Source organism: Cohnella sp. GCM10020058, from assembly GCF_042683485.1.
Taxonomy (GTDB): Bacteria; Bacillota; Bacilli; order Paenibacillales; family Paenibacillaceae; genus Cohnella.
Genome location: NZ_JBHUJV010000006.1, coordinates 57,672 through 115,342, shown reverse-complemented (window position 1 = coordinate 115,342; position 57,671 = coordinate 57,672). Strand labels below are relative to the sequence as shown.

Below are 57,671 nucleotides of genomic sequence, written 5' to 3'. Positions count from 1 at the left end.
GTCATAGCGTTCGTAAGTCGGATTCCAGATCCAGTCGAAGCCGAAGTTCGGGTAGTCGCCGTTAAGCGCCTTAAAGCCGTCTTCGCCGACCGACTGCCAGTTTTGTCCCTCAATGCCGTAGCTGAGCAAATCGTAGTTTTCCTTTTCGTTCGCCCAGTTCAAGAACATCATGGCGCGCTCTTTATTTTTGCTGCCCTTCGGCACGCTGATGAAGTTCCATTGCTTGAAATCGGTCTGGTACTTTTGGGACGGATCCATAAAGGTGACCCATTCTGCCGAACCGCCGAGCTTGCCGACCGCGTCCTGAATCGATGACGGAATTCCCACGTCCGCGGAAGTGATCGCCGCCGTTTTGCCTGCCGTGAACAGATCTCTTTCGTTCTGCACCGCCAGATTGTCCTTGTTGATGATGCCGTCCTGATACCATTTCCGCATGCTCAGAATGCCCGACCAGATGGCGGCGTCCTTATTTTCGAACATCGTGTAGATTTTGCCGTCATTGTTTTTCTTATAGAAGAACGGATACATCTCGGGAATTTCTTGCTTGATATCGTAGGCCGAATCGAAATAGAAAGGATATGCGTTGGTAATGCGGTCCGTCGACACCAGCGTCGTCAAGGGACTCATGCCCTGCTCGCTTTCTTTCACCTTGTACAAGTACTGCGAGAGATCGTCTAACGTTTTAAGCGGCTGCATGCCGTATTTTTCTCTCAGGTCTTTGCGAATGTAAAAGCCTTTGATCTGGTATTGAGACACGCCGAGCGGTATGCCGTAAATGTGACCGTTGAACTTGTTCGCGTCCCACATTTCCTGCGGCCGGGTTTCCAATATCGTCTGACCGTACTGCTGCAGCAGCGGCTCCAAGTCCTCGTACGTATCGGATGCGACCATTTTGTTCATGTGCAGCCAGGGCGCATCGAAGATCAGGTCGACGGCTTCCCCGGAAGCGAGCGCGAGCGAGGTTTTATTGTCCAGATCCGACCATGGAATGAACGTGATATTAAGCTTGACGTTCAGCGTGCCGGCCATCCGCTTTTCCGCTTCGGCGATGACGGCATCCATATCCTTGGGACGGTCTCCGGGAATATAAATCTTTAAGGTAGCGGGACTTAGCGCCTTATCCGGATCCGCTTTTTGCGTCCCGGCAGCGCTGCTTGATCCCGCGGCTTCTTTGCTGTCGTTGTTGCTGCAGCCGGCCAATACGCCTGAAGCGGTCAGCGTCGTCAAGCACGCCAGCAGCATCCATTTTCTTTTCAATTCAACTACCTCCCTGGAATCTTTCTTTATATGCTCAACCGTATACCGGTTATAGCCCGTTTTAGCCTTTGACCGACCCGATCGTCAGCCCTTTGACGAAGTATCGCTGCAAGAAAGGGTATAACAGAACGATCGGACCGATCGTCACGCAGACGGTTGCCAGCTGAATCCCGTATGCGGGTATCTGCTGGAGCTGGCTTGCCGACGCGCCTTGAATGTAAGCCGCGGCATTCATATTGGAGATCAGCTGCCGAATCATGATTTGAAGCGGATGCAGCGTATAATCGTCGACGAACAACAAGGCGAGCCACCAGTCGTTCCAATATTGCAAGGCGTACAGGAGCGTCGTCGTGGCGAGGACCGGCGTCGTGATCGGCAGTATGATGCGGAAGAACGTCCGCCATTCGCCGGAGCCGTCGACCGTGGCGGCTTCATTCAGTTCATAGGGCACCGTGCGGAAAAACGAAACCAGGACGAACGTATTGAACGGGTTCAAGAGATACGGGAGGATCAGCGCCCACAGCGTATCCTTCAAATGCAGCCAGTTGACGACCAGCATGTAAAAGCCGACCAATCCCGAGCCGAACAGCATCGTAAAGTAAGTTAAAAACGACAGCATATTTTTGTATTTAATCTTGCGGTGCGCCAGCACGTAGGCAAACATGGCGCTTATGAGGACGGCGGAAAGCGTGCCGATGACGGTCGTTTCAATCGTCACAAGGTAGCTTCTGTACACTTGCCCGCCCTTGAGCAGGAATTCGTACGCGTACAGGCTCAGCTTGCCGGGGATCAGTTTAAAGCCTTCCATCCGAAGACTGCTCTCGTCCGTAAAGGAGCCGATAAGGACCATCCAGAACGGAATGAAGCAAAACAGCGCGAAAAGCGTCGCAATCGCATAAGCGGAACCGTTGACGAGCCAATCGCTGACACTTTTTTTCGAACGTCGTTGCATTTGCGGGGTTCTCCTTTTAGAAAAGCCTGGATTCGGGATCGTATTTTTTCACAAGTCCGTTAAACAACAGAATCGTAATCAGACCCATGACGGATTGGTAGAGTGCCACCGAGGAAGCCATGCCGAAGTCGCCCAACCCGCGAAGCGCGCGAAACGTGAAGGTATCGATGACGTCGGTCGTCGGATAGAGCAGTGAATTTTCTCCGACAATGCCGTAGATCATGCCGAAGTCTCCGTAGAAGATCCGCCCGACCGCTAGCAGCGTCAATATAATTAAAGTAGGTCTCAGCAGCGGAAACGTAATATAAAAGATTTGTTGGAGCCGATTGGCCCCGTCGATTCGCGCGCTCTCATAGAGTTCGTCCGAGATGCCCGAGATGGCTGCCAGAAAGATAATCGAGTTGTACCCGGAAAACTTCCAGATGGAAATGACGGTCAGGATGACCGGCCAGTAGGCCGGTGAGCTGTACCAATCGATCGCGCCGATGTGAAGCGACTGCAGCTCATGATTGATCATCCCGTTGGTCGAGTTGAGCAAGCCGAACACCATCAGGCTGACGACCAGCCAGGATACGAAGTAAGGAAGAAAAATAACGGATTGCGCAAGCTTCTTATAAAACCGGAAACGAATCTCGTTGAGCGAGATGGAAAGAACGAAGGCAAGACCGAGACCGAAGGCGAGAAACAGCGCGTTAAGCCCGATTGTATTGAGCGTCACATGGATCCAGTCGTTGCTGCCGAAAAGAAATTTGAAGTTATTGAAGCCGTTCCATTCGCTCCCCCAAATCCCTTTCGAAACGGAAAATTTCTTAAAAGCGATCACGTGCCCCACCATGGGGAGATAGGCAAAAACAATCAGAAAAAGCAGACCGGGCAGCGCCATCGCATAGATGCTTTTGTTTTTATGCAGTTCCCGCAAAACATTCAATCGTGACCTCTCCTTTCAGTGACCCCATCGTATCGGAACTGGCGCGGTACTGGATAGTTCTCGTTCTATCAAAACGTTGGTTTCACGCGGTTTTGTGCGGTTCTCGTTATAACGAAACGCAAAAGAACCGGCAGGGAAGATCGCCCTGACGGTCCTTTGAGGTTTGGCGGAATATACAAGACGGATTATACAAGGCGGAATATCCGAAGCTGGATTCGCGCGAAACGCCTGTTCGGCGGCTCCTCCGGCAGCCGTTTCGATGGGCGGCCGTCCGTTGGGCAGCCGTCCATGGGGTCGCCGTTCGGGGGCCGGCCGTTGGTCGACCGGCCGTTGGGAGGCCGACCGTTCGTTGGGGCGGTCGGCCGTTGGGGGGCCTCTCGTCGCCCGCGTCATTTTTTTGCCGCAATGCGCTGGCCTCTGTGTTCCTACTTAGGAGCACAGAGGCGTCCCATGCGGAAGGCCGGCCGGATTTGTTCCTTGGGCCTTCCCCCATCATCCGTTATCGTCCGCTTCGAATCTGTATTGCATCGGCGTCTTGCCTGTCGCCTTCTTGAATACCGTGAAGAAGTGGCTCTTCGTCTGGAAGCCCGCGGAATCCATGATTTGCGTAATCGGCCATTCCGTCGAGTGCAGCAGCTTTTTAGCCTTCTCGATCCGCAAGCTCAAGATGAACTCCGAGAGCGAGATTTGCAACGTATCCTTGAATATCGTTCGCACATAATTCGGAGAAAGACTGATATGTTCGGCAATCTCTTCAATGGTTAATACCGCTTCCTGCAAGTGCTGGCTGACGTAGTCGACCACGGAAGCCACGACGTCCTCTTTGCGCGCCTCGCGGCTCGGCTTTTGGTTGCGTTCCTTGAAGCCGCCGATTTCTTTCTTCAGCCAGGCATATACCTCGCTCAGGCTGGCAAAGCGGTCGAGCTCGCGCGATACGGACTCAAAATCCTGAAGCGTACCCGCTCGCAAAAAAATCTTTTTCATCTCATAAGCCAGTCTAATCAACTGATACCTGCATTCTTCAAAGGGCAGGTGCGGCAAGCGCGCAAACAATTGTTCCAATACAAGGAACGCCTCATGCTCCTCGCCTCTGCTTACGGATTGCAGAAGCCGTTGGATCAGCTTGTCGGAGAACGGCTCCAATGTTTTCGTCTGAAACCTGTTCCAGTCCGACTCTTCGTAGATCTTGTCTTCGCCGTTCAGAAACTTAAGCATCGAAAACTCCAATGCCTGCCGATAGACGACTTGAAGATTGAAGTCCTGCTCGGAAGTCAATTGATATGCGCACACTGTAGCGATGTTCAAGCACCGGTTAATATTTTCCTTCATCTCGGTCAGCATCCCGTGGATGGCGTCTCCGGACATCGAGTTTGTCCAAAACAATACGATATGATCGTCGTCAAAATCTACGGCTTCGCATTCCGCATGACGGACACGCAGCGTTTCTTGCGCAATGTTGCCCATGGCGTATTTCAGCAGCTTCCTTGAATAGTAATTGTACTGCTCCTCGAACGAAACGTAATATTCGATTCGGACGACCGCAAGCCCCATCTGCTTCGCGTTCGCAACCTTGGTCAGCTCGATCAGCGATTGCCGCGACGCGGTCGGCAGCGTCCCGTTGCGAATCCACAGCCGCAGCATATCCTCGCGAATCGTTTGCTGATTGGATTTGACCGATTGGTTCATCTGCTCGACCTGCGTCACCAGCTTGCCGATCCCGCTGCGGAGAATTTGATGCTCCGATTGAAGGCGTCCGGCCCCGTCCGGCTCCGCCCCATTGCGCTGAATCAAGCCGATCAGCTCGCTGAACGGCATGTAATGCCGGCGGGATACCCAAAAGAGAAAGATGAGCGTCAGGCTCAGCATGACTCCCGCCGCCAACAAGATGGCGTTGCGCAGCTCGTTCAGCTTGAACTGCCAGACGTCCCACGGCGTAAACTGATAGACATGCCATCCTTCGGGCTCAATTTGCGCGGTATGCACGAACCACTTGCGGCCGTCTACCTTCCAATCGAATCGGCTGCCCGGCGTCGCGCCGCTCTCTTTTATGGCCGTCAGCAGCGCTTCGTTATCGTTGCCCAGTATGAAGTTCCCCGCGTCATCCGTTACGATGAGCTGCATCTGGCTGTAGATCTCGGACTGCAGCACGTTTTGATCGAAATCGGTTTTATCGACCATCATGACCAGATAGCCGTCCGAATTTTTCATCGAGTTGTCGCGAATCGCCAGATAGATATAGGACCGGTTGTCGTCGCTATGTCCATGAAAACGAAAATAAGGGCTTCTGTCGCTCCTCACCTTCTGAAGCAGCGGCTGATCGAAAAAATCCTTGTTGTCGAACATCATCTCGCGCAGCGTCCATACTCTGTTCTCCCTCGCACTCATCAAGTAGATGTTATGTATAAAAGGTTCGGAGGCTGCGTATTCCTTCATACTGTTCGACAGGCGCACAAGAAGCTGCGGATCGTTCGGGCTTGAAAACCATTCACGGACCAACTCGTCCGCGAACATGCGCATGCCGTATAAACGAAGCTTGTACAGCGTAAACTCGGTGCTCTTTTGTACCTGCTTGAGCTGATTCTGTATGGTCGAGAGAACCTCTTCCCGTGCGGACTGGGAGAACCTTTGTACCAAATAAAGAGAGAACGCGCTTACAATAACGGTTATCAAAATAGCCGAAGTGACAAATACGCGGAGGTACGTTTTGCGCATGGGCGTTTTTTTCGTCATCGTGTCCAAGAGCCCCTCTTATGGATATCATCTCTCTATAATGAACGGTACGAAGCGGTTTCTTAAAGTACTCATTTTAACAATCCGGGGCCGCGCGGCTTTCTCGCACAGATAAATTTAGTATAGCATCGGGGGGCAAGCATCCTTCTTAAAACCGGCCCTGCTCACATACGGGTAAGATAAAACGGCCTTCATCCCTCGCTACCGGGACAAAGGCCGTTCTACTTTAGATCAATTCGGATTTTTGAAGCAGTCTTTGAATCATGACGGCAATCTCTGCCCGGGTGATAGCCGCTTGCGGGTCAAGCTTGCCGCCGGCTCGGCCGGTTACGATGCCGGCCTGCAGACTGTCGGCTACCGCTTGTTTCGCCCAGGTGGATACGGCTGCCGCATCCGCGTAAGCGCTGAGCGACAACGTATCCGAGCCATTCGGCGATAGCTTGGCTTGCAATCCGGTCAAGCCCATCGCTTTCCGGATGATCGCCATGGCCTGCTCGCGGGTGATCTTTTCCTGCGGGTGGAAAAGACCGTCGCCGAAGCCGTCAATCAGCTTGTAATTGTAAGCAGTCTGCACCACGCCGGCATACCATGCCGCAGGGCTGACATCTGCAAACGCCGATGTACCGCTCTCGACTTTGAGTCCGAGCGCCCGCACGATAATCGCCGCGAACTCCGCGCGCGTCATGCTCAGGTCGGGACTGAACAGCCCGTCTCCCGTGCCGTTAACGATCATCCGCGAGCCCATGTCGTTAACCTCATTTTTCGCCCAGTGGCTCTCGACGTCCCGGAACGCCACCGGATGCCAGACGACCGCGTACAAGCTGTTGGTCAGACTGTTGATAACGGCGTAATACTTTCCGTCGATCATGGTAATCTTGGTCGGAACGTGGCGAACGGTTCCGTCCGGATCGGTCACGACGGCCGTGCTGATCTTGCTGGGATCTACGCCGTCGGGAATCGCGATCGTACGTTCCACGTATGCGTCGAACCGGCTGATCTCGATCGTCTTGCCGCCATAGGTGCCGAGCACGGTAAACTCAACCGGTGCGACAATCAGGCTGAAGCCGTTCTGCGAAGCCGCGTCCGCCACGACTTTGGCGGCATCCGTTGTCGGAGCCGCGATTTGAATATGGATCTTAATGTCTTTCAGATCAACCGTCTGCCCCAGCTGCTTGGAGATCGAATCGATGTCGATCTGCCTGGCGGGCAGCGTATAGGTCGCTTGCGGCGTCTTAATCGTCACGATCGCCTGCTTCAGCTCCATATTTTTCACCATTTGGCCGTTCAGCTCGGCAATGATCACGTCCGATCCGGCGCTGACCGGAATGGTAACGACGGCGTTGCTTCCTTCCGCAGCGAGCCTTTGATCCAGCTTGATCGGGTCCACGGTCACGGTGGTGACCGATTGGCCGTTGACGCTCGAAGTCGACAAGGTTCCAGCCTTCTCTACCTTGCCGTTAACGAGAACTTCAATATCGTTGGCTGCAGGTTCGGACGGGGTTACCGGCGGTACCGTGATGACCGGAGCAGAATTGGATACCGTTACAACGCTAGTTGCGGTAAAACCGCCGTCTGCCGTCGTCGCCGTAATCGTCGCGGTGCCAGCGGCGACCGGCGTGACGATGCCGTTTTCCACCGTCGCAACGCTTGTGTCACTCGAATGCCAGATGACATTCTTGTACGTCGCATCCGACGGTGCAACGGTTGCCCTCAGCGCTTCAGCCGCGCCGCCTCCCGTCAAATGTAAGGTCGGCTTATCCAACGCTACGCCGGTTACGGCTACCGTCGCCGGCGACGCCGTATCGATAATCGCAATGGTAAAGGTCGGGCTCGTTCCCTCGCTCATATCGAACGTGAACGTATGGTCGCCGGTTTCGAGCTTGGACAAGTACTTCTTTTTGAACGTAACCGTTCCGTCCGAACTTACGGAATAGGCCGTATCGGCGACGCTTGTATCGTTAAGCGTAATCCCGATTAGCACGTTGCCGTTCAGCGTCAAAGTCGTAGAGACATCCTGATAATGACCCGCAGACGGATCTTCCGCATTCTTGTCAAAAGTTGCGGAGGTTGGATTCAGGGTGCTGTTATTCGGCGCTACGAAACCGAGTGCTTTCACCGTAACCGTGAACGGTATGCTGTCGGTTGCGCTCCCCTTCGTGATTATCGCCGTGAGCGTGACGGTTTGGTCTCCGGCCGTGTAGGATGGGCGGGTGACCGTGCCGTCGTTGGCGATTGTGGTCAGGGCGTCCGAGGACCACGTAATCGTCGTATTGCTTGCTCCTGTCACTGCAAGCGTCAGGCTTTGCGTGACGCTCGCTGCGCTGTCGCCGCTTGCGTAGCCGATTTCCAGCGCGGCTTTGGCGCTCGCGACGGCCTCCGCGTCGGATTCAGGCAATGCCTTCACCGTGACGGTGAACGGTTTGGTGTCGGTAATGCTGCCTTTCTTAATCGTTGCCGTGAGCGTGACGATCTTGTCTCCAGCCGTGAAGGATGGGCGGATGACGGTGCCGTCATTGGCAATAGAAGCAAGCACATCCGAGAACCAAGTGATCGTCGTATTGCTTGCCCCTGTCGCTGCAAGTGCCAGGTTTTGCGTGACGCTCGCTGCGCTGTCGCCGCTTGCGTAGCCGATTTCCAGCGCAGTTTTTGCGCTCGCGACAGCTTCGGCATCGCTTTCCGGCAGGGCCTTCATCGTGACGGTGAACGGTTTGGTGTCGGTAATGCTGCCTTTCTTAATCGTCGCCGTGAGCGTGACCGTCTGGTCGCCAGCCGTAAAGGACAGGCGCGTGACGGTGCCGTCGTTGGCGATCACAGCAAGCACATCCGAAGACCACGTAATCGTAGTGCCGCTTGCTCCTGCAGCCGCAAGCGTCAGGTCTTGCGTGACGCTCGTTGCGCTGTCGCCGCTTGCGTAGCCGATTTCCAGCGCGGTTTTGGCATTCGCTACAGCCTCCGCGTCGGATTCAGGCAATGCCTTTACCGTTAACGTGAACAGCCTGGTATCGCTCGCGCTGCCCTTCATAATCGTCGCCGTAAGCGTGACGGCCTTGTCTCCGACTGTAAAGGATGGACGCGTAACGGAACCATCGCTGGCAATCGCGGCCGAAACATTAGAGGACCAAGTAATCGTCGTGTCGCTTGCTCCTGCACCCGGAAGCGTCAGATCCTGGGTGACGCTTGTTGCGCTATCGCCGCTTACGTAGCCGATGGCCAGCGCCGTTTTCGCACTCGCGACAGCCTCCGCATCCGTTTCCGGCAATGCTTTTACCGTAACGGTAAACGCTTTGGCGTCGGTCGCACTGCCTTTCTTGATCGTCGCCGTAAGCGTGACGATTCGATCTCCGATCGTATACGACGGACGAGTGACCGAACCGTTATTGGCGATCGTCGTCAAGGTATTAGAGGACCAAGTAATGGTGGTGTCGTTTGTTCCCGAACTCGCAAGCGTTAGATTCTGCGTAACGCTCGCTGCGCTGTCGCCGCTCGCATAGCCGATAGCCAGCGCCGTTTTGGCACCCGCTACAGCATCGTCATCTGTCACAGGCGGTTGAAGTGTCGGATATTGTCCGTCGTTCATCGCCCAGACTGTATCGAAGTCCCATCCCGCACCGGTAAATGTAGCTTTTGTCTTCATTTCAACGGTCGTTTTGGAATCGCCTTTTCCTATATCCGATTGTGCAGTGGTGGTCTTGTCGTAAAAACTGGAAGTGATGGTTCCCGAGGAGTTATCGCCAATGATCCCCCCGGTCACGGAGGTGCCGGTCACCTTGCCCGTAGCATAACTGTTCGTAACGATTCCCCGGAAATGCCTTCCGATAATTCCGCCAACGCTTGCACCGCCAGTTACTGCTCCGGTAGAGTAGCTATTTTCGATGGTGGCATTTGTATTGCCATATCCGCTTATTCCGCCGACATAGGAGCTACTGCCCGTTACGGTGACACTTGAAAAACTTTTAAGAATTTTCCCATAGTTATCTCCTACGATTCCGCCAATATAGTTAACGCCTCCAACTTGCCCACTTACAGAGATATAGCTGATGCTGCCATAATTTCTGCCTATTAAGCCGCCGACAGTGCCATTCCCTATTACATTCACATTAACCAGTTTGACATTATCGACCTTAGCGTTACTGCCCAAAAAGCCGAATAATCCCACATTCGTGACATCCGGAAGATTAATGGTCAAGCCTGAAACCGTATGCCCGGCTCCGTCCAAACGGCCTGTAAAATTAACAGACGAATTGCCGATCGGGTCCCAATTCGAATAACTGCTCAAATCGATATCGTTGCCAAGCTTATAAGAAGAACCAGGCTTATCCCTCATGCTATTGAGTTGATCGGCATCCGTGACGATATAGGGATTTGTTGCGGTTCCCGCCCCCATCATAGGTGTGCCCGCCGCATGGGCCGTGTGATTATAGAAAAACGGTTGAATGGTAGAAAAAAGCATTAGTAATAACAGTCCAAGCGAAAATCTGCGCAACATGTTTTTCTTCCCTTCTTTCCTTATTTATAAAAATTTTGGGGCGCCCCTCTGTCAATGTTGCTTTCTTCTGCCGCGTCCTATTGGTTTTTACTATTTAAGGTTATGAAGGCTAAGAATCCCCCCTCTTGCAATTAAATGTCAATAAAGGTCAAACTGTGCACAAAGAAATATCTAGTTAATGATAACAAGCAGTACTTAACATATACTGAAAGACTTCCTGCTGGAGAATGACTTTTGCGGGAGAACGAAGGATTACGGGATGTCTTTCGCTTAAAGTTCCGGATTGACTTATGTTTTCCAATGGTCTAACTTGGAATTAAGAGTTTACGCAGGAGGCGATTGAATGAAGGAAGTCCCCATGCCTTATATTAAGTCCAATCAGACCGGCATCGTCCTGTTTGCCGTCTTGTCTTTTTTCTTCGCACCCTTGTGGCTGCTGGCCATTCTGTGGCTGATCGAGGTCGTCGGCCTTGCGACGGGCGGAAAGTATAACCTGTTTGTACGAATCGCGAAGCCTTGGCTGAAGACGGCAGGCAAAGAAACGCAAGCGCTGGAGCTGGCCCGCTTCAACAATACGCTTGCGGTCATCTTCCTGAGCTTGGCCGTCCTCAGCTTCTCGCTAGGCTGGACCATCGCCGGGTATGCTTTCGCCGTCATGCTGCTGGCCGCCGCCGGAGCCGCCCTGCTCGGCTACTGCATCGGCTGCACGGTTTACTTTCAGTACAAGCAATTGCTCGCGAGAAGGCGGATCCGTCATTCGTAAGCCGAAAAGGCACGTAGTCGAATAAGCCGATCGTGAGTCGAAAAGACCGTCGGTAGTCGAAAAGGCCGATTGTTAGCCGAAAAGGCTCATTGATCGGCCTGTCATTGCCCGCGCCGTTCCTTCGCCGCAATGCCTGCAAATATACATCTATTTTTGCCGATTTCGACCCTTTTGGTTAGAAAAGATGCAAATGTGCATCTATTTTCCTCCATCAGCCGGATTTCCCGCCTGTGCGTTGCATTTACCTGCACATTTGCAGGTATTTCATCTGGTGCCGTTGGTCAACAGAAAATACATGTGCAAATGCAGGCTTTTTGATCCGCCTGCCTGTCTGCCTGAGTGCGGACTGACTGACTGAAACTGATTGACTGCCGACTGCTGACTGCTGACTGCCGACTGACTGCCTCACTACCGCCTGCCTGCCGACTGACTGCCGACTGACTGCCGACTGACTGCCTCACTACCGCCTGCCTGCCGACTGACTGCCCGTCCTTCATCCGAATAGCTTCGGTACGCCGATCGCGCGCTTGCCTGTCCAAATCGCCGCCGATATTATACTCGGATCTTCCTAAATAATCTTCCTCAATGTTCTTCCTCAATGTTCTTCCTCAATAATCCTCCAGAATGATCATCCTAAAAAGACCGCCGTCCCCCCATGCCATAAGCGCAGGGGAATCGGCGATCTTTTTACGTCCATCTCTTACTCAAAATCAAGCCTCAAGCGCCAATACCATGACGCCATACGCCGGCAGCTCCCGCTCGCCATCCATCCGCTCTCCCGTCAACAGCTCGCTTGCGGCCTGCTTGAAGCGAATCGCCGCGGGCCGGTCGGCGTAGTTCAGCAGGAAGAGGTAGCTCCTGTCGCACGCAGACCGAATGCCAAGCTCCACTTCGGCCGGCGCATCCAGCAGATCGGACACCGGAGACGCCAGTCCAAGCGTGTCGATCAGCGCATCGACGACCGGCTCGCTGTAAGCCGCCCCGTAGTACCAGGTATGCCCCTTGCCTGCCGCGCGCTTCGTCAGCGCAGGCGTCCCTGCGTAATATTCGCTGGCGTACGCCGCTACAACCTCGGTGTCCGGATCTTCGACGCGCAGCACCTCGTTGAAGCCTTCCGCCTTCGTACCCGCAGGCAAGCGGCCGTCCTTCCATTGCACTTGCGCAGCCGGTACCGTGCCCTTAATTAACGTGAAGTCTTCGACGTTAATCCCGCACAGCTCGGCCACAGGACCCGGGAATGGCCGCATATAGCAGTGTCCGTCCAAGTTCTTGTAGCCGGTGCGAGCGCCGAAAAAGAGCTGTCCGCCCTGCCGGGCGTACTGCGTAAGCAGCGCCGCCGTCTCGTCGCTCATAATTGCCGGATGCGGATACACGATCACCTTGTATTTGGCCAATTCCGCCAGCGAGGTCGCGGGGCGCAGCGTGATCACATCCGTCGGAATATGACGGTACTGCAGCTGCTTGTACCACGCCCCCATGCTCCGCCACCGCAGCGGACCATGCCACTCGTCCAGCTCCCCGTCCCATGTATTGTCGTAATCCTGCAAAATCGCCACTTCCGCCTGATAAATCGTACCTGCGACGGCGGCGCCGATTTTCCGGAACTCGTCGCCAACCTGCGCGACCTCGCGCACTCTGCGATTAGGTTGGTTATGATAGTCGTTAATCCCGTGCCAGTACATCTCGGTGCCGAACGTAGCCGTCCGCCAGCGGAAGTAGACGAGCAGGTCGGTGCCGTGCAGGACGGACTGATAAGACCACAGCCGGATCTGTCCCGGCCGGGGCGTGCCCATACCGATCCGGTTCACCCACCCGCCCGGCCCGGATTGCTGCTCCATGACGCAGAAGTTGGGCGAGATCGACCGGACATTGGACAGGCTCATGCTCCAACCGCGGTCGCGAAGCGGATTCTCGTCTTCCCCCGGGAAGATCGTCGAGAATTGCGGGTACGAATCGTACGAAAAGAAATCGAGCAGCCGCTCCGTCAGCTCATGATTGTCCAGGTGGCCGAACGTGCCGTTCGTCGTCACCCAGTGCTGCGGCGCAAGCTCGCGGACGATATCGGCCTGCAGCTTCGCGAACGAGATCGTATTGTCGGAGATGAATCGCTTCTCGTCCAGCGCCAGATGCGGATTCGGCGAGGGATTGACCATTGGCCGCGTGAGATGAACCTGCTCCCAATCCGTGTAGGTCTGACTCCAAAAGACGGTGCCCCACGCTTTGTTCAAGGCGTCCAGCGAGCCGTAACGCCGCTTCAGCCACTCGCGGAACGCGGTATGATCGGCTTCCGCATAGAAAACGTTGGTCTCGCAGTTCAACTCGTTGTCGATCTGCCAGCCGATGACCGCAGGATGGTCCTTGTACGCCTCCACCATGTTGCGCACGACGCGCTCGCACAATTGCCTGTAGAGCGGGCTGCTATAATTGTAGTGCCGCCGCATGCCGTGCCGATATAGAACGCCGTCCACGCTCGCGTTCAACACCTCGGGATACTTGTGCGTCAGCCAGGCGGGCGGCGTCGCGGTCGGCGTGCCCAGAATAACCTGGATGCCGTTCGCGTGCGCCAAGTCCAAGACACGATCAAAGAAGGAGAAGTCGAAGCGCCCTTCTTCCGGTTCAAGCAGGGCCCATGCGAACTCCGCCAGCCGCACGACCGTAATGTTCATCTCCCGCATACGCCGGAAATCGTCTTCCCACAGTTCCTCCGGCCAATGCTCCGGGTAATAGCAGACGCCCAGCCGCAGCTCGTCCATTCGGATCGATTTTGCCATCGCTTTCTTCGGCTCCCCTCGCTTATCGATACCTTCATTTTAGAGGAGTCGCGGCCGCGCTCATATGACAAATACATGCGACTTCTATTAAAATGTTGTTATCGGGTCAACGACAACTGACTGATTTTGCCGTAATCTTATCGTCGAACTTTAAAATTCCGTGGATGGAGGCTCTCCCATGCGCGAGCATATTTTCCTGCCGAAGCCCTTGTTTCCCAGGCATGTTTGCTTTCCGGATTTTATCGGCGGCTACAGCCATTTTCCGGAGCATGCCGTGAACCGCGAATACCAGACCAAGGAAAGCCGTATGGACCGCCTCTACAATTTGCATATCGTGCTGGACGGGAAAGGATTTCTTGAGGCGGACGGACAGCGCTACGAGCTGACGCGGGGACAAGGGTTCCTGTACGGCCCCGGCCTCAGGCAGGTGTACCGCTCCGATGCCGGCGAACCGTGGCATATCAGATGGGTGCATTTCTTCGGCGAACGCCTCGAGGAGCTGCTCGACGGGAAGGGGCTCGACGGACCGTGGCTATTCGCCCTGTCGGACCTCCCTCCCTTAGAAGCGCTGCTCGATCGATTGCTGGGGCTGGGGCGGTCCTACCAGATCGACGACGAATACAGCATGGCGGGAACGCTTTACGAGCTGCTGGCCAGATTGCAGGAAACGTCATCGCGGTTGAACGTGCCCGCCAGCTCCGCCGCCGACCGGATTCGGACGGCAGCCAATTATGTGCGGGCACACAGCCGCGAGCCTTTTACGATCGAACAGGCGGCGGCGCTGGCCGGCTACAGCGCTCACCATTTCAGCCGCAAGTTCAGCGCGACTTTCGGAAAATCGTTTCCCGACTTCCTGCTCGAATCCAGGCTGATTCACGCGAAGCGCCTGCTGGCGTCCACGCAGTTGTCCGTCAAACAGATCGCGCTGGAGACGGGCTTCTCGCAGGCGAGCTATTTCAGCTCGTGCTTCCGGCGCGCGGAAGGCATGACCCCGCTCCAGTTTCGAAGCCTGCATTTGCCCCGCACCGATTAAGCGCCGGGCAGAACGCATCCTTTCAACCACGCGCCAATCTGATCAATCGAACCGGCCCGAGCAGCCCGCTCGGCTCCTGCTGCGCAAAGGCGGACAGGAAGTCCCGCTGCTCCTTGGCCAGCGTATTCGTGACCTCGATGACTAGCCGGTTTTTGCCGACTTTGAGCAGACCTGTCGCATCGATCCGGTACGGGGGGCAGATTCGGACGCCGGCCCGTTCGCCGTTGAGCCACGCCTCCGCCGTCTCGTACGCCTCGCCCAAATCAAGTTGGATCGCCTCGTCGGCCCCGGGCTCGCTCCATACGAATTCCGTTTCATAGCGGATCGTGCCCGAAAATCGCGGCAAAGCCTCCGGCCCGCTCATATTCTTCAGCTCGGTCAGCGTACCCCACCCCGTAAAATGGGGGTATCGCTCGGCATCGGCAACGGAAACGTTCCATTCGCCGCGCAGCTCAATGGCGGTTTTTGCCGAACCTGCCGAACCTTCGGAAAGTCTCGGAATTGCTGAATGCGCCTCAAGACCGGAGCCGTTGAGCACGAGGACGGATTCGTACGGTTCGAGGACGATCTCAACCGAAGCTCCTTTCCCGCCGTTAACTCCATTAATTCCATCGACGCTTAATCGGGTTAACCGGTTCAAGAACGCATCATAGGCATAAACGTCGCCGTCGACCGGCAGCGCAACCCTGTTGCGAATCGTCCGATTCGGATGCTCGTTAAAAAACATGAAGACTTCCAAGCCTTCATGTACATAACGATAGCTACGGAGATACGGCTCGTACGAGTCGACGCGGATATCGTAATGTCCGTCCGCGATCAGCTCCGACGCCAGTTCGGCCAATGCGACCCGCTTCACGTTCGGATGTCCGGCAAGCAGAGACAGCTCGGCACTCACGTCATCGCCCTCGCTCGACCGGGTCGGCAGCCCGTCGACGAAACGAACGGCTACGCCCTGCCCGGCGAGCTGAACGACACGCCGGATCAAGGCCGCCGGCAGCGCCTCCGCATACGGTACGATCAGGCATGCGTAATCCTCCAGATGCACGCGCAGTCTGCCTTCGCGCACGCTCGCCTCCGCCAGGAGGACGTCGGCCGGTACGACGTCGCAATCGATTTGCCGCTGCATCAGCACTTTTACGGGCTTGTGAAAATACATCGCCGGCCCCGACCACTCGGCTTCGGCGTGGTACAGGACGGCCGCGGTCGCCATATGCCTGCCGCCGGACAGGAGATGGCTGATGCGGTTGGTATAGTCGTTTAAAATTTTGTAGTAGCGGTACTGCGGATTTTTCCCGTCCGCGTACAGATGCGGCGGGCAGTCCGGATCCGGGAACGCCTTTTGGGAAAAGGCATGCGGCACGAAATAGTTCACGCCGCGCACGAGCATGTGATCCGTGAGCCACTTCATCAGCTTGAGCCCTTCCGCCCAGCCGTAGGCGCCGAACACTTCGCACATCGTCCGCCCCTGTTTTTTCGGATCGATATGCGCGAGCGATACGCCGAGCTTGGCCAGGCCGTAGTGGAAAAACTCGCTGTCGGTCTCCCCCGCCGGCCAGCGGAAAGGCACTTCGTCGAAGCCCGGAACGATCTGCCACAGCACGACGTCGATGCCCGACATATGCTGTCCCCCGAGCGCGCGGAAAAAGTGTCCGGCCCCGGAACCCAACCTTGCGTGCACGTTGTTGTCCTCCAGCACATGCCCGATATATTCGACGCCGCGTTCGCTGCACCACGCGCCGAGCTGATCGCAGAAGTTTTCCCCGTAAAGCTTGCTGACAGTGTTCATATAGGCGTATCGTACAGCATGCGATCGTTCTCCCGCATCGTGCCAGAGGAGATGCAGCCGCTCGCGGTATTCGTCGCCCAGCGCCTGCGCCAGCAGCGCCGGCAGCTCGCTGCTCCAAGGAAGCACGACTCCTTGCTTGCCGGGCTTCGAGTTGAAGTCGAACGTCGTCTTGTCGTTGTAAAATCCGGGCTCGTCCGAGAAAAATCCGGCGAACGTCTTCCCGAAATCCGCCTTGTACCGCGCATAAACCGCCTCGTATACCGTATCGATCAGTATCCGCACGGAAGCCGGGTCCAGCGGGTTTAAATAATCCGCCTGCGCCTGGCTGCCCCCGTCTTTGTTTTCCGATACGATAAAGACACGCCAATAGCCCTCGGGAATATCCCAGTACAGGATCCCGTCCTGCGCCAGGTTGGTGAGGTCGACGTATTCTTCAAGCAAGGCGCCGCCCGCCGGATCCCGGCGGACCGCGACGACGGAGACCAGCTTGTTTTGGCCGTTCGCGCTCCCGGGCGTCGAGATCGTAGGCCGGAGCCCGTTCTGAAGCAGCGTATCCAGCAGTAATGACGCGCCGCGGGCGGGGCCGACGACATCGACGTGGCGTTCGCCGAGAAATACGCGACGCAGCGCCTCCGGCGCCTCCTTGACCTTCCCTACTGCATGGCCCGTCGGAAAGTGGTCGTCGTCGAGCAGCCATACCTTCATGCCGCGCTTGCGGGCTTCGTCCATCACGATATCCATATCCGTCCACCACTTCGGACCGAGAAAATCGGGGTGCGGACGAGACTCGATGCACACCGCCCCGATACCGGCTTCATGGACGCGGGCCATCTCTTCCCGGATCGCCCGCTCTGCCTCCCCGTGCTGCCACAGAAACGGTAGAATGTAATTTTGCCCTTTGCCCTCGAGCACTTCCCGAAGTCGATCGCTCATGTCACAACCCCCTGCTTCGCTTCATTAAAAAAATCCGCCCGTCTTCGAGCCGGGCGGATCAGGATCACCTGCAAACGAATTATTTCTTCACTTTCTCGTACCACGCTCTCGCGCGCTTCGTCACTTCTTCGCCGCCGGCCTTGTTCCACTTGTCCACGAACTCGTCGAACTTGTCGATCGGATATTTGCCGAGAATGATCTTGCTGGCATACTCGATGAACAGCGTGCGGTTGTTGATATCCGCATAGCCCTCGTAGACGCTGGCCGGCATACCGTCGCCGGCGATAACCTTGGCGTATTTTTGCGCTTCCTGCATGTTTGCCGTTACCTGATCGGCGATCCACTTGCTGTCTTCGGACGCGGTGCTGTTGAACAGATCGGTCGTGAACGCAAGCGTAGCCGAGCTGGAGTACGGGTTCAGGATTTGATTTTCCTGGGTGCTCTTGTCGTCCGGCAGCTTGACGGCTTGGCCGTCCTTCATCGTATAGTGCATGCCTTCCACGCCGAGATACAGGTCCTTCCAGTTTTTCTTGTCGTACATGTTGTTCAGCAGCTTCAAGGTCGCCATCAGCTTCTTCTCGTCCTTGTTGTTTTTCACGACCCATTGCGGCGGACCGACGCGCTTCCACGTGTAGAAGCCGTCGTAGCCTTCAACCTTAGGAACTGGGAGTACGGAAAATTGCGCCTTCACGCCCGTGTTCTTCTGCAGATTTTCCAGGTTGAGATTCAACTGCTCGACCCAGTGGAAGTAGTTGCCTGCCTTGTTCGACGTAATCTTGCCGTCCCACTTGGCTTTGTCGTTCAGCAGCGTTTCCGGATCCATCAGGCCGTCCTTGTACAGCTTGGCGATGAACGCCAGCGCGGCCTTCATGTTCGGCGTCACCGCGGCGTACGTCAGCTGGCCGTCGTACAGATCCCAGTCCGGATAGCCTTCGAACATCGCGACGCCGTACATCGCGAACAGATGGTCCATCCACCGCGCTTCCTGACGGCCGCCCGTCGGCAGCTCGTCCTTCTGCCCGTTGCCGTTCGGGTCCTTGTCCCTGAACGCCTCGAGCACCTTCACGTATTCGTCCTGGGTCGTCGGCATCGAGAGACCCACCTTGTCGAGCCAATCCTGGCGGATCATGCCGGCGTACCTGCCGTAATCGACCGAGCCGGGGATGTAGTAGATCCGCCCCTGGCCGGTCGGATCGTTCGCCTTGACGATATCCCACATTTCCTCCGGAATGACGGCAAGGACGTTCGGTGCGTACTTCGGCAGCAAGTCGGTCAAATCGGCAATCGCGCCATTTTTGGCCAGGCTGTCCTCGATACCCTGCTGCGGCGTGAACAGATCCGGCATCTCGTTCGCGGCGATCTTCAGGTTCAGCTGGTTCAGGTAGTTGGTGCCGCCGTTCCATTCCACGTACGGATTAATGACGCCGACGCCAAGCTTCTCCTTGTACAGCTCGTACAGCTTGCTGCCTTTGTCGACCGGCTTGTAGCCGATGTTCGTCCCCCATACTTCGATATCGACGATCTCCGCGTCGCTGCCGGCTTGACTCTGCGCGGCTGGAGAAGAAGTTCCCTCGGCGGAATTGGAACTTCCGCTGCAACCGGTTGCAGTGACGACCGCCAGCAGCGCGGCCGCCGTCAGCAGCCCCATCTTTTTCTTCTTCATGCGTTGCTCCCCCTTAAAATGAATGCGGAAATAATATGTTTAGGCGATTAGCCGCTAAACCTGAAGGCATATTTTACCCTTTAACCGAGCCGATCATGGCCCCTTTGACAAAGTACTTCTGCAAAAACGGGTACGCCGCAACGATCGGGATAATCGCGAAGATGACGGTTACGGCCCTTAGCGTCCGTTCATTATAGTTCAGATTGGCTGCCGACACCGCCCCCGACATGATGACGTTATCGTCGGTGATGAATTGTCTAATCTTGATCTGAAGCGGGAACCAATCCGGATTTTGCAGGAACAGGAGCGGATGCTGGAACTGGTTCCACAGCACGACGCCGTAGAATAAAGCCAGCGTCGCCAATACGGCTTTGGACAGCGGGAGCACGAATTGGAACAGCATCCGGAAGTACCCGCAGCCCTCCAGGAAAGCCGCCTCCTCCAATTCCTTGGAAAATTGCTTGAAAAACGTTCGCATGATGATGAGGTTAAACGGGTTCAGCACATGCGGCACGATCAGCACCAGCGGATTGTTGTAGAGGCCGAGTCCCCGCAGGGTGAGAAAATACGGGACGATCGGCGCTTTGAAGATCATCGCGACGACGACGCCGATCATAATGACCCCGCCCCAGCGAAACTCCGGCTTCGACAGCGGGTAGGCGAGCAGTGCCGTCATCAGCAGCGCCAGTACGGTGCCGATCAGCGTCGAGCTGAGCGTCAGGGCGAACGACCGCCACAGGTCCGGCCGATCGATGATGTAGCGCCAGGAGTCCAGGGTAAGCTGCTTGGGCCAAAGGGTGACCAGGTTCATGTCGACGGCGCTTTTGGAGCTCAGCGAGGTGGCGACGACGGACAGGAGCGGAATGAGCGCGAGCGCCGACAAGAGGATGAGCAGCACGGTGACGGCGGATACGAATACTTTTTCGCTTCTCGTTTCAGACAAGTCTACCAGAGCCCCCCATCCGATACTTTTCTCGATAACCGGTTAAAGACGAACACCAGGATAAATCCGACCACCGACTGGAACAAGCCGACGGCGGTGGCGAAGCTGTACTGCGCCTGCTGGATGCCGGTCCGGAAGACGTACGTGTCCAGAATGTCGCCGGCGCTGTAGGTCATCGGCGTGAGCAGGTTGAACACCTGATCGAAGCCCAGGTCCAGGAAGTTGCCGATCTCGAGGAGGAACAGCACCAGGACGGTCGGCAGGAGAAGCGGAAAAGTGATGTGACGGATCTGCCTGATCTTGGAGGCGCCGTCGATCATCGCCGATTCGTACAGCTGCGGGTCGATCGCGCTGATCGCGGCCATGTAGACGACCGTGCCCCACCCCGCATCCCGCCAGATGGAGGTGATGACGTAGATGATCCGGAAGTACCCGCTCTCCTGCATGGCCAGCACCGGCTCGTGCCCGAACCAGCCGAGGACGATGTTGAACAATCCGCTCAGCGAGAAGAAGTCGAAGACGATGCCGGATACGATAACCCAGGACAAAAAGTGCGGAATGTAAAGCGCGGTTTGCACGCCCTTTTTCAGCGCGGACTTGCGGATCTCGTTGATCATCAGCGCCAGCAGGACCGGCACAGGGAACACCAGCACAATTTTCAGCAAGCCCAGCATAAGCGTGTTGCCGAAGACGCGGGCGAAGTCGGGATGATCAATCAACGTTTTGAAATGCTTGAAGCCCACCCAGGGACTGTCGACGAACCCTTTGAAAACAGAGTAATCCTTAAATGCGATTACAGCGCCGGCCAGCGGAATGTATTTGAATAGGATCAGAAAAACGATTCCGGGTATCGCCATGGCGTACAGCGGCCAATACACTTTCATCCGTTGCAGTGCGGCTGTTCTCAACCTTGCCCCTCCTTGCTCCTGACTTGAATTCGCTTACAAACTAATGATAGCCGCGGCGGCGATTGGCCTCAATCGGACAGAATCAAGGTTAAACAGGGGCATTTTTTAGGAATAAACATAGGAAAAGAAGCTCCGAATAGAGCTATTGGGTACGGTGGGCTGGCTGGAAGGATAAAAAAAACCACCCTGAATGGCGTGGTTGGCGTGGTAGTTAAGATCACATATCCGGCTGCCGCTTGCGGTATTCCGTAGGCTTGAGGCCGGTCCATTTTTCGAACAGCCGCGCAAAATATTGGGTGTCCGAATATCCGACGCGCTGGCAAATTTCGTACACCTTCAGATCGGTCCGCTCCAGCAGCTCCTTCGCCTTGCCGATCCGGACCTTCGCCAGAAAACTCACGTAGGTCTCCCCCGTTTTCTGCTTGAAGATCTGGCTCAAATAGATCGGGCTGATGTAAAAACGCGAAGACAGTTCGGCAAGGCTGATCGGCTGATCGAAGTTCGCCGTGACGTAAGCCTTGATCTCGGCGATCAGATCCTTTTTCTGCGGCATCCGATGCTCCCGCTTGAACGCGATTAGCGCCTTGATCGCCTGGACCGTCCATTCCTCAAAGCATGCGATCGTCTTAAACTTCGAGATTTCCTCCAGCGATAAAATGTGGCGTCCCAAAAAATCGGATTGCCGGAGCTGCTCGACCGACATTGTCCGCACGCTCGACAGCAGAAGGTTGACGCACTGCAGCCGAAGATCGGCCGGGCTCATGCCAGGCGCGGTCTCCATCTCGCGAAAAATCTCGTGGATGATGCCGGCGCATCCCGCTTCGTCCAAATTGTCGATGTCGGCCGAAAGCTCCGCAATTCGTTCAGCGTCTATCTGCAGACGCTTTTCGTCCATGCGGATATCGGGGTACGGAATGACGGCGTCCGCCCCTTTGATCACCTTATAGCCCAGCGCATGCCGTGCCTCCTCAAAGGACTCGCTGATGCCCGACGCGCGTCGGTGCATCGTGCCGATGCCGGCGGCGAAGCGCAGCTGCAATTCGCGACCGAGCGCTTCCCTCAGCTGCCGGACGGACCCGACCAGATCGCTGTAGTCGATTTCCTTATCGTGAGCCGCCAGTACGGCAAATTGGGCACCCGAATATCGAAATCGGTATACGCCCTTGTACTGGGCCAAGGCCTGTTCGATGTGCCGGTAAACGGGCTCCAGGCCGGTTTCCTTCACGCGCTCGACGCTCTCGTCGAACTCCATGAGGACGCAGACGAACCGGGTTGGGTCTGCCGGCAGCCCGGCGAGCCTTAGGAGTTCCTCCGCGAGGTCGGCATGATCGGCGCCGATCTCGAAAAGGTCCCTCATTGCGCTTTCCTGATTGCGATGGTGCACCTCCTGCTTGAGCGCGTCCACTTCCCGCAGCTTGTCCCGGTCCGCGCGTATCGACGCCATGACCTGGCGCACACAGTCACGCAGCTCCTCTTCCTCGACAGGCTTGTTGATATAAAAGCGTACGCCCAGCTGCATCGCCTGACGCGCATATTCGAAGTCGGCATAGCCGCTCAGCAAAATGAACTTTGTCGGACTGCCCGCTTCGGTCAGCTTCTTGATCATATCCAGGCCGTCGGACTGCGGCATGCGAATATCCGTAATCGCGATATCCGGATGCAGCTTGCGAATGAGCTCGCAGCCTTCCGCGCCATTGTATGCGACGCCGATCACTTGACACTCCGGAACATAGCGGCCGAGCATTTTTTGGAGTCCCGCTACGATGCCTTTTTCGTCGTCCACCAACACGATGTTCACGTGTATCGCTCCTTTCCGTTTTCGCCGTCCTCTCCGCCCATTAATTCCTCGGGATTAAAATCTCGACGGATGTCCCGCGCTGGAGATCGGAATCCAGCTTCAAACCGTACGGCTCACCGTATTGAAGCTTGATCCGCTCCGCGATATTTTTCAGTCCCAGCCCTTTGCTCGCCGACTCGTCCCCGGATTCAAACCTCGGCTTTTCCGCGCCCGCGCCTTCCACGAGCGCCCGCAGCTCCGCCAGCTTGTCCGGCGGCATGCCGATCCCGTCGTCCGCAATGCGGATCCGGATATCGCCTTCCTCCGTCCAGCTGCCCCGAATCTCGATATGGATCGTCCGGCTGTAGCCCTCGAAGCCGTGATTGATGCTGTTCTCGACGATCGGCTGGAAAATAAGCGGGATCAGGCGGCTGTCCAGCATGTCGTCCGGGATGTCGGTATCGAGCTTGAACATGTCGTCGAACCGGATATTTTGCAACTGCAAATAATAGACCGTGTACGCGAGCTCGGTTCGTATCGAATGCGAATGACCCTCCTTGCCCAGCGCGATTCGGAACATGCGTGCGAGGATCTTGATCATGTCGGCGGTCTCGTCGTCGTCCTTCATGAGCGCCTTCATGCGAATGGACTCGAGCGTGTTGTAGAGCATATGCGGGTTGATCTGATTTTGCAGCGCGAGAAATTTGGCTTGTCTCTGCTTGATCTCCGCCATATATACGTCCTCGATCAGCGTGCGGATCGTGACGATCATTTTGTTGTAGCTGTTGACAAGACTGCCGATCTCGTCGTTCGCCTGCTTTTTCTCGATCGGCAGGTACTGACCCACCTCGGCTTGCTTCATGCTTCGGCGAAGCGCCTTGACAGGCTTCGTGATCGTATAGCTTAAGCCCAGCGAGATCAAGGTAACGATCAGGCAGCTCGCCAGAATGAGGATCAGGGTCGTCCCCTTGATCCGGTTGATCTTCTGCAGCAGCTTGTCGCGTGGAATCTCGGTCTTGATCGACAGCTCGCCTTGCGCGGTGCTTCCCGTCAAGACGATCCGGTCCTTGGTCCCGTTGCCCCCGACTTCGTCCGCGCCGGACGCCAGCACCTGCTCCCAGGACAACCGGCCGCTGGCCGCATCGGAATGATAGACGATCTGCTGCTCGCGATTGCTGATAATGACGCTCATCCCGTACTTTTTTCGGGCTTGCACGAAGTCGTTATCGAGCGGCAGCAGCGAAAAGGGATCCAGATCGATGAGCAGGATGCCCGCATAAGCCCCGTCGGAACGGTACAGCAGCCTCCCTACCGTCACGATGGCGCCGGCTCCTTTATCCTCATAATAAGCGCGGTCATGCAGCCCGGTAATAAAAAAAGTGTCCTCCGAGCCGCTCAGCTTTTTAAACCACGCTTGGGATAAAAGCAGATTATCGTTCACCTTGCTTGTCGTGTTCGTATATTGATACACGGCATTGTCCCGGCTGATCAGCATCGCGGCGCCGATCTCCGGCTTCAGCAAGGCGACCCGCATCAACAGGCGCTGCACCGCGACGCTCTGGATGATTTGTTCGTCGATAGACTTGTTTTGCTTATCGCCGAGGCTGTAGATCAGCTCGTTGTCGACCAACACCGATTTTGTCACCTTGTCGTATTCCTTGAGGAACTCGTTAAGCGATGTCCTGATCTGAGACGTATATAAGGCAGCGAATTCCTCGGAGGATTCTTCAAGCCCCGCAGCCGACTGGCGAAAAATAAGGACGCTGACGATTATCAGCGGCACGACGCAAGCGAGCAGGAAGCTCGCCATTAATTTGTTCTGAAGCTTCATGTTTTTTATTAAGGAGGCAGCGCTGCGTATCCATCCGATGCTTTGCATCTTTAGCTCATCCCTTTAATGCTGCGAATTCAAGCACCACAATATTGAATGCGTTTACACGCCAATATACAAGACGCATTCCTTTTCGTCAAAGGTACATTTTATGGGATAAACAAGGGCATTTTTATGATTTTGATATCGATCGGCCGGCCGTGGCCGCTGAGTTCTTAACTGCCCTGCGGGAATCTTGTGCGCGCAACGCCGAGTAAAGCCGCGTTACTCCGAGTAACCCAAGTATCCCCGAGTGACCCAATGTAACCCCGGGTGATCCAAGTAGCCGCGCAGATCGTCGTGCTTTTCAAGTATCCGCAGTCGGCAATGTTTCAGATAAGTGTTAAAAGGCATTTATTTCGCTAATAAATGATTGAATTTTCCATTTAAGGGTCAAAAGGCAGTTAATTCTGGAAAAGTGACGCCGCGCGCAAGAAATCCACCGAAATAACTGCCTTTTAACAACTATCGACTCTATACCGCAAATAACCGCCGAAATAACTGCCTTTTAACAACTATCGCCCGATACAGCGACGGACTCAGCCGCCGCTATTTCCGAGATTTTCGGTCCTGGAGTGTCCTGAAGCCGAGGTGCCGGACCGAGGAGCCGCTATTTGTGAAAAAAAGAGTCACCGGGGTACCGTTCAGCTAAGCTTCTGCTCGTACAACACGCTGCCTTCCTTGTCCAAGCCGCGAATCGTTTGCCAAGCGTAGCTGTCTTGCTTGCTTTCCCATAAAAAAAGGAACATCCGGTCATCCGTAATCGCTTCGCGCATCGGCGCAGACTTGCCCGTTTCCTTATCCGTCATGAGCAGTTCCACCGTCGCTATTCGGTCGTCGGATACGTATCCGTAAAATTTGTACGTCATGAGCGAACGAGATAAGGACGTTCCCTCCCAGCCATAGGAGAGCGCCTTGTCGCGGTCGATCTTGATGCCGCCGACGCCGCCTCCCGCCACCCATCCGCCCCTTTTCTTAACGACGGAGTCCGCGGAAAACCAGTCTTTATACGTTCCGAGGAAAATCACCTGATGCTTGTCGAACGGAACCGTAACCTTGCGGACGACCGTGGAGGGACCATAATGAAAGCCGCTCTCCGACAGCCGATGCGCTTTCTCGGGGGTGAGGCTGCCAGGCGTAAAGATTCCTTCGCGCCAGACGAGCCAGAGCAGCAGCACGATGGCTATCCATTCGAAACCTGCGAATATCAGTTTTCTATTCATGCTCCCTCACCCGCCTTTTTTAGAGGGATCTCGATTTGGCCAGACCGGTCGTAGAATTCGTATACGAGCGTCGCGCGATCGGTCGGCTTTTGGGGCAAATCGAAAGAAATATAACCGGTTTGCCCCCAAGAGGTGCCGTGCGAACCCGAAGAATGGCTGAGCAATTGTTCTCCCTCCGGCGTTACGAGCTTCAGACTCGTCGTCGGAAAAGACCAGACGCTCTTTTTCTGTTTGACATGGAAAGCATAAGTTACCACAATCTGTTTGGGCGTCACATAGACAGAGTCGGCGGTGAATGTATCTCTGTCGATCGGAAAGCTCTTGTCGACTGTTACTTCTGTAACGGGGCCGTCAGCCTGAAGCATATTGATCGTGTCGTTGATTCCCCGGCCCTTATCGTTGATCCAATGCTGGATATAAATCATAATGAAAAGCAGGGCCAGCCCGACGAGAATTATTCTTCTGAATACGTAAACCGCGTAAGCCAGTCGCCGTTGCATGCTTTCCCCCCTCCCGCCAAGCTTCTCCTTGTATATTACTCCTTATTTATGGAAAAGTTGGCGTTTTTAAAGAAATAAAATCAATCCTGTCCCATCCTTACTCTCGACTCGAGCGACGGATAAGACAACCGTCCGCCGGATCGGCGCCCCCAAATCTATCGAATTCATCCGGGTTTCGCCGGCCAATTCCCATTGACATTAAAGGGTATTTTCACTATGATTGTCCTGTCTGATAGGTGAACAGGGAAGAAGGAAAGGTTCATGAAGAAGATACAAAAAATTCATCTATACGAGCAGGTATCCGAGGAACTTCAGAACTATATTCAGGAGAAAGAACTGAAAGAAGGCGATAAGCTCCCTTCGGTTGAACGGTTGACGGAAATGTTCGGCGTAGGCCGCTCCTCGCTTCGCGAAGCGCTGCGCTATCTGGAAGCGAACGAAGTCGTCCGGATCGAAAACGGCAAAGGCGTTTTTGTGAGAGACATGGATACGTTCCGCTTCACGGGCAAGGTGAAAATCGAGGTCGAACGCAACTCGCTCCTCGCCACCCTCGATGTACGCCGCGCGCTCGAAGGCAAGGCGATCGAATTGGCGGCAAAACGCATAACCCCCAAGCAAATCAAAGAAATAGAGCAATGTCTCCACGAATACCGCAGACTAAAGGAAAACGGCCAAAGCACGTCCAGGATCGATTTTACCTTTCATCGACTTGTTAACAAGGCGGCTGCGAATCCCATTTTGGAGAGCGTTTTAGACTCTTTTTCCGCGCTTTACAATCGATTTTTCGACAAGCCGCTGGGCAATGCGGGATTGTTCGATGCGACATACCCCTTTCATTTTACTATGTTCGAAGCGATCGCGGCGCACGATGTACCGGCGGCGCTGTCCGAGTTCGACAAGTTAATGAATTCCCTGGAAGAAATTATTAAAACTTATGAAATTTAAGCCTGTAAAATAAGCATTTAACCGTATGAGTAATTTTGTTGTAAGAATTATTAACACCCAGGTAACAAAACTGTTGACAAAAAATACGAGTAGACATTACGATTAGACCTATCATACAGGTTGATAGTTAGACAGTCTGCCGGTATGATATCCATAGAGGAGGGGAATCGAATGTTCACACAAAGTGGAATGAAAACGATTTCAAAATTGGCAGTATCTTCTGTAGCCATGGCCCTGGTCCTGTCCGCCTGCGGCGGCAACGACAACAACAATTCGTCGGGCGCATCCGCCGGCGCTTCTGCGGGCAATTCTGCCGGAGGAGAAAAGGTTAAACTCCGCATGATCGAAAGCTTGACCTCCGACACCCGGACAGCCGAGCTTCAAAAGATGATCGACGCCTTCAAGAAAGCGAATTCCAATATCGATGTTGAATTGATCTCGCCTCCCTTTGACCAAGCCGACAACAAGATCCGCACGATGCTCTCCGCCAAAGAAAACATCGACATCGTCGAAGCCCGCGACCTGAACGTAGCGGAGTTCGTCAACAATGGGTATTTGGAACCACTTAACGAATACACGAAAAATTGGAGCGAGTTCTCCACGGTAACGAAAACGGCCCTCGACGTCGGCAGCATCGGCGACAAGCTGTACTTTATCTCCAACGGCCTCTACCAGCGTCAAATGTTCTACCGTTCCGATTGGCTCAAAGACGCGGGAATCGCCGTGCCGAAAACCTACCAAGAGCTGGTCGATGCCTCGATCAAGCTGACCGACAAGTCCAAGAACCGTTACGGCTTCTCGTTCCGCGGCGGCCCAGGCGCCAACTCCGTGCCTGACACAATGGTTCTGGCCTACAACGGCGCTAACGTCAACACGAACGACGCCATGTTCCTGAACGACGGCAAGTCGATCTATGCTTCCCCCGAAGCCAAGCAAGCGCTCGACCTGTACGTCAAGCTGTTCAAGGAAGGCTCGCCTGCCGACTCCGTCGGTTGGGGCTTCTCCGAACAAGTCCAAGCGTTCACTTCCGGCGTGACGGCTTTCCTGCTTCAGGATCCCGACGTCATCAATACGCTGAAGGAAGGCATGGAAGAAGGAACCTGGGCGACGGCCCCGATGCCGACCGGCCCGAGCGGCGTCGCGCTGATCAGCGCCGGCGGCGCAGGCTGGGGCATTACCTCCTTCTCCGAGCACAAGGAAGCGGCTTGGAAGCTGATCGAATTCCTGAGCTCCAACGAGCAGAACGTCGAGTGGTCCAAGAGCTACGGCACGATTCCGATTCACAGCACCGCGACCGAAGACGCATACTTCAATGACGGTCCTTACAAGACGCTGCTGGATATGACGGCCGATCCCAAGACGTTCGTCAACTACAAGCCTCCGTTCAACTACCCGGCGAACAGCAAGTTCGGCACAGTGTCCATGGAGACCGGCCAACAAATGCTGCTCGGCAAGGCGACCGTAGAAGAAACGCTGGCCAAGTGGGACAAGTTCTGGGTCGATGCGAAAGCGGAACTTGGCGCGAAATAAGCTGCAAAACGACTGTTAACCACAAAGGGAATATGGCGGGCGGCCTGCGCCGCAAGCCGTATTCCCTGCAACATAAGGCGGTGACTCCGGATGAAACAGCGTACATTTATATGGCTCAGCCTATTTCCCGCATTTCTGCTGCTCGCCGTCTTCACGTTCTATCCGTTCCTGCGCGGCGTGATCATGGCTTTTCAGAATTACGAATTGTTCAACCTCAACAACGTCGATTTCGTCGGACTCCAGAACTTCGAGACCGCCTTCGGCGACAGCAAATTCCTCACCGCGCTCCAGAACAGCGTATACTGGGTATTCTTCTCGCTCGTCTTTCAGTTTTTTATCGGACTTGCGCTCGCGCTTATGCTCAAAAAGCAATTCCGCGGACGCGGCGTTTACCAGGGCTTCGTGTTCTACTCCTGGGCGCTGTCCGGGTTCCTGATCGGCCTGATCTGGAAATGGCTGTTCAATTCCCAATACGGCGTCATCAACGACCTGTTGCTTAAGATCGGCATTATCCACGAGCGGATCGGGTTCTTATCGGACCCGCATTGGGCCATGTTCTCGGTCATCGTCGCGAATGTATGGTACGGCATCGCTTTCTTCGCCATCATGCTGCTCGCCGCCCTCCAATCCGTGCCTGGCGAATTGTACGAAGCCGCGGATATCGACGGCGCCAACACCTTCCGCCAGTTTTTTAACGTGACTTTGCCCTACATTATGCCGACGATCATCGCCACGACGCTGCTGCGGGTCATCTGGATTTTCAACGACCCGACGCTCATCTACGGCATGACCAACGGCGGTCCGGCCGGAAGCACGCACGTGCTGTCCTCTCTCCTCATGGAGAAGCTGCTCGCCGGCAATTACGGCATGGCCTCCGCGATCGGCGTCATCATGCTCGCGATCCTGATGCTGTACACGATGTTCTATCTATTCGTGACGAAGTCCGAGAAAGTGGGTGACTTCTGATGGCCGTCAAAGCGACCCTTAAGGGATTAAAAGTCATTTACCTGGCCCTGCACCTGGCCGTGGTCGTATTCCCGCTGTACTGGATCGTCATCACGTCCTTCAAGCCCAAAGGCGACATCTTCAAGCTGCCGATCTCGTATTGGCCGACTCATTTTTCTCTCAGTAACTTCGACCGCATTTTTACGGTTTCCAAGTTTCATATTTACATTATGAACAGCTTGATCGTGTCGATCGTGTCCGCCGTCGCCGTCATCATCATCTCGATCTTGTGCGCATACGTCATGGCGCGATTCTCGTTCCGGGGCCACAAGCAGATCATGCTCGCGTTTTTCCTCACGCAGATGCTGCCGGGCTTCGTGTCGCTGGCGCCGCTGTACCTGATGATGTCCAATATGGGGCTGACGAATACGCGCATGTCGCTCATCCTGCTGTATACGACGGGCTCCATCGCCTTCTCGACCATCATGCTCAGAGGCTTCTTCCAGCGCATACCGGCCAGCCTCGAGGAAGCGGCGATGATCGACGGCTGCTCGCGGATTACGTCGCTGTTCCGCATCATTATCCCGGTCATGCTGCCGGGGATCGCTTCAACGTTTATTTTCGCCTTCGTTCAGAACTGGAACGAATTGTTCCAGGCCGTCATGTTTATCGATACGAATTCGCTGAAGACGCTGCCGGTCGGCATGAATTCATTCGTACTCAAGTTCGATATCGATTGGGGATCCATGTCTGCCGGAACCGTCATCTCTGTTATCCCTACGATCATCATGTTCGCCTTCGCCCAGCGCTATATCGTCGAGGGCTTGACGCAAGGGGCAGAGAAGGGCTGAGCAAGTTTTTTCGGGATAGGAGCAGGTATATATGACAACTAGCGAAAGAGACAAAAATCATTTTTACACACAAGTATCGCACGATTCGGTAGACAGCCGCCACCAAGGCGCGATCACGATGCCGGTCTACCAAAGCAGTCTGTTCGCGTTCGAGACGCACCAGAAGTTCGACGAGGCGATGCAGGACGTGCTGGCCGCCTCCGTCTATTCGCGAGGCAACAACCCGACGGTCATGTACCTCGAGGAAAAAATTGCGGGACTCGAGGGCGGAGAAAGCGCGCGCTGCTTCGCCTCGGGGATGGGCGCCATCTCAGCCGTCATCTTCGCGCTGGTCGGTTCGGGCGAACATATCGTCTGCGTCGATCAGGCTTACGGACCGACCCGCGAGCTGCTCGCCGACCTGTCGGCGCGCTTCGGCGTCGAAGTCACCTTCATCGACGGCAAGGATACGGAAGGCTTCGCGGCTGCGATCCGTCCGAATACCAAGCTGTTCTACCTGGAGAGCCCGACGTCGGGCCTGTTCGAAATGCAGGATCTCCCTGCGCTCGCCAGTCTGGCGAAGGCACACGGCATTTTAACGGCTATCGACAATTCTTGGGCGACGCCGTATTTCCAGAAGCCGCTCGCCATGGGCATCGATCTGGTCATGCACTCGCTCACCAAATATTTCTCGGGCCATAGCGACAGCCTCGGCGGCGTCGTCATCGGCAGCCGCGAGCTGATCGGCCTGATCGGCCACCGCAGCTACCTGAATCTCGGTGCCGCGATGGCGCCGCAGACCGCGGCCCTGATCACGCGCGGTCTGCGCACGCTGCCCCTGCGCCTCGAGCGCCACCAGGCCAGCGCGCTCAAGATCGCGGCGCATCTGGCGTCCAAGCCGGACGTCGTCCGCGTCAACCATCCCGGACTGGACAGCTACCCGCAGAAAGAGCTGGCCGCCCGCCAGCTGAGCGGAACCGGCGGCCTGTTCTCGTTCGTGACGCAGCACAGCGTGGAGAAAATGAAGCAATGGGCGACCGACCTCGACTACTTCCGGATCGGCGTCAGCTGGGGCGGCTACGAGAGTCTCGCCACGATCGGCGCCTCCGTCAAAGATCCCGAAGACGGCAGCACGCTGGCGAGCGTACGCATGTACATCGGGATCGAGGATCCGGACGAGCTGATCGCGGATATCGAGCGGAACTGGGCGAAGTTGTATGAGCCTGCGTTGGAAGGCCGGTCTTTGTAAAAAGACTGCCCGGTCCCGCCATGTAGCGCTGTACAGTGCCTCTTTGCGCCGATTGTCCGCTCGATCCCGCCATGTAGCGCTGTACAGCGCCTCTTTGCCCCGAATGCCGCTCGGTCCCGCCATGTAGCGCTGTACAGCGTCTCTTTGCGCCGGATGACCCCTCGATCCCGCCATGTAGCGCTGTACAGCGTCTCTTTGCGCCGGATGACCGCTCGATCCCGCCATGTAGCGCTGTACAGCGCCTCTTTACAACAAAGAGCTGCCCCAAAAGTCATGAAAATGACCCCTGGGGCGGCTCTTTGCTTTTATTCGGCCTTTAATTTCCCGAAAATTGCACCCGCCCCGCCGAAACTAACTTCTCCCGCTGATAATGAATATCTTTAATAGGATCCATAAAATGTTCATTTGCGCGCAGGAACGAATCGTGCTAAGTTTTAATTAATTATTATATAATAATAATTCTAATGTAGGACGACGAAAGGAAGATCGGCATGAACAATTACGATTTTCATCACCTTGATCACGTCAAAGAGCAAAAGACATCCAAAAAGACACTTTGGATCACGCTGACGTTAACCTTGTTTTTTACCATCGTAGAAATTGTAGGGGGGCTGGTATCCAACTCCCTCGCCCTGCTCTCCGATTCGGCGCATATGATCTCCGACGTGCTGGCTTTGGGATTGAGCATGGCAGCCATTTATATGGCCACCCGCAAGCCCAACCGGAAGTATACGTTCGGCTTCCTTCGCTTCGAGATTATCGCCTCGTTTCTGAACGGGCTGGCTCTGGCTATCATTGCCGTCGGCATTTTTGCGGAAGGGATCCGACGCATCATTCAGCCGCAAGCTGTCGATATGCCCATCATGTTAACGATCGCATCGATCGGCCTGGTCGTAAACATCGTTCTGACGATCGTACTCAGCCGCAGCGCCAAGAAAGAAGAAAATCTGAACGTGAAAAGCGCGCTATGGCACTTTGTCGGTGACCTGCTTAGCTCCGTTGGCATTATCGTTTCCGCTGTTCTGATCCACTTTACCGGCTTCTTGATCTTTGACCCCTTAATCAGCATGGTCGTCGGCGGGATTATTTTCGTGGGCGGGTTTAAAATCATTCGCGAATCCTATCTCGTACTGATGGAGACCGTCCCCGAGAAGTTCGATCTCGATGCCATTCGCGCAGATATCAACGCCTTGGACATCGTAGCGGACGTACACGAGCTCCATCTGTGGGCGGTAACGACCGAGCATTATTCGCTGACCGCGCATGTATTCGTCAAGAAAGACGTCGAACCGTTCTGCGCGATTTTGGCGATCAATCAAGTTTTGAAAAGCAAATACGGAATCGAGCATTCGACGATCCAGATCGAACACCCGATTCTGCACGATCACGGCGCGTATGGAAAAGCGTTTATGCTGAAGCAGGCCTAAGTCTGCGGCCGCTCAAGTCATATCGCTACCGCTAGCGCTTGGATCTGAGACCAGAAAAACGATTCCTATCAGGAGACATCAGTTCTCGCTTTGTCAGCCTGCCAAGCTGCGGATCGACATTGCACCCTCTCGGAAAGATGAATCATGCTTTATTGGCTTTTATCTCATATCGTTCGCAATAAATATGTTAAAGTGAGAGAAGAGCAATTTATTTAACAAGAGAATGAGGATAGTTGGCGCATGCTCGGTCGTAACGATGCCTGCACTTGCGGCAGCGGAAAAAAGTACAAAAAATGCTGTATTCCCAAATACGATAAGCCTATTCCGGCAGCGACCCCGCCCAGCTTGCGGAGCTTGGAAAAAGTATGGGTACAAAAGGGCAACCAAAAAAACCGATGGCAACCGGATGCCGTGGAACAAATGTCGGATGACGACATCGTGAGCCATTTAAGCCGAATGGGGATAACCGTAGACCGGGAAGGCTTCCTGCGGGACCTTCAGGAAACGATGTATTCCGATCGGGTAGCTCAGGTGTGGCAGGAACGCCATGGTGCCCCTGTTTTCAGTAAGGATTCGATCTTCCCCATGCTCGCGGCAAAACAGCTCAGCAAGCGTTGGGCATCGAACATATTCAGCTTTGACAAGCTTGAAGATCTGGCCGATCTTATGATTGCATACGGCGCTCCTCAACAGGAGCAAGAACGTCTGGCACTTCTGCGTACAATCTGGGACCGACTAAAAACGAGGTTCATTTTCCAGTTGGGTATTCGTTCGTGGGATGAACTTTATGAGCGATTCCCGTCTTTTACGGACTTTGCATGGATACTTGACGAATATTCGCTGACGCTTCGCAATGCAGCTGTAAGTCTGGAAGTTGCTCAAAGAATGGCGCTTTTGGAAGAAAGAATCGCGCTCAACCGCGAGCAGCAGGAGCTTTTTTCGGATACCGAGCCCAGCCAACGATTGACCTTGCGTTTAGAAATCGCAGAATCATACGGGCTAATGGGTGATCTTTTTAGATCAGATTTGGAATTCGAAAAAATAATAGCGGACTGCCCGGATTCCGTATGGGCGTACATCCACTGGGGAGATCTATACATAGACAGCGACCGCGCCAAAGCGGTGTCGATCTACAACCTCGGGATGGAACGATGCCAGATGAATGCTGACAATTCGGAGGATCTTAAAGAGCTGAAGAATCGTCTTTCCATGATGTCCCAACAATAAACTTGCGTGCACAAAAGGCGACCCGACACCGGGTCGCCTCTTTAACATCCATGCGATTATTCTGCACGATCACGGAGCGTATGGAAAAGCGTTTATGCTGAAGCAGGCATAAGTCTGCTGGCCGCGCACAATCGCTGCGATACCGTTGAGCGAGTCTTCACCGTTTACAGCTTTTTCCCTTTGCCAGACACGATTTTTAGCGTATCGTTCTCTAACTTGACCGTATAGGTACTGCTGTATTTGCTGAGCACCGACTCTCCGTTTTTGTTTTCCCAAGCTTCCAGAATAACGGCGACCTGCGCTTCCTTCTCGGTTGCCGAGGTGACGGAAATGTTGGAGACGGATACGCTTTGCGTATTCAGATAGCCTTCCCGGAATTTCTCGTAGGTGGTTTTGGTCTGCCAATTGCTGCCCAGTACGCTATAGGCCGACACGTAATCGCCGCCGCTCACGCAATCGTAGAAGTATTGAACCAAGTATTGGGCGTCAGCAGACAGCGATTCCTTGGTATACCCGGACGAAGATGGCATATCTTCATCGTCCAAACTGAGGGATTCGCTTGCGAGCTGCTCATCCGGATGTGCGCTCCAGTCCTCAGCCATAGCAGCGATTTGGTAAAAAGGAATGCTGAAGCCGATGCTGCCTTGATCGTTCCCCGCCGAGTTGATGCCGATGACCTTGCCGCTGCTTTCCAATACTAGAGGGCCTCCGCTGTTGCCGTGCGTGATAGGCGCGGAAATTTGATAGATGCCCCGATACTTGATGTCGTCAATATCCATGTCGCGGTCAACGCCGCTGATGATGCCCGTCGTTACCGTATTATCCAAGCCCAGCGGACTGCCGAATGCCAGCACCGTGTCCCCGATTTCCGCCTTCGTTTCTTTATCGACGACGATCGGCTCCTTGCCGGCCAGCGCATCTATCCGCACCACGGCAACGTCTTTTTCCTCGTTCATGCCGATCAGCTTGCCGGAGTAGATGCTCATGTCGTTCGTTTTTACGCGTATTTTAAGCGCGCCGCTTACAACGTGGGCGTTGGTGATGACGTCGCCCTTGTCGTTGTACAGAAATCCGGAGCCTAACGACGAACCGTCCTCCAAGGTAACTTCAACGGATACGACGTGCTTCTGATCCTCGCGAATCATTTCCTTGAGATCCGGTTTGGCACTTGCTTTGACCGTGCTGCCCGGCACCCCCAGCTTCGACTCCGCGTTTACTACGGGAGTATCCCAACGTCCGTTCAGTTCATAAGCAGAGAAGCCTCCCGCAGCGAGAATCAAGACAGAGACAATGACCGTAATCCAATTTTTCATGGCGTTCCTGATGCCTCCTTTCTCTTAATTTAGATGCCATTCGGTGCGGGTCACGCTGACCGTGTCCATGCTGCCGAGGTTGTAGTAATAATCGTAAAAAGTCCCCATTTCCCCTGTATCCAATTCATTGGGCGTAACATAGACAGTCGCTTGGTCTACGATGTTTTTGTCGGCATCCAAAATATCGATATACAGGACCACATCGCTGATCGAACGTGTCGCTGTATTTTTGACAGTACCTTCTACATTGAAATAGCCATCGGCGTCGGTATAAGCATGAATGGAAACCAGCTTGACCGCCTGCGTACGATTTTTAGTGTCTTCCTGCTCGGCCGCTTCGATAGCTTGCTGAATGCGGCTGTTCTCGGCGTCTTCGAACGTTTGCTTCTGCTTTTCGACTTCCGTCTTCAGCGTCGTCAGCTTTGGGTTCGCTTCATCATATTTCAACGCTTCCTCAATGGCGGACATGGCTTCGGCGAATTGCTTTTCTTTGAGCGCAACCGTGGCTTCCTCATAGGAGATATCGACGATTTTCTGCTTGATTTGCTTCATCGATTTTTGCGCTTCTTCGCCTTTGTAAGCTTTTACGTTATTTAGCAGCGGAACGAGCTCCTCCACCGTTTTCTTCACCGCCGCGCCGGCATTGACCTGTGCGACGACAATCCGCTCTTCCCTATTGGCGGCAGAGGCGGCAAGCTTCTCATACACCGGGCCCGAGCGGGCGGCAAGCTCCGACTTCAGCTTATCGACTTCCTTGAGAGCATCCTCATATTTTTTGTTCTTCAGTTGACCATCTGTATCGGACAAACGGGACTGCAGGCTGAGCGCATCCGTGAGCAACGCGCGGTCCGCCAGCAAGATCCGATGATCCGGCCGCTTTTCGAGCGCGTCTTCGATGATCGCTTTGCCTTCGGCCAGCTTGCCGTCCAGCGCAAGCTTCTCCCCCTCCTGAAGCAGCCGGTCCACTTGACGGTTGATATTCATCTGATACAGGTATACCGCGCCGATCAGCGCCGCGGCTAGAATCAGGCTAACCGTCGGCAGCAGCCAGACAAAAAGACCGATCCGACGCCTCGCGACAGGCACGCCGGTAACGGCAGCAGTCGGCATGGGCGTACCGATTTCATAAGCGGCGGCGATCTCCGTCTCCGCAGACAGGGTAACGGGCGATTCCCCCGGCTTCTCCCATCCCAAGATTTCCGTCTGCGCCACGGGCTCTACGGGGCTGACGCCGGCACCGCAGCGGTTGCAAAATTTGCTGTCCGCCTGAAGCTTCGTACCACAATTCGAGCAAAACATTCCGGTTACTCCTTTTGAGCATTTTAATGGAAGAATGAAAATCAACATAAAAGCTATAATTTCGACAATTTCAGATCATTTCCTTCTATTTCCTCCTTGTCACAGAAACGAGGTGTGCGATGACGAAACGATAGACATTTTATTTGTCGAAGCTTTAAGGCAGCTACCGCTATAGGTATAAAAAAACCTTGAATGGCATTTAGCCAGACAAGGTAAGAAAAAGCTCCTCCCGCCTAGGAGAAGAGCTTTTTTTGATACCTAGATCAATCCCGAAGCTTGAAGCAGTTTCCGAATCATAACCGCGACTTCCGCTCTTGAAATATTCGCTTTCGGAGCAAGGGTCGTGCTGCTTCTGCCCGTAATGATTCCTGCCTGAATCACGTCGACCACGCCAGCTTTAGCCCACTCGGCAGTCGTATTTCCGTCTGCGAATGGTTTTAGCGCTTCTGCCGTTCCTTCGAACGAGAGCTTGGATTCGAGACCGGTCAGCAACATCGCTTGCGCGATGATCTTCATGGCCTGTTCGCGCGTAATCGTATCCGCCGGTCTGAAGGTTCCGTCTTCGAACCCGTCGATCAGCTTGTACTGATACATGGTTTGAACAGCCCCGCTGAACCAATCCGACGATTTCACATCGCTGAATGTAGTCGCGCCGTCAGCTAGTTTCAAGCCCAACCCACGAACCATAATCGCGGCAAACTCGGCCCGCGTAATCGCTTGGTCGGGATTAAACAAACCGTCTCCGGTGCCGTTAACGACCATTCTTGAACCCATGTCGTTTACTTCCGTTTTCGCCCAGTGCCCATCTACGTCATTGAACGCGATCGGATTGTAGACAAGGGAATAGGTACTATTCGTCAGACTGTTTATTTTCGCAAAATATCGGTTCCCGACAACAACGATTTGGGTAGGCACATGGCGAACCGTTCCATCCGGTTCCACGACGATCCCCGTCGTTATTTTACTCGGATCAACGCCGTCCGGGATCGCGATCGTTCGTTCTACATAGGCTTCGAAACGGGCAATCTCGATCTTTTGATCTCCGGAAACGGCTCTGATCGTGAATTCAACGGGTGGAACGACAATGGAAAAACCGCCATTCTTAGCCGAGCTCTCCACTCGTTTCACGGTATCTTCATTAGGAGCTGCCACTTCAATTTGAATGGTAATATCCTGCAGTTGGATCGACTTTCCGAGTTGTTCGGAGATCGCGCCAATATTGATTTGCCGGGCCGGAATCGTATAGGTAGCATACTCCGTCTTGATTTCAATAGTAGCTTGCTTCTGCTCCATGCTCTGGACCATTCGGCCGCTAAGTTCTCCGATTACGATATCGGACTCTTTGTTAACCGGTATCGTTAAAACGGACTTTTGGCCTTCTGCTGCAAGTTTTTGTTCCAGTTTACCCTCGTCCACGATTACGGTCGTTACGGTCTGGCTGCTTCTCGTTGACGTGGTGGCGGCGCCGATACTTTCCGCCTTACCGTTGACGAGTACATCCACGCCCTGATTCTGCGGTACCGATGGCGTGGACGTCGGCGGTACGTACGTCGATGGCGTCGTAAAGCTCAGCGTGGCTGCCGCACCGGCCGGCGTTCCCGTTGCCGGATCGGCCGCGACTCTGACTTTGACCGTATGCGTGCCCGAGAGATCGGGCGCATTCGAGCCGTCGTATTTCACGTAAGCTCCGTCATCGACTTGGAACTCCATCGCCGTCGTGAGGCCGACGATCGTGTTCGTGGCATCGTTGGCGCTCACGCTTGGTGCCTCAGGGGCAGGCGGATTCGTCGTGAAACTTAGCGTGACTGCCGCTCCTGCAGGCGTTCCCGTTGCCGGATCGGCCGCGACTCTCACTTTGACCGTGTGCGTGCCCGAGAGGTCAGGCGCATTCGTGCCATCGTATCTCATGTATGCTCCGTCATCGACCTGGAACTCCATCGCCGTCGTGAGGCCGACGATCGTGTTGGTCGCATCGTTGGCGCTCACGCTTGGTGCCTCAGGGGCAGGCGGGTTCGTCGTAAAGCTCAGCGTGGCTGCCGCCCCGGCAGGCGTTCCCGTTGCCGGATCCGCCGCGACTCTCACTTTGACCGTATGCGTGCCGGTGAGATCCGGCGCATTCGTGCCGTCGTATCTCACGTATGCTCCGTCATCGACCTGGAATTCCATCGCCGTCGTAAGGCCGACGATCGTGTTGGACGCATCGTCGGCGCTCACGTTTGGCGCTTCTGGAGGCGCTACCGCTACGATAGGGTCCGCATCCGTCCAATAGGCTACTTTCCTGATGCCTGTCGGAGTGCTGTCGTATTCGTCCTTCTCTTCGTACTCCGCCAGGACGTACACGTGCTGTCCCGAAGGGACCGTCAGCTCGTCGCCGTCGTGAAGCTCCGTATCGTAGCCGAGATCGGCCGGATCTTCGCCGATATAAGGATGTCTGACGCTGCCCGGGGCGCCGATCCGATATTTCAGCGTCAGCTCGCCGTAGTTCTCATCGTTCAGACTTTCGTCCGCGATGCTCGCCTTTGTCGTGCCGATCTCGCTGCCGGCCGACCAAGACAACCCGCTTACGGATGGCGCCGGCGTTACCGTCTCGCCATGTTGATTGTTCCCCCATCCGACCAAAGTGCCGTCCGACTTCAGGGCGACGATATGCGAGCTCCCCGCCGCGACGGCTACGACGCCGCTAAGCCCCGCCGGCGGTTGCAATCGGTCGTCCCCCCATACGACGACAGACCCGTCAGCCGTAACCACCACGGAGTAATTCTCGTTCGCGCCGATCGCCACTGCTTTTGGCAGGTCTTCCGGCGGGCGATCGACGCCCCAGTAACCCCATAGTCTGACACTGCCGTCCGCAAGGAGCGCCAGCGTATGATTGACGCCCGAAGCGATGGCTACCGTTTCCGGCAGGTCGTCGGGCACTGACGTCGCCGCCATTGACTCAGAGCCCCAACTGACTACATTGCCATCCCACGTCAGTGCGGCCGCATGGTTAAATCCTCCCGAGACGGACTTGAACGGTCCATAAACAGGTTTCCATTCTTCCGGCATCTTGTAATATCCCGATTCCAAACTGGTTATCGTCCCGTCATTCTTCAAGACGGTAGAGGCATAACCTTCGGGTACGAGCCCGACGACATTGCCGTTCGAAGCTTCGGCGGGTACCGTGCAGCCGTCGCCCAAGGCCGCAACGAAACCGTCCGTCTTTATGGCATAGCCGCAGGCATTGGACGCGTACACCGATTGTACGCCGGTCAGGTCGTCGGGCACGTCAATCTTGCGACCGTTAATCCAACCGTAGGCTTTGACCGTGCCGTCATCCTGCAGCGACAGCGTAAATCCGTCCCCTGCCGCAATTCGCGTATGCGGGGCCGGCACTTGAACGGGAGTTGTCGTATAGGAGATATCCAGCTTCGGGTTGTTCGTACCCGACGCTGCAAATTGGAAAATCCGCTGTCCCCCAGCATCCCACCTCATGTTCACCAGTACGAGAACAAGTTCGGTTTTTCCTTTATTGATACTGTCGCGCACCAGCGACGCAATATTAAATGTCATCCATGCGCCGTCTCTTTCCGTTACTGCAACCGCCCGCGCGTGCAATCCGCTGCCGTAGGAGGGCCAAGCCGCGGCTCCGGTCGTCGGCTCCGTCCAGTTCCCGCCATGCTGATAGATCGTCAGCTCGGGACCGGCTTCTTCGTCGGCATTATTAGCGGTTATATACAATTTTAGATCCGCCTCGAGCACCGTTCCGCTGAGACCCCTCAGATCAAACTTGAGTACGCCCGCATACGCGTTGTCCTCGTTTGCGCCGATCGATATCGCGTTCGGACAAGAAGCGGTTGTGTCCCCATTCTCCATGTCGCTTTTGTACTCGCAGCTTGCTAATAACGTGCCGGCGTACGCACCCGACGAATCCGGCCCCGCGCTCGCGGTACCGGCCATCGCGATGGGCGGAATCGCCAGCGCAACGGCCAGCAGCAGTTGAAGCTTTATTCTGGACAACAAACGGAACATCGATCTTGCCTGCAATGTAACTCTCCCCTTCTGCAATAAAATCGTAGGCTGCATAGGAGAAGCGTAACAATTGAACGCTAAACATTTTCCAAACAAAATCGATTATTCGCGATTCCTGTCGGCGACATGCAGTCCCAAGTCGGCACGGAACGTCGAGTCTTTAAGAAGATTCACCTTGTCCGCGGCCGAAGGATCCCCCAAGAACGTCAAATGCAGCGCCAGCCGGTCATAATACTTCTCCTCGTACGGATGCAGTTCGATCAGCTTGCGCAGCATGCGTTCCTTCAGCGAATCGTCGGCCGCATGCTCCGCCCATTGCTCCAGATGGCGGATGACGACCGCGCGCAGCTCGTATCTTCTGCTATTCGCCCATCCGTAATTTTCCGTCTCGCAATAATCGCCGCGATAGAGCGACAGTAGCTCCTCCGCATCGCTCGCCCGTCTCCCCGTCCCGATTAACGCTTCCAGCCGCGACACGTCGCAGGCGACTTCGCCCGTTCGCATCCAATAACGCTCGTCTCCGGAACCGATCATCTCGGGATAGCCCGCGGACTTCAGCGTATTCCGCACGTAATACATCGTCGTATGAAAAAGCGCTTGCGCGCGTTCGGCATCCAAATCCGGCCACAAATGCCCGAGAATGCGATCCCGATACACGGGGGTTCCCCCATGGTGCCACAAATAAACGAACATCTCCTTCGTCTTCTTCGTCCGCCAAGTGATCAACCGACCGTCGGCATCGTAAAGCTCCATGCTTTCGAGCAGCTTCAGAGACAGCGTTCGTCTTAAGGGCTCGGGGGATTGCACGCCGTCCCGATCGCTCGTCAAGCTTCCTGCCCCGGCCCGTCGCGCCGCTTTCTCCCGAAGCTCCGCGTGCCTCTCCAGGGCTGCGACGAGCCGGGGCTTGGCTACGGGCTTGAGCAAATATCCGATCGCCTTCGTATCGAATGCGTCCACCGCATACTGACTGTGAGCAGTCACGTACACGATATCCGCGTCGGGAAACCGCTCGAGAAGCTTGGCCGCAGCCGCAAGCCCACTTGTCTCCGGCATCTCGATATCGAGGAAGATCAGCTCCGGCAGCAGCGCATCCGCCTGCGCGAGCGCATCGGACACGAGGCTGAATTTGCCGAGCACCGTAACCCCGCCGACCTCCTGGAGCAAGATTTCCATCACGTCGAGCGCGATTTCCTCGTCGTCAATCAATATCGCCCTAACCATTGCTTTTTTTCGCCTCCGGTATTTGCAGTTTGATCAGCGTTCCCGCACCGTCGCCGCTTCGAATGTCCAATTTGCCGCCGCACACCAGCTGAAGGCGCCGACTGACGTTGCCGACGCCGACCCCTCCGGCTCGCCCTTCTTTCAGCATCCGCAGCGATTCCTCGCCGATGCCGACGCCATTGTCTTCCACGGTTATTTCCGCTCCGTCGTCACGCCTGCATGCCGCAATCCGCAGCAATCCGCCAGACGCTCTTGGCCCGATGCCGTGCCGCACCGCGTTCTCTACAATGGGCTGCAGCGTTAGCGGCGGCAGCATGCATCGGAAGTCCGCCTCGATCTCGATCTCGACAGCCAGCCTGCTGCCGAAGCGCAGCTGCTCGATTGCCAGATACGCCTTGACCAGCTCCATCTCGCGTTCGAACGGAACGAGCTCCTCGGAGAATACAAAAGTAAACTTGGCCCGCAAGTATGTCGACAGGTGGTGAATCGTCTCCCTGAGCTTGTCTACGTTCTTATAACTGAGCCCGACGAGGGCATTCATGCTGTTGTACAGGAAATGCGGCGTAATCTGGGCTTGCAGCAGATCCATCTCCCGTCGCACCGCGCGTTCCGAGGAGCTCTTCATCGCCAGCAGCGATTGCACCCGCGCCCGCAATTCGGCCAGCTCGAACGGCTTCTGCACGATATCGTTCGCGCCGGCGGCGAACGAGGCCACGATATCGCCCGTCTGGCCGGAAGCGGTCATCATCAGAATCGGAAGCTCGGCAAGTCCCTGCAGCCGTCGGATCTCCCTGCATACGTCAAGGCCGGAGATGCCCGGCATCATGAGATCGAGCAGCAGCAGGTCCGGTTTTATCTTGTGGCGCCGCAGCGCTTCGAGCGCCTCTTCCCCGCTTCCCACCGCCGCATATCCGTATCCCATGGAAGAGACTTCATCGATCAGCACTTTCAGATTGGACGGTTCGTCGTCTACGATTAGTAGGTGAAATTCGGCCGTCTGACTGTCCTGCATCGGCACGGCTAACGGCAAAGGCAGCGCCTCTTCGACGGCCGCGGCAGCCGCTTCCTCCGAGGCCGGATCGATCGGCAGCGTGAACGTGAACCGCGAGCCGACGCCGACCGTGGATTCCGCCTCCAACCGGCCGCCCTGCAGCTCCGTCAGTTGCTTCGCGATGCTCAGCCCCAAACCTAGTCCTTCGCCGGCCTGTCCGAACGCCTCCGACTGGACAAATGGCTGGAACAAGCCGGCGATTTCATGCGCGGGAATCCCTCTTCCCGTATCCGTCACCGAGATGGCCAGCTCGTCCCCTCGCCGCTCCGCGGAGAGGGTCACCGTCCCTTGCTTCGTGAATTTCAGCCCGTTCTCCAGCAGGTTGTACAAAATTTGCTTCACCCGGTTCTCGTCCGCAAGGAGCAGCGGCAGCTTGGCCGGCAGCGCATTAACGAGCCGCACCTCTTTGTTGACCGGCGAGATGGACAACGTCTCCATGACGAACCGAACCGACTGGCCCAAATTGACCGAGGTCGTACGGATCAGGAGTTGTCCGTGACGAATCCGGTTCAGATCGAGAATATCGTGCACGAGTCCCGCCAGTCGTCTGCCCAGCAAATGCAGCATATGTACATTGTCCCGGTGTTCCGCCTGGAGCGGGATCGTCCGGTTGTCCAACAGCGCCTGCGACAAATTCACGATGCCGTGCAGCGGCGTTCGCAGCTCGTGCGACGTTTTCACCAGAAACTCGTCTTTCTGACGGTCGTAGCGCAGCAATCGCTGGGATAACCGCTCGCTCCTTCGATAGCTCAGCTGAAGCTCATCGGACATGAGTAGCGCCTGCGACAAGACGAGCAGCGCCGGCGTCACGACCATATAGTAGGGATTGTCCAGCGCGAGCTGGTAGCGCAGATGCGCATAGAGCCAACTGACAAACAGAAAGAAAATGCCAAGCATAATATAGTGGCTGCTATGGTTGCCGCGGCTGTGGCTGCGGAAGACGGCATAGAGCATTACCCCGAAGGCGGCCGCTCCGATCGCAATTCCCACGTCCAGGAAGCTGACCAGGTATCGATTGGGAAGCAGCACAATCGTCGCAAGATAAGCGTAGGTCAATCTGCGAAGCCAGGTAAAAACAACGTTATCCCTTTCCTTCAGGTACCGGTACACGTAATACGTGAAGAAGTAAAAAGAAAAAAGCGGCAATAGAAAAAGCATCTTCTGAAGCCATGGGAACGTCAATCCGGGCAAAAAATCAAGCGCCAGTATCTCATTGTCGATGCTGAAGAACAGTCCGAGCGCCAGACAGAACAGGCAAAAATGCATCAGATGCGGTTCCCGGCGCCACTGTCTGAACATGCCCGCATAATACAGTCCGAACGCAAGCAGGATCGTCGTCTGAATCATATCGGCGAGCTTGGAATCGTCGCGCCGCTTCATCATATCGTCTGCGAGTCCGAATTCCGGCGGCTGCACCAACCCGCCTTCCAGGTAGTCAAAGCTGGCTACCTGAATGATAATCTCGACAGTACCCGAGTCGGCTTGGACGGTGCCGAAGAACGGCGCATTGCTGGCCACGAAGACCTCCGCCGATAAGGAAGGACGGCCGTTGCCGCCCATATCGACGCCGTTCATGAAGATACGGCTGGACATGCGGATTTTTTTGGCCCGCATACTGTACAATGCGGCTTCGCTCGTGCGGACGAGCAACCGGTACGTACCGGCGCCATAACCCTTCTTGTCCGACGAAGCCAGCTTATTCTTCCAGCCTCCGGGCACTTGAACGAAACGGCCTTCGATCCGGCCGGCTCGAAAGTCTTCCGGCCCTAGCAATTTTCCTTCGTAGAACTCCCACTCCCCGCGCAGCGAGAGGACGCCCCGCTCCGTAAAGTCCCAATGCGTCGCATCCAGCAATCCGTCGCTCGCCCTCTCGGCTTGCGTCGCGGGACGAAGCCATTGAACTACGTTCACGATCGTAACGATAACGAACAAACTGATCATGCCGAGCAACAGGGCGTTTTTCCTAACCATAGCTTCACCGTCTTTTTAAGCAATGCTAAAGATATCGGCTGTCAACGGCCGTCATTGAATGAATGGCAGACGAAAAATAGCGCTCCTCAGCTTTCCGTTTGCGCCCTTTGCCGTCTCCAACTCCTCGGACTGACACCCGTATATCGTTTGAACACGGTCGCAAAGTGCTGACTTGTCTTGAAGCCAAGATCCATCGCCAACGAAGTGATGGACGCGTCCGAATCCATCAGAAGCCGGCGCGCATGTTCAATCCGCGTACGTTCCACGAACGTCGCGGGGGCTTCGCCGGCAATCTCCCGGAACAATCGGAACAGATGCGATTCGCTGACATTCAGACTGGCGGCCAGTTCGGGAACCGTCCAGCGCTTCGCCGGATCCCCGGCAATCTCTTCCATCAATGTTCGGACGGACTGCTCCAGCAATGAAGCCGAACGATCGACGGATGGATAAATAACGCCCAGCACGATATCAAGCAGCAGATGCCGAATGCGATACTTATCATCCCTCCTCTCCTCCAGCAAATCGCGCAGCTGGCGAAAATTGTCCCTGACACGCGTCTCGACCGCAGTAACCCGGTCAAGCGCGCGCATCGCCCGCGACACCTTGTCCTTGTCCGAATGGCGCAAGAGCAGCCATTGCCGGCACTGCTCCGGATCGCGGACGATGACCCACCAGATGCTGCAAGGCTCGATATAATGAATGCGCGCTCTGTGCCATTCATCTGGCCTGGTCATCAGCATCTGACCGGCAACGGTCGTAATGCTTTCGCCGCCGATATCCCAAGTCGCCTGCCCGCCTTCCATGTATACAAATTCATACGCCTGCTCATGACGATGGTCGGTAAGCGGTATGGCTTCCGAAAACCGGTCATATCCAAGCGTAACAAGCTCCGGCACATGGATGACATGCGACTCGTCGTTATTGACCACCCATCTGGCCGATGTCGTTTTCGGTTTCATGCGTCCCGCTCCCCCAACCCGCTTTTCCACGCTGCTCCGATGCCGATTTTGTTTCTGATTCTACTTCGTAATAGGAGAGAAGTAAATACATTAATCGTCATGTAAAGTGTAGTCAGAGCTGCGCGGTTTCACTTCGCCAGCCTCTAAATTCATTTGTGACCGAGGTGTCGACGATGTCTGTTATTCCTTATCAAGTAACGGAGCATGACAAAGAGGTATTCAATCGCGAAGGCTACTGGATCAGCCCGAAGCTGATCGACGACGCCACGATCGCCCGTCTCCGCGAAGCGCATGAGCGCATATGGCGCAAGGACTTTGACGGTGACGGCATATCGCTGCATCCGATTTCCGCTCCGAAAGATCCGAAAGCGCTGCGCAAGCTGGACAATGGCTGGTGGATCAATGACGCAGTGCGCGACGTGGTAACCGACCGTCATCTTGGACAAATGGCGGCCGAACTGTTGAACGTCGATTCGATTCGCCTCTGGCACGATCAGGTGATCCTCAAACCGGGCACAGGCGGCGAAGAAACGGCGCTGGGCAACGTCGGTTGGCATCAGGATTACGGCTACTGGCGTTGCAGCAATACGACCAATATGGTTACCGTATGGATCGCATTGCAGGACACCGATCTTTCCAATGGCGGGATGATGACGATCCCCGGCTCTCATCGCTGGGGCGTGATCGAAGGCAGCGATTCCTTCTTCGAGCAGGATATGAAGAAATTGCGCGACCGTTTTGCCACCAAGGACTGGGTAGAAGAACCTTGTATTCTGAAGGCAGGGCAAGCCAGCTTCCATCATGCGCTCACCTTCCACGGTTCCGGCAGCAATCTTTCGCATGATCCTCGCCTGTCGGTTGTCGCCCATCTGATGCCCGGCGATACCGCTTATCGAAAAGGCCGGCGTCATGACAATGTCACCCTGCTCGGTCCAAGGCCGTATGACGGTCAACCGTTCAACAATGATTTCTTTCCCGTGTTGTACGGCAAGGAAGGATAGATTGTTCGCCTAAAACCAAAAGCAGCTTCTGTCGGTTAGACTCACCTTTTAAGGTGTTGTCTGAACGGCAGAAGCTGTTTTTGCGGTCATTGCACTTTGTTACATTAGTCCCGAGGGGTTCCACTAATAATTCGCCTATTCCGTTTATTTGCTCCAGCTGGCGGAAGGAAGGCAGCCGAACTCCTCGAAATACTTCTGCTCGAAGTTCGCATATTGCCGCGCCGCCTTCTCCATCCGGCCGAGGCTGGAATACAGCTCGACCAAGCTGACGTTCATCTCTTCGCTGAGCGGATAGATCGAGAGATACGCCTCGAGGCGGCTCACCGCCCTCTCCCAATTGCCCTGCTCCAGATCCTCCCGCACAAGACGCCGAACGATTCCCGTATACTGCTTCTCGAGCGCCTGCTCCTGCCCTATTTTCCACAAATACGGCTTCCCGTCGAGCAGAGGTCCCCGGTAGGCGGCGCGAAGCTGCTCCGCTTGCTCCGGGCTTAAGGTTCCGTTCGCGTTGGAGGAAGCGTACATTCGGTACGTCAATTGGTCATACGGCTCTCCGTTCGCCTCCAGCGTGTAGCCTTCGGTCGTCTTCAGGATGTCGAGCGACAGGCCGTTCTCCTTGACCATCTTCTTGAGCAGGTAAATCGCCGTATGCAGGTTGGGCATCGCCCGCTCCTCGGACATCTCCGGCCAGAGCAGCTCCAGCAGCTGCCACTTGGAGACGTCCATGCCGGAGTGGCAGAGCAGGTACGCAAGCAGCTCCTCCGCCTTGCGCGTCGGGCAGCGAACCAGCGCTCCGGCCGAATTGCGGATCTCGAAGCCGCCCAGGCAGCGGATTACGGGCAGAGCGCTAGGCTTGCCGGAAGGCACGGCCGTCGGCTGCTTCTCCCGGAGCCGGCTTGTCACCCGCTCGATCGCGGCCGGCGTAACCGGCTTCAGGACGTAGTCGAGCGCCTGCACGTCGAACGCAGACAATGCATATTGCTTGTATGCCGTGGAGAAGACGATGGCCGTCCGTTTCCAAGTGTCCATAATTCGCTGAGCCAGCTCGAGTCCGTTCATCTTGGGCATCTCGACGTCGATGAACGCAATGTCCGGCCTGAGGCCCGGAAGCTGCTCCAAGGCTTCCAGCGGACTGTCGAATGTCCCCACGATCTCATAATTGCCGTTCCGGCCGATGATCACCTTCATCAGCTCCAGAACCGGCTTCTCGTCTTCTACGATGATGGCACGATACACCTTACGCGCTCCCTTCCAGCCTTCTACGAATGATAGGGCAAGTAGATTATCACGACCGTGCCGGACCCGCGCTCCGATTGCAACGTTAGCGCCGCCCCGGGAATGCCGTCCAACCGCTTGCGGATGTTCGCAATTCCGATACCGTGCCCTCCCCTGCTCTCGCTTGGCTCTCCCTTGGCAACCTTCTGCATCCGATCGTACGGAATGCCGACGCCGTTATCCTTGATCGTCACGACGACATAATTCTCCTCGATACGAGCCGAGAGCCGGACCGTGCCCGGTCCGTCCTTCTCGAACAAACCGTGCCGGATGGCGTTCTCGACAAACGGCTGTATGGATAAGGACGGCACCTCGAATTCCATCAAGCCTTCCCCGATCTCGCAGAGAAAGTCGAAGCGCTCCCCGAATCGGGCCTTCTCGATCTCCACGTATGCTTCGATAACCTCCAGTTCTCTCTGCAAAGGCACGAGCGACTTCCGGCGATCCGTCTCCAGGATGTGCCGGATATATTGGCTCAGGACGGACAGCAGAGAGGCTGCCTTCTCCCCGTCCGTATAGCAGAATCCGATAATGCTGCTGAGTGCGTTATATAGAAAATGAGGCTTGATCTGCGCATGGTGGAAAGCCTGCTCGCTCAGTATCGCCTCTTGTATCGAGATCTTCATCGAGATCAGGTTTTGGATGCGGGCCATCAGCGTTTCTCCGTCAAAGGGCTTCGTCACGTAATCGTTGGCGCCGGACCGGAACCCGAGGGCGATGTCGCGCGCCGAGTCTTTGACCGTGGAGATGAGAATCGGCAAGTCGAGAATCGAGCGCCGCTCCCGAATGAGCCGACAAAGCTCGATTCCCGATATGCGAGGCATCATGACGTCCACGATCGCCAGGTCGACGTTCGGGTATTGATGCAGCTTGCTTATTGCATCCTCGGCCGAAAATGCCGTCACTACGTTGAACTTATGGCGTCTGAGCATCTGACGCAGCGTCAGAATGTTGGAAGCCTCGTCGTCCACGATCAGCACGGTGTGCTCATGTCCGTCGAGCCGATCCAGCGGACCTGCTTCCGGCTCGATTCGATTCGATCGCTCGCGCGATGCGGCGACCTCCAGATCATCGGGCATTCTCTTGGCTGCCGGCAGGGAAAACCTCATACGCGTCCCCATTCCAGGCTCCGTCCAATCGAGGTCGATCTCTCCGCCCATTCTCTCGACGAGCTTGCGGCTGATGTAGAGTCCGACGCCCATGCTCTCGTAACCGTCGCGGGGAAGAAGCGCCGACTGCGTATCGGCGTAATCGCGGAACAGCGTCGCACGCTTCTCCGGTTCAATCCCCGTCCCCGTATCTTCCACAAATATGATGACCTTGTCCTTGTCCATGGACGTCTTGATGATGACCGATCCGCGCTCGGTATGCTTGATCGCGTTGTGCACGAGATTATACAGCACCTGCCGCAGCCGGTTCTCGTCCGCGAGCATCCAAGTCTCTGCTTGAACCTCGTTCTCGAAGCGAACCTGCTTGCCCGACAATTCGAAAGCCAGCATATCAAGAACGATCTGAACCGCTACCCGCACGTCCACCACCGTCGGATACAAGCGGAGTTCCCCATGCCTCAGATGGGTGACATCGATCAAATCGCGAATCAGCATGGACAGCTTGGAGGCGGTATCCTTCACAAGCCATAGGCTCTGCTTCTGCCTCGCGCCCAGGCTTCTGTCCTCGTCTTCCAGCAAGCCGGAGATCAGGTTCAAGATCCCGTTAAGGGGCGTCTTGAGCTCGTGCGACGTATGAATCAGAAATTCGTCCTTTAATTGATTCGATAGCGCGAGCTGCTTCGAGAGAACTTCCGTCTTGGCGTACGCGTTCGACACGCGGACGGCCAGGAGCAGATTCATGAAGAGGATGAAGCCAAGCAGCGCGCACTTGGCAACCAGGTCGGTCGGCACCATGTTCTCCCCGTACAGGCTGATGCCGAACAAAAAGATCATCAGCGTCAATAGGCCGCCCAGCAGCAGGAAGCGTTCGGTTCTCTCCGTCGTCTCGGCCGGATTGCGCGCGTAGAGATAAATCAATCGGCACGCCAGGTACAAGACTGCAACGGACTCGTACATGACGAAGAGATACTTGTAATCGATATGAACCCGGTAGGGAAGAAGCACGACGGACGCAACATACAGCGCGAACGGAAGCTCCAGCCATCTTCTCGTTCTCGGCTTGAACAACCGGTTCTCTACGATCGAAAATAACCGGATAATAAGAACCACGCCAAGGAATTGGAACAGTTCAAGCGCTTTGTAAACCAGGTTGAACGGCAGATCGGGAAGCATCCGCTGGGTGATTTTCTCCCCGTAGATCGACATCTGCAAGCCTAGCATAAGCATGTACGACCCGAGGAGCAGATAAGCCTTCTCCTTCCTCCCGAGTACGTAAACGCTGATGTGATACGCTCCGAGAATGACAAGAACCAGGCTAATCGCGAGATCGGTGCCGATTTGGACGCTATTCAGCTTCGTCATGTCCGAGCTTAGGCCGAATTGCAGGGAGTTGACGATTCCACCCGTGACGAAGTCGTAATTGGACACCTGCAGAACAATCTCGATCTCGGAGCCGTTCGGTTGAAAATAAGCCGTATAAGGCGTGTTGCCCGGCTTGTTCGTCGCGCGGGCTTCGGAGGGCTGCCCGCTCTCCCCCAGCAGCTTGCCGTCGATATAGAGACGGTGCCCCATACGGATGCTCGTCACCTTGATTCCGTAGATGTCATCCGAGGGGCTAAGGCGAAGACGCAAACGATAGGTGCCGTAGCCTCTTCGCGACATGCCTTGGCCATTCTCGGCGGTTCCGCGCCAAGTCCCGGGAACCTTTAAGTAGGAGGGGCCAGGAACTGAGCCTTGACGGAAGCGTTCTGGCGTCACCAGTTCGCCAGGGTAGAACCCCCACTCCCCATCGAGGACGGCCAAGCCCCTTTTCTCGAAATTCCAGCCGCTCAGATCCAACTCCCCTCTGACGGCGCGAGGAGCCTCCCGGCTAGGAACGGTCGGATAATAGATAGCCAGGAATGCGCCCGCGATAAGGAGCAGGAGCATGCCGATCGCTATATTTTGACGTAATCTCATCGTATGTCTCCAGACCTCTCCCTACTAATGCTTCCCATTCTATCATCCGCCGCTCAAGGAAATCTCACAAACCCGGGAGTTTCTCTTCTTCCCATTGTAGAACGCGATCGACGATCTTTTCTACCACGTCGGGATTTGCTGCATCGAAACAACCAATCAACCCGGTTCCGGGTCAACGGCGCTCGACAAAAATCGGCCACGGCAGTATTCGCCGTGGCCGATTGCATCTGTCGACGCCGTCCGTATATGGAAACAGCTGCATGCCGCCGACCGGGAACACGCCGCCGAAGTCGACGGTCAACGTTTGCGGCGCCGCCGCCGTCGGTTTGCCGCCCTGCCAGGCGTCGCCGTCGTTGCGCAAACCGTCGATGGCCCGGACCGTCGCATAGGGGGAGCGGAACATGCCCGCGGTGGCCGACTGCGCCGGCAGCGTACCGTACGGCTCGGCGCCAAGCGTAACCGGCTGCGACGCGGAAGCGGTGTACGTCATTTGCTTCTGCGGCAATTTGAGCGACAGCTCGCGCAGCTTGGCGCCGGTCACCGTATTCCACGGCGCGGGAATGTCCGCCAGCACCGACGAGCCGGCAAAGGACGAGCTGCTGCCGAGCACGAATGTCTCTCCTTGGGACGTATCGCCGACGTTGGCTACTGCAACCACTTTTTCGTCGTTCAGTTCAATCGCTCAAGCCCATGCCTCCCGTGACTGCGCGATTGGCCAGATTGACCTTGTAGTTGAAGGCATTCTTGCCGAAGCTGACGAATGTCGCTCCTTCAGGTTATAGCGAGTTCTCTGTAAACATAGCGAGTTTAATAAAAAAGTCCTCCAGGATAAACCGGCTGTTTACGTCTTTGTAGACGCGAATCGGACGGTTATTCCGTTCGTGAATATATCTCATATCCGGCGCGAATTCGGGTGACGGCAGCCAGTCATACAAATATTCATGGTCGCAAAGCAACAGCCCCACGACGGGGGAATCGCCCAAGCACCAGCATTCGCCGGTTCGGATCGCCGTCTGGATCGCAGCCTCCGTATGTCCGAATTCCACCAGTTGCTGGAATAAATAGTTCCCAAGCTCTCCATGCGGCTTTACCCTGTATGCCAGCTCCGCCATCGAGACCATGACGCGCTGATATACGTTTTTGGGAACTTGCCACACGGGGACTTTGGACTTGAACACGACATTTGCCGCGTGAATATCGTTCCAAAGGTTATATTCCGGCTCGCCTGCCGGATACGCGCCTCCTCCGATCCAGATTACGGTCAATCGGTCGGCAATGCGCGGTTCCATCAACAGAGCGGTAGCCATATCGGTAAGAGGACCTAAGAACGCGACGAACAATGGCCTCGGATCATCGGACATCGCCTCTTGGATGATGAGCTCCGCTCCAGCCGAAGGCATCGGTGTCGATTCGTCGGCTAGCGCGCGCGGCGCGCCTTTAAATATCAGGCCGCTGTCCGGCAGCTTCATCAAATCCAGTATTTTCGCGATTTCCTCATAGCTGTCTTCCATGCTTGTTTTTGAAAGCCAGTCGCCGAAATGCGCGGCAATAAACCCTCGATTATCGAATTTCGGACTTAAGAGGGCGTGAACGATCGCGTATTGATCGTCCGCTTCGTTCTTAGCATCCGTGTCCATGATGAGCCGGATCATTTTCTGGTTAGGTACGGTAAAGTTATATTTATCATAGATCAAGGGGTTCCTCTCCATTCGTCTTCTTCAAGCTATGCCCTCAGATTGGCTGACGCTTCGAACCTTCCTCCGTCCTTGAATTCAATCCGCTCTCCATTCGGCAGCACGACCGTGAGCGGAATCCCTTCCGGACCATGGCCAGTCATTCGGAATACCGTTTCCTCATCCAGCGTCCACTCGACTTCGACAGCGCCGCGATGGGTTGCAACGCTGCCTTGCGCCCATGTCAGCTGCAATGGCTTAGGCGCGACAATAATCTCCGCATACCCTGGCCTGCCGGGACGTACCCCTAGAATTTCGCCCGTAAACTCCGATAGCGGCAGCGCGCTCCAGGCATGGCAATCGCTGCGCGGATGGTTGTCGTCCGTCACCTCGGGCAGCGTCGTTAAATGCGAATGGAGAAATGCCTTCCAACGATCGATGACGCGGGATGCTTTGTCATACAACCCGTGACGCGATAGCATACGGAACAGCTCATAGGAAGCCGGCACCGATAGCTGCGTCATGCGATCAGCCTGCGGATCGATCGTGCGCTCCAGCAACCGAACGGCATCTTCTCCTTGTACGGCGCCGCAGACGACGCCCCACACCTGCGCGTGTTGGCTAAAGTCTCCCGCTTCCGGTCCATCCGCGAACAATCCGATTTCCGGTCTCCAACACAGCTGTATCAGCGCTTCATTTATGGCGTTCGCATCCGCCTTCGCTTCGCGCGCGGCATCCTGCCAACCAACCGCCCCATATATTCGGGAAGCGGCGTGAAGCGCTGCCGCATACATCTGGTTCAGGAGGGTGAGCGGACCTTTTTCATGTGCCGGAGGGGTGCCGATCTCCCAATCCTTGGACCAGTCGAAATAAGGCCAGTACGCTTGCGGCGTCGGACCGACAAGCCCGTCCGGCGTCAGCATTCTTCTAAACCAATCCAAAACGCCGGTCATCGTCGGTACGTATCGCCGAATAAGCGTTTGATCTCCAAAATGCAAAAAGTGCTCGTCGAGCATATGAATCCAATATAACGAGAAGGATGGGATGACCTGTCTATACTCGGATGGATAACGGCTCTGCAGCATGCCCGAGGGCAGCGCGGAGCTATGGTAATCGAACAGCGCGCGTCGAGCCAGCCTGTCGTCGGTGCTGACCGCGTACGTGAACATCATTTGCAGACGCGTGTCCATCGTGTATTGCAGTTGCTCGTAGTACGGGCAATCTTCATACGTTTCATGCATGCACCGCCGAAGTGTGTTCAACGACAGTTGCCAAAGCGCAACGTAGTCGGGATCCGAACAGGAGAATGCAGCTTGAACATCCAAGGGATACCCCGCGTCTCTGTAGGATAACTGCGCGATCTCAAGCGGCTCGTCCTTTACTTCCACTTCAAGCCTAATATACCTGAAGGTACGGAAGTCGAATGGCTCGTACCGCTCTACCTTCTCTCCGGTACCCACGCCGGCCACGGTATAGCAATCCGCTTCTCCGATGAGAATCCCGTTTTCCGCATCGTCCCGCATCCCTTTGACTCGATGATGGAGATTCGATGTCGGCTCCTCGTAGCATTCCGCATAAAGAAGCTTGATACGGCTCCCTCTGCCGCCCCTCAGCTTCAATGTCACGTAGCCGGTCACGAGTTCGCCGGCATCGAGTTCTAGCCAAATGGATTGGCCAGCTTCCACGCTTACGTTTCTTGCACCTTCGCCTTCCAACATTTCCTCGTAGCGAGGGATGGCGGATCGATCGTCGGCTTTTGTAATGCTTCGGAACGAGGCAGGCGTTTCTCGCATCGGCGGAATGGGGCGCGGCGTTAATTGCCACGGGGTCAGCTGGCCGAATCGATCGCCGGTCTCGCAGACAATGACCGCATTCGCCCAGCCTTGACCTACATATCCGGGCAGCTCCCAACCATGGTCCAGGCCGCTGCCGTCGGTGTCCTCAAACCCGCCGAGAAAGAAGACGATCGGGCTCGGCACGACTTTAAAGCCCGGCATTTTTTTGCACAGCCACTTCTCGTCCGAATGCAAGGCTTGGGTTCGTCCGTTTCCTTCAATTAATATTCCCTCAAGAATCATCGCGCCGGTGACCGCCCGATGAATCGAAAGCGGTCCGCTAACGCCTAGCAAATGAGGTCCGGATGGGGCGAAGTGCAGCACCTGAACCGCCAGCACGTTCGTCCCCGCCATGAGACGCTCGCTCAAATCTACCGTCTCGTAATAATGCGTCGAGCGGTCGCCCTTGCAGGGTCCGACCGATACCGATTCCCCGTTGAGATACAAGCGATACCGACTGTCTGCAGAAACGTCGACAACTAGCTGAGCGAGCTGCGGGTCAGCGACCTCAAACTCGCGGCGGAACCAAACCATTTCGTGCGCTCCCGGATCCGACGTCCATGGGTAGCCTTGATGCCAGATCCATCTGGCATTCCATGTTCGATTTTCCTCCATTTCATTTCCTCCTCAGATGCCTGCAATTTAGATTGTTCCCGTGAACCGAACGCAGATCGGTAAAAAAATAGTAAGCAATCCGCGGTTACGACGGGTTACTTACTGTTTCCCTTTATTTTGCGGCCGCCTGCTTCTTGGCAAACAACGCCAGTTTGGCGTACATGTCTTCAAGCGTAAACCGGACGTCGACATTCCGGTAGACCCTGATCAGACGTTCCGTTTGATGATGAACATAATGCATCTCGGGCGTAATTCGCGGCGCTGGCATCGGAACGAAACCATCCGAGTACTCCAGATCGTCGAGAATGAGACTTACGACCGGGGAGTCGCCCAATCCCCAACACTCACCTCTTGGCCATCCGTGCGCATTGTCGTCATTGAATTGAATGAGCTGCTCAAACAGGTACTTCCCGATTTCGCCGTGCGGTCTCACCTTGGCTTCCAATTCCGCCAGGCTGACCCGCATCGTGCTATACACGTTTTGCGGTACCTGCCAAAGCGGGATATGGGATGCCATCACCACGTTAGCCGCGTGAATGTCGTTGCTCAGGTTGAATTCGTGCCTTCCGTGCGGGTAGGGCCCTCCGCCGATCCATATGGCCGTCAATCGGTCCGCGATGCGAGGCTCCATCAGATAGGCGGAAGCCAAGTCGGTCAAGGGCCCAAGGAATACAACGAAGAGCCGGTGAGGATTGTCCGAGAGCGCCTCGCGGATAATCGCCTCCGCGCCCTCCGAGACGACGGGCGTAAGCTCGTCCTTTAGCGCGTGAGGCGCCCCTTTGTAGACCGGCACTTCTCCGGCATCCCCCATCAGACGAAGAACATGTTTGACTTCGGCGTAGCTTTCCTCCATCGAGGCGACGGTCCGCCCGGTACCGAAATGCGCCGCGATGATTCCCTTGTGAACGAACATCGGCGTGAGCAACGCGTGTACGATCGCGTATTGGTCGTCCGCTTCATTCTTGGCGTCGGTGTTCATAAGCAATCTTACTCGTTTCGGTTCCGGCACTTGGAAATTCATATCGATCCTGCTCCGCTTCTGCTTTAGGATTGAATTTTGGCCTCTGCATAAAAGCCTCTCGTTTTTCCGTCAATGAACAAATCGGAGCGAATCCGGAAAGTGCCTTTCTCCCGGATGTCATGAGCGGAAGCGCCTATCATCACCTCGAATTCGCCCGCCTCGATTTTCCAAGCCATGGCGGTATCGAGGAAAGCGAATTGACTCGGATCCATGCTGAATCGGACCGTTTTCGTCTCGTTCGGCTGCAGCGGGACTCTGAGAAATCCGGCCAGCTCTTGAACGGGACGTACGACACTCGCATACTTGTCCCGGATGTAGAGTTGAACCACTTCTTCGCCGAATACCTCGCCCGTATTCGTCAGGTCGATTGTCACGTTCACTTGCTCGGTGGGCGCGTACGTTTCCTTACTGACTGTCAAGTTCGAATATCGGAACGATGTATACGATAGTCCGTGACCGAAGTAATAACGGGGTTCGCGAGGGCAATCCAGGTAGCTCGTGTATTCGTTGGCCGTGCCGACGTGGTAGCTCGAACCGTGGTCGTGATTGTAGAAGAGAGGCACTTGTCCCGCATTGTAGGCAATCGAAACAGGCAGTCTTCCCGCCGGATTATAATCGCCGAATAGAATATCCGTCACCGCTTCCGCGCCGTACTGCCCCGGGTTCCAAGCTTCGATGATGGCGT

37 protein-coding genes and 1 pseudogene (2 of these 38 cut by a window edge) are annotated in these 57,671 nt (G+C 55.5%); 10 read left to right on the top strand and 28 right to left on the bottom strand.

Annotated features, from left to right (window positions below; translation table 11 throughout):
• The 6 genes and pseudogenes from ACFSR7_RS09045 to ACFSR7_RS09020 form a co-directional block, all read right to left on the bottom strand.
• Nucleotides 1-1,257: the 5' portion of an extracellular solute-binding protein gene (locus ACFSR7_RS09045; RefSeq protein WP_378160714.1), read on the bottom strand. Its footprint begins 279 nt before the window's first position; the window shows 1,257 of its 1,536 coding nt (coding positions 1-1,257); it begins with the start codon at nt 1,255-1,257; its stop codon lies beyond the left edge, outside the window.
• Between the two features lie 61 nt (nt 1,258-1,318).
• Nucleotides 1,319-2,209 (bottom strand): carbohydrate ABC transporter permease, encoded by an 891-nt coding sequence (locus tag ACFSR7_RS09040; protein WP_378160712.1) that lies wholly within the window; start codon nt 2,207-2,209, stop codon nt 1,319-1,321.
• 16 nt (nt 2,210-2,225) lie between these two features.
• Nucleotides 2,226-3,137 carry an ABC transporter permease gene (locus tag ACFSR7_RS09035; RefSeq protein ID WP_378160710.1) on the bottom strand — a complete coding sequence of 304 codons (912 nt, stop codon included), beginning with the start codon at nt 3,135-3,137 and terminating at the stop codon, nt 2,226-2,228.
• 492 nt (nt 3,138-3,629) lie between these two features.
• The gene (locus ACFSR7_RS09030; protein WP_378160708.1) at nt 3,630-5,867 is read right to left on the bottom strand and encodes a helix-turn-helix domain-containing protein; all 2,238 of its coding nucleotides are present in this window, start codon (nt 5,865-5,867) and stop codon (nt 3,630-3,632) included.
• Nucleotides 5,868-6,093: 226 nt separating this feature from the next.
• Entirely contained in the window at nt 6,094-9,501 is a 3,408-nt protein-coding gene (locus tag ACFSR7_RS09025; RefSeq protein ID WP_378161159.1) for an immunoglobulin-like domain-containing protein, read from the bottom strand.
• Between the two features lie 138 nt (nt 9,502-9,639).
• A pseudogene (locus ACFSR7_RS09020) lies at nt 9,640-10,191 on the bottom strand (GLUG motif-containing protein); the annotation flags it as partial.
• Nucleotides 10,192-10,696: 505 nt separating this feature from the next.
• Here ACFSR7_RS09020 and ACFSR7_RS09015 point away from each other — a divergent pair.
• Complete coding sequence (locus ACFSR7_RS09015) at nt 10,697-11,116, top strand: DUF4395 domain-containing protein (protein WP_378160706.1); 420 nt, start codon at nt 10,697-10,699, stop codon at nt 11,114-11,116.
• A 710-nt stretch (nt 11,117-11,826) separates the two neighbouring features.
• Here the strand turns inward: ACFSR7_RS09015 and ACFSR7_RS09010 are convergent.
• Nucleotides 11,827-13,887, bottom strand: coding sequence for a beta-galactosidase (locus tag ACFSR7_RS09010; RefSeq protein WP_378160704.1), 2,061 nt, complete (start codon nt 13,885-13,887; stop codon nt 11,827-11,829).
• Between the two features lie 178 nt (nt 13,888-14,065).
• Between ACFSR7_RS09010 and ACFSR7_RS09005 the strand changes: the two genes are divergently transcribed.
• Nucleotides 14,066-14,920: a helix-turn-helix transcriptional regulator gene (locus ACFSR7_RS09005; RefSeq protein WP_378160702.1), complete on the top strand. Its 855-nt coding sequence runs from the start codon at nt 14,066-14,068 to the stop codon at nt 14,918-14,920.
• Nucleotides 14,921-14,942: 22 nt separating this feature from the next.
• On the opposite strand, the gene ACFSR7_RS09000 is transcribed toward ACFSR7_RS09005, so the two are convergent.
• The 8 genes from ACFSR7_RS09000 to ACFSR7_RS08965 all read right to left on the bottom strand — a co-directional run bounded on the left by ACFSR7_RS09000 (nt 14,943) and on the right by ACFSR7_RS08965 (nt 26,523).
• Nucleotides 14,943-17,639 carry a glycosylhydrolase-like jelly roll fold domain-containing protein gene (locus ACFSR7_RS09000; RefSeq protein ID WP_378160700.1) on the bottom strand — a complete coding sequence of 899 codons (2,697 nt, stop codon included), beginning with the start codon at nt 17,637-17,639 and terminating at the stop codon, nt 14,943-14,945.
• Nucleotides 17,640-17,718: 79 nt separating this feature from the next.
• Nucleotides 17,719-19,302 (bottom strand): type 2 periplasmic-binding domain-containing protein, encoded by a 1,584-nt coding sequence (locus tag ACFSR7_RS08995; protein WP_378160698.1) that lies wholly within the window; start codon nt 19,300-19,302, stop codon nt 17,719-17,721.
• Between the two features lie 73 nt (nt 19,303-19,375).
• Complete coding sequence (locus tag ACFSR7_RS08990) at nt 19,376-20,245, bottom strand: carbohydrate ABC transporter permease (RefSeq protein WP_378160696.1); 870 nt, start codon at nt 20,243-20,245, stop codon at nt 19,376-19,378.
• A gap of 2 nt (nt 20,246-20,247) precedes the next feature.
• Nucleotides 20,248-21,129 carry an ABC transporter permease gene (locus ACFSR7_RS08985; protein ID WP_378161157.1) on the bottom strand — a complete coding sequence of 294 codons (882 nt, stop codon included), beginning with the start codon at nt 21,127-21,129 and terminating at the stop codon, nt 20,248-20,250.
• A 241-nt stretch (nt 21,130-21,370) separates the two neighbouring features.
• Complete coding sequence (locus tag ACFSR7_RS08980; RefSeq protein WP_378160694.1) at nt 21,371-22,951, bottom strand: response regulator; 1,581 nt, start codon at nt 22,949-22,951, stop codon at nt 21,371-21,373.
• A gap of 40 nt (nt 22,952-22,991) precedes the next feature.
• The gene (locus ACFSR7_RS08975; protein WP_378160692.1) at nt 22,992-24,809 is read right to left on the bottom strand and encodes a sensor histidine kinase; all 1,818 of its coding nucleotides are present in this window, start codon (nt 24,807-24,809) and stop codon (nt 22,992-22,994) included.
• Nucleotides 24,810-25,444: 635 nt separating this feature from the next.
• Nucleotides 25,445-26,023, bottom strand: a complete 579-nt coding sequence (locus tag ACFSR7_RS08970; RefSeq protein WP_378160690.1) for a hypothetical protein — start codon at nt 26,021-26,023, stop codon at nt 25,445-25,447.
• The gene (locus ACFSR7_RS08965) at nt 26,020-26,523 is read right to left on the bottom strand and encodes a hypothetical protein (protein WP_378160688.1); all 504 of its coding nucleotides are present in this window, start codon (nt 26,521-26,523) and stop codon (nt 26,020-26,022) included. Before ACFSR7_RS08965 ends, ACFSR7_RS08970 begins: the two co-directional genes overlap by 4 nt.
• Before the next feature lie 261 nt (nt 26,524-26,784).
• Between ACFSR7_RS08965 and ACFSR7_RS08960 the strand changes: the two genes are divergently transcribed.
• The 7 genes from ACFSR7_RS08960 (at nt 26,785) to ACFSR7_RS08930 (ending at nt 34,676) form a co-directional block, all read left to right on the top strand.
• Entirely contained in the window at nt 26,785-27,468 is a 684-nt protein-coding gene (locus ACFSR7_RS08960) for a FadR/GntR family transcriptional regulator (RefSeq protein ID WP_378160686.1), read from the top strand.
• A gap of 171 nt (nt 27,469-27,639) precedes the next feature.
• Nucleotides 27,640-28,998, top strand: a complete 1,359-nt coding sequence (locus ACFSR7_RS08955; protein WP_378160684.1) for an ABC transporter substrate-binding protein — start codon at nt 27,640-27,642, stop codon at nt 28,996-28,998.
• A gap of 90 nt (nt 28,999-29,088) precedes the next feature.
• Entirely contained in the window at nt 29,089-29,964 is an 876-nt protein-coding gene (locus ACFSR7_RS08950) for a carbohydrate ABC transporter permease (protein ID WP_378160682.1), read from the top strand.
• Nucleotides 29,964-30,794 (top strand): carbohydrate ABC transporter permease, encoded by an 831-nt coding sequence (locus ACFSR7_RS08945; protein WP_378160680.1) that lies wholly within the window; start codon nt 29,964-29,966, stop codon nt 30,792-30,794. Before ACFSR7_RS08950 ends, ACFSR7_RS08945 begins: the two co-directional genes overlap by 1 nt.
• A gap of 31 nt (nt 30,795-30,825) precedes the next feature.
• Nucleotides 30,826-32,022, top strand: coding sequence for a trans-sulfuration enzyme family protein (locus ACFSR7_RS08940; RefSeq protein ID WP_378160678.1), 1,197 nt, complete (start codon nt 30,826-30,828; stop codon nt 32,020-32,022).
• 491 nt (nt 32,023-32,513) lie between these two features.
• Nucleotides 32,514-33,449 carry a cation diffusion facilitator family transporter gene (locus tag ACFSR7_RS08935; protein WP_378160676.1) on the top strand — a complete coding sequence of 312 codons (936 nt, stop codon included), beginning with the start codon at nt 32,514-32,516 and terminating at the stop codon, nt 33,447-33,449.
• Between the two features lie 240 nt (nt 33,450-33,689).
• Nucleotides 33,690-34,676 carry a YecA family protein gene (locus ACFSR7_RS08930; RefSeq protein ID WP_378160674.1) on the top strand — a complete coding sequence of 329 codons (987 nt, stop codon included), beginning with the start codon at nt 33,690-33,692 and terminating at the stop codon, nt 34,674-34,676.
• A gap of 164 nt (nt 34,677-34,840) precedes the next feature.
• Here ACFSR7_RS08930 and ACFSR7_RS08925 read toward each other — a convergent pair whose 3' ends face one another.
• The 6 genes from ACFSR7_RS08925 to ACFSR7_RS08900 form a co-directional block, all read right to left on the bottom strand.
• A complete protein-coding gene (locus ACFSR7_RS08925; protein ID WP_378160672.1) occupies nt 34,841-35,989 on the bottom strand; it encodes a S1C family serine protease in 1,149 nt (382 codons plus the stop codon).
• Between the two features lie 24 nt (nt 35,990-36,013).
• A complete protein-coding gene (locus tag ACFSR7_RS08920) occupies nt 36,014-37,288 on the bottom strand; it encodes a zinc-ribbon domain-containing protein (protein ID WP_378160671.1) in 1,275 nt (424 codons plus the stop codon).
• A 258-nt stretch (nt 37,289-37,546) separates the two neighbouring features.
• Nucleotides 37,547-41,311 (bottom strand): S-layer homology domain-containing protein, encoded by a 3,765-nt coding sequence (locus ACFSR7_RS08915; protein ID WP_378160669.1) that lies wholly within the window; start codon nt 41,309-41,311, stop codon nt 37,547-37,549.
• A gap of 87 nt (nt 41,312-41,398) precedes the next feature.
• A complete protein-coding gene (locus ACFSR7_RS08910; protein WP_378160667.1) occupies nt 41,399-42,517 on the bottom strand; it encodes a response regulator in 1,119 nt (372 codons plus the stop codon).
• Entirely contained in the window at nt 42,510-45,539 is a 3,030-nt protein-coding gene (locus ACFSR7_RS08905; RefSeq protein WP_378160665.1) for a hybrid sensor histidine kinase/response regulator, read from the bottom strand. Before ACFSR7_RS08905 ends, ACFSR7_RS08910 begins: the two co-directional genes overlap by 8 nt.
• A gap of 86 nt (nt 45,540-45,625) precedes the next feature.
• Nucleotides 45,626-46,498, bottom strand: a complete 873-nt coding sequence (locus ACFSR7_RS08900; protein ID WP_378160663.1) for a helix-turn-helix transcriptional regulator — start codon at nt 46,496-46,498, stop codon at nt 45,626-45,628.
• Nucleotides 46,499-46,671: 173 nt separating this feature from the next.
• Between ACFSR7_RS08900 and ACFSR7_RS08895 the strand changes: the two genes are divergently transcribed.
• On the top strand, nt 46,672-47,499 hold the full coding sequence (locus tag ACFSR7_RS08895) for a phytanoyl-CoA dioxygenase family protein (RefSeq protein ID WP_378160661.1): 828 nt from the start codon (nt 46,672-46,674) through the stop codon (nt 47,497-47,499).
• Between the two features lie 144 nt (nt 47,500-47,643).
• Here the strand turns inward: ACFSR7_RS08895 and ACFSR7_RS08890 are convergent, their stop codons facing one another.
• The 7 genes from ACFSR7_RS08890 to ACFSR7_RS08860 all read right to left on the bottom strand — a co-directional run.
• Nucleotides 47,644-48,735, bottom strand: a complete 1,092-nt coding sequence (locus ACFSR7_RS08890; RefSeq protein WP_378160659.1) for a response regulator — start codon at nt 48,733-48,735, stop codon at nt 47,644-47,646.
• A 23-nt stretch (nt 48,736-48,758) separates the two neighbouring features.
• Complete coding sequence (locus ACFSR7_RS08885; protein ID WP_378160657.1) at nt 48,759-51,842, bottom strand: hybrid sensor histidine kinase/response regulator; 3,084 nt, start codon at nt 51,840-51,842, stop codon at nt 48,759-48,761.
• A gap of 172 nt (nt 51,843-52,014) precedes the next feature.
• Nucleotides 52,015-52,452 carry a hypothetical protein gene (locus tag ACFSR7_RS08880; protein ID WP_378160655.1) on the bottom strand — a complete coding sequence of 146 codons (438 nt, stop codon included), beginning with the start codon at nt 52,450-52,452 and terminating at the stop codon, nt 52,015-52,017.
• Between the two features lie 166 nt (nt 52,453-52,618).
• Nucleotides 52,619-53,536 carry a nucleoside hydrolase gene (locus ACFSR7_RS08875; RefSeq protein WP_378160653.1) on the bottom strand — a complete coding sequence of 306 codons (918 nt, stop codon included), beginning with the start codon at nt 53,534-53,536 and terminating at the stop codon, nt 52,619-52,621.
• 29 nt (nt 53,537-53,565) lie between these two features.
• Nucleotides 53,566-55,965 (bottom strand): family 78 glycoside hydrolase catalytic domain, encoded by a 2,400-nt coding sequence (locus tag ACFSR7_RS08870; RefSeq protein ID WP_378160651.1) that lies wholly within the window; start codon nt 55,963-55,965, stop codon nt 53,566-53,568.
• A gap of 112 nt (nt 55,966-56,077) precedes the next feature.
• Nucleotides 56,078-56,986: a nucleoside hydrolase gene (locus ACFSR7_RS08865; protein ID WP_378160649.1), complete on the bottom strand. Its 909-nt coding sequence runs from the start codon at nt 56,984-56,986 to the stop codon at nt 56,078-56,080.
• Nucleotides 56,987-57,009: 23 nt separating this feature from the next.
• Nucleotides 57,010-57,671, bottom strand: the final stretch of a protein-coding gene (locus ACFSR7_RS08860) for a glycoside hydrolase family 3 N-terminal domain-containing protein (RefSeq protein ID WP_378160647.1). Its footprint extends 1,774 nt past the window's final position; the window shows 662 of its 2,436 coding nt (coding positions 1,775-2,436); its start codon lies off the right edge, out of view; it ends in the stop codon at nt 57,010-57,012.

What these genes read in the sequence shown, in the direction of transcription:
- ACFSR7_RS08970 (WP_378160690.1), bottom strand. Translation starts at nt 26,023, where the DNA reads ATGAATAGAAAACTGATATTCGCAGGTTTCGAATGGATAGCCATCGTG.
- ACFSR7_RS08935 (WP_378160676.1), top strand. Translation starts at nt 32,514, where the DNA reads ATGAACAATTACGATTTTCATCACCTTGATCACGTCAAAGAGCAAAAG.
- ACFSR7_RS09015 (WP_378160706.1), top strand. Translation starts at nt 10,697, where the DNA reads ATGAAGGAAGTCCCCATGCCTTATATTAAGTCCAATCAGACCGGCATC.
- ACFSR7_RS09005 (WP_378160702.1), top strand. Translation starts at nt 14,066, where the DNA reads ATGCGCGAGCATATTTTCCTGCCGAAGCCCTTGTTTCCCAGGCATGTT.
- ACFSR7_RS08985 (WP_378161157.1), bottom strand. Translation starts at nt 21,129, where the DNA reads ATGAAAGTGTATTGGCCGCTGTACGCCATGGCGATACCCGGAATCGTT.
- ACFSR7_RS08885 (WP_378160657.1), bottom strand. Translation starts at nt 51,842, where the DNA reads ATGAGATTACGTCAAAATATAGCGATCGGCATGCTCCTGCTCCTTATC.
- ACFSR7_RS09010 (WP_378160704.1), bottom strand. Translation starts at nt 13,887, where the DNA reads ATGGCAAAATCGATCCGAATGGACGAGCTGCGGCTGGGCGTCTGCTAT.
- ACFSR7_RS08910 (WP_378160667.1), bottom strand. Translation starts at nt 42,517, where the DNA reads ATGGTTAGGGCGATATTGATTGACGACGAGGAAATCGCGCTCGACGTG.
- ACFSR7_RS08945 (WP_378160680.1), top strand. Translation starts at nt 29,964, where the DNA reads ATGGCCGTCAAAGCGACCCTTAAGGGATTAAAAGTCATTTACCTGGCC.
- ACFSR7_RS08940 (WP_378160678.1), top strand. Translation starts at nt 30,826, where the DNA reads ATGACAACTAGCGAAAGAGACAAAAATCATTTTTACACACAAGTATCG.
- ACFSR7_RS08865 (WP_378160649.1), bottom strand. Translation starts at nt 56,986, where the DNA reads ATGAATTTCCAAGTGCCGGAACCGAAACGAGTAAGATTGCTTATGAAC.
- ACFSR7_RS08975 (WP_378160692.1), bottom strand. Translation starts at nt 24,809, where the DNA reads ATGCAAAGCATCGGATGGATACGCAGCGCTGCCTCCTTAATAAAAAAC.
- ACFSR7_RS08900 (WP_378160663.1), bottom strand. Translation starts at nt 46,498, where the DNA reads ATGAAACCGAAAACGACATCGGCCAGATGGGTGGTCAATAACGACGAG.
- ACFSR7_RS08930 (WP_378160674.1), top strand. Translation starts at nt 33,690, where the DNA reads ATGCTCGGTCGTAACGATGCCTGCACTTGCGGCAGCGGAAAAAAGTAC.
- ACFSR7_RS09030 (WP_378160708.1), bottom strand. Translation starts at nt 5,867, where the DNA reads ATGACGAAAAAAACGCCCATGCGCAAAACGTACCTCCGCGTATTTGTC.
- ACFSR7_RS09040 (WP_378160712.1), bottom strand. Translation starts at nt 2,209, where the DNA reads ATGCAACGACGTTCGAAAAAAAGTGTCAGCGATTGGCTCGTCAACGGT.
- ACFSR7_RS08895 (WP_378160661.1), top strand. Translation starts at nt 46,672, where the DNA reads ATGTCTGTTATTCCTTATCAAGTAACGGAGCATGACAAAGAGGTATTC.
- ACFSR7_RS09000 (WP_378160700.1), bottom strand. Translation starts at nt 17,639, where the DNA reads ATGAGCGATCGACTTCGGGAAGTGCTCGAGGGCAAAGGGCAAAATTAC.
- ACFSR7_RS08905 (WP_378160665.1), bottom strand. Translation starts at nt 45,539, where the DNA reads ATGGTTAGGAAAAACGCCCTGTTGCTCGGCATGATCAGTTTGTTCGTT.
- ACFSR7_RS08995 (WP_378160698.1), bottom strand. Translation starts at nt 19,302, where the DNA reads ATGAAGAAGAAAAAGATGGGGCTGCTGACGGCGGCCGCGCTGCTGGCG.
- ACFSR7_RS09025 (WP_378161159.1), bottom strand. Translation starts at nt 9,501, where the DNA reads ATGAAGACAAAAGCTACATTTACCGGTGCGGGATGGGACTTCGATACA.
- ACFSR7_RS08920 (WP_378160671.1), bottom strand. Translation starts at nt 37,288, where the DNA reads ATGTTTTGCTCGAATTGTGGTACGAAGCTTCAGGCGGACAGCAAATTT.
- ACFSR7_RS08960 (WP_378160686.1), top strand. Translation starts at nt 26,785, where the DNA reads ATGAAGAAGATACAAAAAATTCATCTATACGAGCAGGTATCCGAGGAA.
- ACFSR7_RS08965 (WP_378160688.1), bottom strand. Translation starts at nt 26,523, where the DNA reads ATGCAACGGCGACTGGCTTACGCGGTTTACGTATTCAGAAGAATAATT.
- ACFSR7_RS08955 (WP_378160684.1), top strand. Translation starts at nt 27,640, where the DNA reads ATGTTCACACAAAGTGGAATGAAAACGATTTCAAAATTGGCAGTATCT.
- ACFSR7_RS08925 (WP_378160672.1), bottom strand. Translation starts at nt 35,989, where the DNA reads ATGAAAAATTGGATTACGGTCATTGTCTCTGTCTTGATTCTCGCTGCG.
- ACFSR7_RS08870 (WP_378160651.1), bottom strand. Translation starts at nt 55,965, where the DNA reads ATGGAGGAAAATCGAACATGGAATGCCAGATGGATCTGGCATCAAGGC.
- ACFSR7_RS08950 (WP_378160682.1), top strand. Translation starts at nt 29,089, where the DNA reads ATGAAACAGCGTACATTTATATGGCTCAGCCTATTTCCCGCATTTCTG.